The sequence below is a fragment of the Zooshikella harenae genome (assembly GCF_018837975.1).
GTDB lineage: Bacteria > Pseudomonadota > Gammaproteobacteria > Pseudomonadales > Zooshikellaceae > Zooshikella > Zooshikella harenae.
The window spans coordinates 57,672-104,973 of sequence record NZ_JAGSOY010000010.1; the positions used below are offsets into that span (position 1 = coordinate 57,672).

At 42.1% G+C, this 47,302-nt stretch carries 30 protein-coding genes and 1 pseudogene; 19 read left to right on the top strand and 12 right to left on the bottom strand.

From position 1 onward, the window contains the following. Nucleotides 1–68: 68 nt before the first annotated feature. From ribA to rlmJ, 3 genes and pseudogenes are all read right to left on the bottom strand, one after another. Complete coding sequence (gene ribA / locus KCG35_RS26285; RefSeq protein ID WP_230409065.1) at nucleotides 69–710, bottom strand: GTP cyclohydrolase II; 642 nt, start codon at nucleotides 708–710, stop codon at nucleotides 69–71. Further along, nucleotides 702–1,121, bottom strand: a pseudogene (gene ybiA / locus KCG35_RS26290) (riboflavin biosynthesis intermediates N-glycosidase); the annotation flags it as partial. The gene ribA and the pseudogene ybiA, both read right to left, overlap by 9 nt. A 384-nt stretch (nucleotides 1,122–1,505) precedes the next feature. Continuing rightward, the gene (rlmJ, locus tag KCG35_RS06690; RefSeq protein WP_215818906.1) at nucleotides 1,506–2,366 is read right to left on the bottom strand and encodes a 23S rRNA (adenine(2030)-N(6))-methyltransferase RlmJ; all 861 of its coding nucleotides are present in this window, start codon (nucleotides 2,364–2,366) and stop codon (nucleotides 1,506–1,508) included. An 858-nt stretch (nucleotides 2,367–3,224) separates the two neighbouring features. On the opposite strand from rlmJ, the gene pabB reads away from it, so the two are divergent. The 3 genes from pabB to KCG35_RS06705 all read left to right on the top strand — a co-directional run bounded on the left by pabB (nucleotide 3,225) and on the right by KCG35_RS06705 (nucleotide 5,908). Then, the gene (pabB, locus tag KCG35_RS06695; protein ID WP_215818907.1) at nucleotides 3,225–4,631 is read left to right on the top strand and encodes an aminodeoxychorismate synthase component I; all 1,407 of its coding nucleotides are present in this window, start codon (nucleotides 3,225–3,227) and stop codon (nucleotides 4,629–4,631) included. Between the two features lie 176 nt (nucleotides 4,632–4,807). Then, nucleotides 4,808–5,533 (top strand): phosphoadenylyl-sulfate reductase, encoded by a 726-nt coding sequence (locus tag KCG35_RS06700; RefSeq protein ID WP_215818908.1) that lies wholly within the window; start codon nucleotides 4,808–4,810, stop codon nucleotides 5,531–5,533. 36 nt (nucleotides 5,534–5,569) lie between these two features. Continuing rightward, on the top strand, nucleotides 5,570–5,908 hold the full coding sequence (locus KCG35_RS06705; RefSeq protein ID WP_215818909.1) for a hypothetical protein: 339 nt from the start codon (nucleotides 5,570–5,572) through the stop codon (nucleotides 5,906–5,908). 132 nt (nucleotides 5,909–6,040) lie between these two features. Here the strand turns inward: KCG35_RS06705 and cysB are convergent, their stop codons facing one another. Beyond that, complete coding sequence (gene cysB / locus KCG35_RS06710; RefSeq protein ID WP_215818910.1) at nucleotides 6,041–7,015, bottom strand: HTH-type transcriptional regulator CysB; 975 nt, start codon at nucleotides 7,013–7,015, stop codon at nucleotides 6,041–6,043. Between the two features lie 158 nt (nucleotides 7,016–7,173). Here cysB and KCG35_RS06715 point away from each other — a divergent pair, with 158 nt between their 5' ends. Next, nucleotides 7,174–7,956, top strand: a complete 783-nt coding sequence (locus tag KCG35_RS06715; protein WP_215818911.1) for a sulfite exporter TauE/SafE family protein — start codon at nucleotides 7,174–7,176, stop codon at nucleotides 7,954–7,956. On the opposite strand, the gene KCG35_RS06720 is transcribed toward KCG35_RS06715, so the two are convergent. Both KCG35_RS06720 and KCG35_RS06725 read right to left on the bottom strand, forming a co-directional pair. Then, entirely contained in the window at nucleotides 7,953–8,888 is a 936-nt protein-coding gene (locus tag KCG35_RS06720; RefSeq protein WP_215818912.1) for a 5'-nucleotidase, read from the bottom strand. The two genes, KCG35_RS06715 and KCG35_RS06720, sit on opposite strands and share 4 nt — an antisense overlap. Nucleotides 8,889–8,960: 72 nt before the next feature. After that, the gene (locus tag KCG35_RS06725) at nucleotides 8,961–9,887 is read right to left on the bottom strand and encodes a putative 2-dehydropantoate 2-reductase (protein WP_215818913.1); all 927 of its coding nucleotides are present in this window, start codon (nucleotides 9,885–9,887) and stop codon (nucleotides 8,961–8,963) included. A gap of 108 nt (nucleotides 9,888–9,995) precedes the next feature. Here KCG35_RS06725 and KCG35_RS06730 point away from each other — a divergent pair, with 108 nt between their 5' ends. From KCG35_RS06730 to KCG35_RS06740, 3 genes are all read left to right on the top strand, one after another. Further along, a complete protein-coding gene (locus KCG35_RS06730) occupies nucleotides 9,996–12,728 on the top strand; it encodes a PD-(D/E)XK nuclease family protein (RefSeq protein WP_215818914.1) in 2,733 nt (910 codons plus the stop codon). Next, nucleotides 12,725–16,111 (top strand): UvrD-helicase domain-containing protein, encoded by a 3,387-nt coding sequence (locus KCG35_RS06735; protein ID WP_215818915.1) that lies wholly within the window; start codon nucleotides 12,725–12,727, stop codon nucleotides 16,109–16,111. Before KCG35_RS06730 ends, KCG35_RS06735 begins: the two co-directional genes overlap by 4 nt. Nucleotides 16,112–16,274: 163 nt before the next feature. Further along, a complete protein-coding gene (locus KCG35_RS06740; RefSeq protein ID WP_215818933.1) occupies nucleotides 16,275–17,351 on the top strand; it encodes a 3-deoxy-7-phosphoheptulonate synthase in 1,077 nt (358 codons plus the stop codon). A gap of 70 nt (nucleotides 17,352–17,421) precedes the next feature. Here the strand turns inward: KCG35_RS06740 and KCG35_RS06745 are convergent, their stop codons facing one another. Next, nucleotides 17,422–17,790, bottom strand: coding sequence for a hypothetical protein (locus tag KCG35_RS06745; RefSeq protein WP_215818916.1), 369 nt, complete (start codon nucleotides 17,788–17,790; stop codon nucleotides 17,422–17,424). Nucleotides 17,791–17,874: 84 nt separating this feature from the next. Here KCG35_RS06745 and greB point away from each other — a divergent pair, with 84 nt between their 5' ends. The 3 genes from greB (at nucleotide 17,875) to KCG35_RS06760 (ending at nucleotide 20,389) form a co-directional block, all read left to right on the top strand. Then, on the top strand, nucleotides 17,875–18,390 hold the full coding sequence (gene greB / locus KCG35_RS06750) for a transcription elongation factor GreB (protein WP_215818917.1): 516 nt from the start codon (nucleotides 17,875–17,877) through the stop codon (nucleotides 18,388–18,390). A 555-nt stretch (nucleotides 18,391–18,945) separates the two neighbouring features. Beyond that, the gene (locus KCG35_RS06755; RefSeq protein ID WP_215818918.1) at nucleotides 18,946–19,890 is read left to right on the top strand and encodes a lipase family alpha/beta hydrolase; all 945 of its coding nucleotides are present in this window, start codon (nucleotides 18,946–18,948) and stop codon (nucleotides 19,888–19,890) included. A 109-nt stretch (nucleotides 19,891–19,999) separates the two neighbouring features. Next, on the top strand, nucleotides 20,000–20,389 hold the full coding sequence (locus KCG35_RS06760; protein WP_215818919.1) for an ArsR/SmtB family transcription factor: 390 nt from the start codon (nucleotides 20,000–20,002) through the stop codon (nucleotides 20,387–20,389). Between the two features lie 407 nt (nucleotides 20,390–20,796). Here KCG35_RS06760 and nfuA read toward each other — a convergent pair whose 3' ends face one another. After that, nucleotides 20,797–21,375 carry a Fe-S biogenesis protein NfuA gene (gene nfuA, locus KCG35_RS06765; RefSeq protein ID WP_215818920.1) on the bottom strand — a complete coding sequence of 193 codons (579 nt, stop codon included), beginning with the start codon at nucleotides 21,373–21,375 and terminating at the stop codon, nucleotides 20,797–20,799. 255 nt (nucleotides 21,376–21,630) lie between these two features. Between nfuA and metH the strand changes: the two genes are divergently transcribed. From metH to KCG35_RS06780, 3 genes are all read left to right on the top strand, one after another. Further along, complete coding sequence (metH, locus tag KCG35_RS06770; protein ID WP_215818921.1) at nucleotides 21,631–25,329, top strand: methionine synthase; 3,699 nt, start codon at nucleotides 21,631–21,633, stop codon at nucleotides 25,327–25,329. Between the two features lie 221 nt (nucleotides 25,330–25,550). Beyond that, nucleotides 25,551–26,873, top strand: a complete 1,323-nt coding sequence (locus tag KCG35_RS06775) for an MATE family efflux transporter (RefSeq protein ID WP_230409060.1) — start codon at nucleotides 25,551–25,553, stop codon at nucleotides 26,871–26,873. Next, nucleotides 26,827–27,915, top strand: coding sequence for an aminopeptidase (locus KCG35_RS06780; protein WP_215818922.1), 1,089 nt, complete (start codon nucleotides 26,827–26,829; stop codon nucleotides 27,913–27,915). Before KCG35_RS06775 ends, KCG35_RS06780 begins: the two co-directional genes overlap by 47 nt. Nucleotides 27,916–27,930: 15 nt before the next feature. On the opposite strand, the gene KCG35_RS06785 is transcribed toward KCG35_RS06780, so the two are convergent. Further along, the gene (locus KCG35_RS06785) at nucleotides 27,931–28,962 is read right to left on the bottom strand and encodes a coiled-coil domain-containing protein (protein ID WP_215818923.1); all 1,032 of its coding nucleotides are present in this window, start codon (nucleotides 28,960–28,962) and stop codon (nucleotides 27,931–27,933) included. 523 nt (nucleotides 28,963–29,485) lie between these two features. Further along, nucleotides 29,486–31,210 (bottom strand): sphingomyelin phosphodiesterase, encoded by a 1,725-nt coding sequence (locus KCG35_RS06790; protein ID WP_215818924.1) that lies wholly within the window; start codon nucleotides 31,208–31,210, stop codon nucleotides 29,486–29,488. 722 nt (nucleotides 31,211–31,932) lie between these two features. Here KCG35_RS06790 and KCG35_RS06795 point away from each other — a divergent pair. Continuing rightward, nucleotides 31,933–34,878, top strand: a complete 2,946-nt coding sequence (locus KCG35_RS06795) for an Ig-like domain-containing protein (RefSeq protein WP_215818925.1) — start codon at nucleotides 31,933–31,935, stop codon at nucleotides 34,876–34,878. A gap of 74 nt (nucleotides 34,879–34,952) precedes the next feature. Here the strand turns inward: KCG35_RS06795 and KCG35_RS06800 are convergent, their stop codons facing one another. Further along, nucleotides 34,953–36,185 (bottom strand): adenylate/guanylate cyclase domain-containing protein, encoded by a 1,233-nt coding sequence (locus KCG35_RS06800; RefSeq protein ID WP_215818926.1) that lies wholly within the window; start codon nucleotides 36,183–36,185, stop codon nucleotides 34,953–34,955. Between the two features lie 753 nt (nucleotides 36,186–36,938). On the opposite strand from KCG35_RS06800, the gene KCG35_RS06805 reads away from it, so the two are divergent. Further along, nucleotides 36,939–39,461, top strand: coding sequence for a glycoside hydrolase family 15 protein (locus KCG35_RS06805; RefSeq protein WP_215818927.1), 2,523 nt, complete (start codon nucleotides 36,939–36,941; stop codon nucleotides 39,459–39,461). A gap of 307 nt (nucleotides 39,462–39,768) precedes the next feature. Here the strand turns inward: KCG35_RS06805 and ulaR are convergent, their stop codons facing one another. Further along, a complete protein-coding gene (gene ulaR / locus KCG35_RS06810; protein ID WP_215818928.1) occupies nucleotides 39,769–40,536 on the bottom strand; it encodes an HTH-type transcriptional regulator UlaR in 768 nt (255 codons plus the stop codon). Nucleotides 40,537–40,768: 232 nt separating this feature from the next. On the opposite strand from ulaR, the gene KCG35_RS06815 reads away from it, so the two are divergent. From KCG35_RS06815 to KCG35_RS06830, 4 genes are all read left to right on the top strand, one after another. Beyond that, the gene (locus KCG35_RS06815; RefSeq protein ID WP_215818929.1) at nucleotides 40,769–41,257 is read left to right on the top strand and encodes a PTS sugar transporter subunit IIA; all 489 of its coding nucleotides are present in this window, start codon (nucleotides 40,769–40,771) and stop codon (nucleotides 41,255–41,257) included. Nucleotides 41,258–41,273: 16 nt separating this feature from the next. Continuing rightward, nucleotides 41,274–42,650, top strand: a complete 1,377-nt coding sequence (locus KCG35_RS06820) for a PTS mannitol transporter subunit IIBC (protein WP_255561874.1) — start codon at nucleotides 41,274–41,276, stop codon at nucleotides 42,648–42,650. Nucleotides 42,651–42,765: 115 nt separating this feature from the next. Beyond that, the gene (gene ptsP, locus KCG35_RS06825; RefSeq protein ID WP_215818931.1) at nucleotides 42,766–45,390 is read left to right on the top strand and encodes a phosphoenolpyruvate--protein phosphotransferase; all 2,625 of its coding nucleotides are present in this window, start codon (nucleotides 42,766–42,768) and stop codon (nucleotides 45,388–45,390) included. A gap of 47 nt (nucleotides 45,391–45,437) precedes the next feature. Next, on the top strand, nucleotides 45,438–47,198 hold the full coding sequence (locus KCG35_RS06830; RefSeq protein WP_215818932.1) for an alcohol dehydrogenase catalytic domain-containing protein: 1,761 nt from the start codon (nucleotides 45,438–45,440) through the stop codon (nucleotides 47,196–47,198). The last annotated feature ends 104 nt before the right edge of the window (nucleotides 47,199–47,302 follow it).

A 47,302-nucleotide genomic window follows, 5' to 3' on the forward strand; every position in this document is an offset into this window, starting at 1 on the left:
CAAAATGCAGGTTTTCAAGTGCTTGACTTAGTTTGTGAAACAGGTGCCGGAAGCACCGTAAGCATTATTTAAACTGGAGAAATGACATCCAACATATGACCGAGTTTAGTCGCCTTAACGGAAAGGTAACGTTCATTGAATACATTTTGACCTTCTTGTATAGCGACTCGCTCTACAACATTAATACCCACTTCTCTCAATGCTTTTACCTTTCTTGGGTTATTCGTCATGAGTTTCACCTTGTTAATATTAAGGTAATGAAGAATTCCCCTACAAAAGTCGTATTGTCTTAGATCAGCAGCAAAGCCTAATGCTTCATTAGCTTCAACGGTGTCAGCTCCTTGGTCCTGTAAATGATAAGCACGGATTTTATTCAGTAATCCTATACCACGCCCTTCTTGTCGTAGATAAAGGATTGCTCCTGTACCAGCTTGCGCTATATTTTGAAAAGCCCTACGTAACTGTGAACCACAATCGCAGCGTTTACTAAATAAGGCATCACCGGTAAGACACTCAGAATGGAGTCTTATTAAAACGGATTCTTCTTCTTTCCAGTGACCGAATGTGAGTGCGACATGCTCTACGCCTGTGTCGGGGTCTTCAAAACCATGCATATTGAATATGCCCCAATCTGTGGGTAAATTAGCACTTTCAATAAAGTGAATTAGATTATAGGGGGGCGTGATACTTAGTTCTTGACGTAAGTTCATGAGTAAATGACCAAGCCGGTTTTTACCATGACCATCCCCACCATCTCCCCAGTAATCGTCTTTGAAAGAGTGCTCTGTGAGCGTATGTGGACGGGTTGCGACTAACCAGTGCCCTATGGCATGGTTTTGTGTAAATTTCATTTGAAGAGCATCACGCATTACCGCTTCTTTTCGTTGATGCCAATCGGTTCTGACTTGTTCGTCGTATTGTTTGCCGAGAGCATATGCATCAGCAGGCGTGCGTGCATGGTGAATTTGCGCAACAATATTAGGGTTATTAAATTTTTGCGCCTGATAAAAGTGCTCTACTGTTTTCCAGGTCACTGCGCCATCGTTAATGGGAAAACGTGCAAAGTTGGATAAGTATCCATAAGGTGCTTCAGGTTCATAAAATAGTATTGGATTTTCCATAAATCGATTCCATGGCCAATTAATGGGTTTTTGATGATGAGGTCGTTATTAACTTCTTACTTCGTATGAATAAATATATTTTGCATCCTAGCTAAGTTAAAACCACGTATCTTCCATGAAACCCTGACAACGAAAATAGTTATAAAAAATGTGATGCTTTATTAATGAAAATTAATAAATGCATAAACACAATTATATTAAACTGCTGCCTCGTTGATATATTTTTTTGGGTTATACATGGGATTTATATATCTATAGTTTATTGGTTTGATTGTTAATGATCGGTGGGTTTTTGTGTTGATTTTTATCCGTTAAAAATATATTTAATTTAATTATGTTAGGCTTGAGTTATTAAAACGATTTTAACCGGAAATAATATCTTCATTATTTTAGTGGACCAAAAAAGCAATGGCCAGAATACTCCATAAATAGTGAAACCAAACCATCCAGAATGGGTTGCATTTCACTAAGTACCACTGGTGGTACATTAATAAAAAGTAATCCACACCCTACCAAGCGATCATTAGGAAAAGGTTTTCTGACAACTAAGTCCATTTGCCAACATTGCATTGGTATAACTTGTTTTATTGTATTAAAAAGCTTAAAACTGAGATCTTCCTTATAATGGGGGTACCATAAAATTAGACTTCCCTCAGGCCACAGGTGATGAACAGTATTAAGCGTTAATGCAACTTTCTCATAATCTGTTTCCTGCTCATAAGGGGGATCCATTAACAATATGCCTGGTTTTCCCTGCCATTGCTGAGCAGTATTGGGTAACCATGTATGACAATCACCTTGATAAAAATGGATTTTGGGTGCTGAATCCGATGTAAAAAAGCTATTTTCTAGTTCTTTTATACAATACTTCAACTGATTTAATTCTGTAGCTTGCAAGTCACCAAAGTATAATTGATCTTGTGAGCGTAATAATAAAAATGCTAATGCTGGTGAGCCTGGATAACAATGTAGTGGCGTGTGGTGCTGGTTACATCGCAAGACGGTATTTTTCCAAGGAGCTAATAAAGGATGCTCACAAAAAGCAGAGGACCATAATTTACCTATTCCAGAGGACCAGTCTTGTGCTGCAGCTATTGAGTAGACACCTGATGCCGCATGACTGTCAATAAAGTAAAGCTGTTGGTGCTCAGCTCGAAACCGGGTTAATAAATGTGCTAAAACCGTATGTTTAAGTGCATCACCATGATCACCTACATGTTGTATATGACGATATTGGTCAGTCATTAAGCTTCATTTCCCTTTGAGCAAGTACTGTTTCCATCTTGCATTAAAAAACAATGGTAGTTTGGTGAAATGGTTAGTCGCTCAGTTGAGGCTACAGAAACCATCTGTTTTGGGTATCTTTCAATAGAAATGAATGATTCAGCAATTGGTTATCATTGCAACAATAATGCTTTTGTCGTAAGTAACTTTATCCTTCATGTTAAGCCTAGTATTGGTTGAGTGAATGATCCACTTCCTGTTTTTTTATTAGTGAAGATGAATAGAGCTACAAATAAAATGTCATACAATTGAGGTTATATTGCTTATGACTATAAAAAAAATCTGGATAGAAACAATCGTGCTTGGAAAAGTGTGATTTTTGTCACTAATATTGATTTGCTTTATCTGTCACTGAAGGGAAACCAGTGGATGTATCAGAGGGGGATTCAAAATGGAAGCAGTACAGCCAATGAAAATCGTTACGTTTGTTGTATCTTTGGTCTTGGTTTGGGGACTGTTTAATTTGGCCCAAGCTAATTGCGATTTGGCGAATGACATTTGCACGTTGCCGTGGCCTTAAAAATAAGATACGTGTCACCGTAAGAAAACATTGTCAGTATGAGTTATTCCAGCCTTGCAGCTTATTTATGCTGAGAGGAGATGGTTTTGTTCGCTTATGTAGCTCAAAGGTCAATAATTGACGTTTGCGATGTCGAGTTGTGTCTGTACTCAACAACAGAAGTTTGTGGTTGGTTTGATTTGTTGGGAGGGATAACGCCAACGACTATCCGATGAGATTTTGCTTAACTGCTTTGCTTATGGATGCATTTGCTTTATCAAGACGTTAGAATGCGCCCGTGTTAAGCGGTAGTAAGCGTCATGAACGAGCCAACACTAACAGTCATCCCTATTCCCTACCAGCCTTCTTGGATTTACTTTTCTCGATTACGAGTTTGGTCTTATGCTGCATGGCTTGACAGCTCAGCAAAACCTGCAAGTTACTCTGATAGCCAAATTGATATTTTGACGGCAGCACCCGAAGTCGTTTTAGCATGCCGTGAAGGACAGGTTTATAAGAACGGTCAACTTTATACCGTAGATGGTGTTGTATCCCACGCAGAATCATTAACTCAATCCCCTTCCCCATTTAGCGTGATGCGTGAAATTGCAGCGAACTATGATGTTGCTGAAGAGGATATACCTGAAGGTATTCCATTCTCTGGTGGTTGGCTTGGTTGGTGGGGGTATGACTTAAAAGCGGCTATAGAGCCTCGCCGCTTTTCAAGTAAACCAACCCAAACTGATATGGTGGTTGGCTTATACTTATGGGCGATTGTGCTTGACCATCGACAACAACGAGGGTTTGTAGTTGTCCATAAAGCATGTCAGCTTAGTCAGGCAGAGATATTGGCCCGATTATTTAGTCAGACCAATCGCTCACTTGAGCCATTTCGATTACAAGTACAGTTTAGTTCTGCGACCTCACCTGATCAGTATCAACAGCAGTTTAATGCCATTCAAAACTACATCCGACAGGGCGATTGTTACCAGGTCAACTTAACCCAGCGTTTTTCAGCAACATATTCAGGGGATGTTGCTGATGCCTACCTTGCTTTACGTGAGGTCAGTCCTGCACCTTTCTCTGCCTGGTTAGACTTCCCAGATATCGCTATTTTGTCGATTTCTCCTGAACGTTTTATCCGGATTCAGGCCCGTGAGGTTGAAACAAAGCCAATTAAAGGCACGCGACCAAGACACGCTGATCCACTACTTGATCAACAGTTTGCTGATGAACTAAGACGTAGTCATAAAGATCAGGCTGAAAATGTCATGATAGTGGATTTACTTCGTAATGATTTAAGTAAGCATTGTAGACAAGTTCGAGTACCTGAACTCTTTGCCCTGGAACGATTTGCGAATGTACATCACTTGGTGTCTACAGTAACTGCAACATTAAAACATGATGCGGACTGCTATCATATATTAGAAGACAGTTTTCCTGGTGGTTCGATTACTGGTGCACCTAAAGTGCGTGCAATGGAAATTATTGATGAGTTAGAGTCTGTTTCTCGGCAGGCTTATTGTGGTTGTATTGGTTATATCAGCTTGGATGGATCAATGGATACCAATATTGCAATTCGCACGCTGGTGGCTGAGAAAAATCAACTGCACTGCTGGGGTGGCGGTGGTATCGTGGCTGATTCTGATGCAGACGCTGAGTATCAGGAATCAATTACGAAAGTTCATAACCTACTGACTTGTTTGCACACATTCCAAGCTAAATAGTTGGTCAAGTGATGCTGTTTTATGATTAGGAAGTATCGTATATAGCAGCTACTTATATTGTTAGCGAATGTTTTTATTTTAATGCAGTTCAGGCTTTTTGTTATAGTTAGCTTATTCTTTATAACTATATATTGAGCACTTATGTGTTCGCATTAGCCTGAGAGAGGAGTTCCTCTGTGTCAATTAATATTACGCAGCTCAATTTGGAATATGACAATCAAGACCCGGTAAAAATCATGGGGTTGGCGCTTGAGCTGTTTCCTGAGTTGGCGATTTCATTCAGTGGTGCTGAAGATGTTGTGCTTATTGATCTAGCATCCCGGGTCAGTAATGATTTTAAGGTTTTCTCGTTGGATACAGGACGATTACATCCGGAAACTTATCAGTTTATTGAAGCTGTTCGAAACCGCTACGGGATCACTATTGAGATGCTTTCTCCTGATGCACAAGCGGTTGAAGCATTAGTCAAAGAAAAGGGATTGTTTAGTTTTTATAAAGATGGTCATCAGGAATGTTGTGGGGTGCGTAAAATTGCTCCATTGCGTAAGAAGCTCAGTACCTTACCTGCATGGGTGACTGGGCAGCGCAAAGACCAAAGTCCAAGTACTCGGGCTCAAATTCCAGTGGTTGAGCAGGACCATACGTTTGGTAGTGAACAGCAACCATTAGTGAAGTTTAACCCATTGGCAAACTGGTCATCAGAACAGGTGTGGAATTATATTCGGATGTTTGAACTTCCTTATAACTCACTTCATGAGCGTGGTTTTGTCAGTATTGGCTGTGAGCCTTGTACCCGTCCGGTTTTGCCAAATCAGCATGAGCGAGAAGGTCGCTGGTGGTGGGAAGAATCTACTCAAAAAGAATGTGGTTTACATGCTGGGAATATTCCACAAGCAGACTAAGGTAGTTTGCAGAAGAAAAGCTTGATAGGTTGCACAATGGTAGGATCCAATAAACCTTATATCACGATGGTAAAAAAAATTCTGGCAGATGGTTCAGCTTGTCAGAAGTGTATTGATGTGCAGCAGCGATTAGAGACATCTGGATTTATTGATCTTATTAATGAGGTTGTTGAAGCGTATGAAACTGACCCTTTTTCACCAGGTATGATCAAAGCGGCTGAGTTGGGGGTCACTCAAGCACCCTTTTTTATAGTTGAAGATCCAAATGAGGGTACTCAAGTCTATACTGTTTATTTCAAACTGGTGCAAGAAGTGTTAAAACCACGTCGTAAACAGCTTGAAGAAGATCCTAGAGGTTATATCCCCAAGCTTTAGATGAAAGACTCACTTGCAAGCTAAAGAGAGAGAAAGTACGTCGAAAAAAGTTGAGTCTCACTTAAATTATTATGGAGGGGCATGTGAGACTCAACGGCGATTATTGTTTACCGTTTATGTGGATTTTTATAACTAATAAGTCGGTAAGCTGATTTCTTTGAAAAAGTCTTCAAGCTCTGCTTTATTGTGGTGATGATAAGCTTCATCAATGATTTCTCGGGTTAGATGAGGCGCAAACTGTTCAATAAAGTCATACATAAAACGTCGTAGAAATGTGCCTTTTCTAAAACCTATTTTGGTGATGCTTGGCTCAAATAAATGACTGGCATCCAGTGCAACCAAATCACTATCCTGCTCAGGATCAAATGCCATTTTAGCGACAATACCAATACCCAACCCTAGTCGTACATAAGTTTTGATTACATCAGAGTCAGTCGCAGTGAAAATGACTTTGGCTGAGAGACCTCTGTTAAAGAAGGCTTCGTCAAGTTTTGAGCGACCAGTAAAGCCAAAAACATAAGTAACAATGGGGTACTTAGCGACCTCCTCAAGTGTTAATGGGTTTACTTGTGCTAAAGGATGGCCTTGGGGCACCAGAATGCAGCGATTCCAGCAATAACAAGGCATCATAATTAAGTCACTAAAATGTTCCAGCGCTTCAGTGGCGATGGCAAAGTCAACGGTGCCATCATTAGCCAGCTCAGCAATCTGCATAGGTGTCCCCTGATGCATATGTAGGGATACATCGGGATACTGTTTGATGAATTTTTTGATTACAGGTGGCAATGCATAGCGAGCTTGAGTGTGGGTGGTTGCAATTGATAATGAGCCTTTTTGCTCATTACTAAATTCTTGCGCAACCTGTTTTATACTTTCTACTTTACGAAGTATTTCACCTGCTTTTTTGATGATCGCTTCACCTGCAGGCGTGATACGGGTTAAATGCTTTCCACTCCGAGCGAAAACCTCAACACCCAATTCGTCCTCTAATAACCGGATTTGTTTACTAATGCCGGGTTGGGAAGTATAGAGGCTTTGCGCTGTCGCGGAGACGTTTAGATCATGATGCGCCACTTCCCATATATAGCGCAGCTGTTGCAACTTCATTATACCCTCCATTTTGTATTATACGCATAGAGTATAAAAATATAAGTAAATATTCTTTTTAAGAATAGATCTAAACCGCTACATTTACCAGAGCTAACAGGGCATATGTTGCGAATGTTTACTTCCCGCTCACTATTTATAACCTTAGACCATATTTGATGGAAATTTTGCTTTATATCCTCACAGGTGCATTAGTCGGTTTTGCGGTCGGCTTAACAGGTGTTGGCGGTGGTTCACTAATGACTCCCCTCCTCTTACTGTTTGGCTTTCCTCCTAATATCGCTATTGGTACTGACTTGTTGTATGCATCACTCACTAAAGCTAGTGGTGTTTTTATTCACCATCGTCAACAAACGATAAATTGGCGAGTCGTAGCGGTTCTCGGTGCGGGTAGTTTACCTGCAGCAGGATTAACCATATTAGTGCTTCACTATTTTTTTTCCGGCAGTCAGACCTATAGTCATGTATTGACCTCTAGCCTGGGGACAATGCTGATGCTGACAGCGCTAGTTTTGCTTGCTAGGAAGTGGCTGGTGCCATCAAAAAGGCAGACTGAGCCTAGATTGCAATCATTTTATCAGCGACACACGAAACTACTGACATGCATGATGGGGATACTGCTGGGGACCTTTGTGACACTTTCTTCCGTTGGTGCGGGTGCGATTGGTACTGCAATATTATTAGTGCTTTACCCTACTTTGGCATCAAATCGCATTGTTGGAACTGATCTTGCCCATGCTGTTCCTCTTACGCTTGTGGCTGGTCTGGGCCATGTGTTTTTAGGTAATGTGGATTTTCACTTACTTTTTAGCTTGCTAATTGGCTCACTGCCTGCGATTTATGTTGGTACTCGTATAGGTAGTCGGTTACCTGACCAGGTAATGCACCCTGTACTTGCAAGTACGCTGCTTGCTTTGGGTGTTAAGTATGCATTTTTCTAATGATTTTTCTTTTTAGGATTATCAACTGGCTGCTCATTTGCAATGCCATGGGGAACATGACCCGTAGTCACATGCTCACTTGCTGATTCACAATGCACAGTTTGATCATCAAAAAAAACATCGGCATGAAATGCTTTTAAAAAAGCCGCTTTGGTAAGGCCACCTAAAAAGAGCGACTCATCAATTCGAATATTCCACTCCCGTAAGGTTTTAATGACGCGCTCATGCGCTGGGGCTGAACGAGCTGTAACCAAGGCTGTTCTAATGGGACATTCATTAGGAGGAAATTGTTGTTGTAAGTTGTGCAGTGCAGACAGAAATGCTTTGAAGGGACCTCCCGATAAGGGCTCATTAGCAGCTGCTTTTTCACTGGCACTGAATGCGGCTAAACCTGATGATTTATATATACGTTCTGCTTCATCTGAAAAGAGGACCGCATCACCATCAAAGGCAAAGCAAAGTTCCCCTCCATCAGCCTGCTGGGCTTTACGTGGAGTCGGTAAGATGGTGGCCGCAGCATAACCAGCTTGCAATGCACTACACACATCTTCTGCATGAGTGGATAGAAAAAGGTGGCAACCAAATGCTGAAACATAACGATAAGGGCTACGACCACCACAAAAAGCCGCTCGTTCGATGGGGAGCTGGTAATGGCTGATAGAATTAAATACGCGTAATCCGGTATCTGCGGAGTTGCGAGATAATAAAATGACTTCAACTCGCGGATCACCAGGTAGTTGTTGATTGATTGACAGTAATTTTTTGACTAAGGGAAAGGCTTGTCCTGGCGCGAGTATTTCATTTTCATGGGCAATTTGGTACTCAGAATAAGCATCTAGCCCCTCCTCCAGAAAAATATGATGGCCTTCATCCAGATCAAATAGTGCTCGGGATGAGACCGCGATAACGAGTTTTTCAGGTAGTTTCGTCATAGGTTTAAGGCCAAGCGTTAAGCTTCATTTTTACTTTAATAATATAACCTAACTTATTGATGTAAAATTGGTTTATTGTTTGTTTTGCTGATCAAGAAATGCCAGTTGCTGAGCAATGACTCGGGTCTTACTCATGTTAAAACCGCGCTCAGCTGCTGTGCGAATGGGCTCCCAATAAATACTTTCCAGCTCTAAAGGTCGCTTATTTTGATAGTCCAGTAGCATACTTGGTTGATAGTCAGCCATTTTGTCAGTGGCATGCAATAAAACATGTGCATAGTGAGCTTGAATCGTAAAGCCGCAATGGTTTGCCGCTTCAATCACTTCTTCCATTAACTCCACCAATAAATCACGGCAATGGCGGTCCGTTAGTAGTCCTTGTGTGGACTGCTGCAAAATAACGGATAAGCCATTGAAAGGAATATTCCAGACCAGTTTCTCCCAACGCGCTTGTAATAAATTTGGCGTGAAATGGATTGAAATGCCTGTATTAGCAAACAACTCAGCAATAGCTCTCATTTTAGGTGTTATGCCAGCTTCTTGTTGGGGACTGTATTCGCCTAAACGGATGGCCCCTTGATCAAGGTGCAGGATATGTCCTGGACCAATTTTACTGCAGCAAATAAAACAAAGGCCACTGAGTAAACTGGTATCTGGGTAGTGTTGTGCCAGGAACTCCTCTGCACCCAGTCCATTTTGAAGTAGCAATAAAGTTGTTTCAGGTTTAAGCAATACATCAAGTATTGGTGCTAACTGCATGTTTGCTGTAGTTTTTAAGGCAACAATAATGACATCACATTGGGGCATGTCAGCGGCATGCTGGTAAGCATTGACCTTGGGTAACTGAAAATCACCCAGCACGGAGTCAACCCTGAGACCATTGCGTTGTACGTGTTCAAAATCACTGTGTAATAAAAAGTGTACATCATGACCTATATGGGCCAGTAAACCACCATAGATACCACCAATTGCACCAACGCCAACCACAGCAATTTTCATAAGCATCCTTTTAGTATGTTTATAGTCAGTTACTTGGTAATTTAGTTCTTATCGTTATAATGCGCTCGTATTATGTATTTCGTAAAGGGTAAAAGGAAATATTAAGCATTGAGTAAAGCCTTGTTTGATTTAACAGCACTTCGTCCAGCATTGGCGGAGCAACATACGATTATTACGCCAAACCGTCGTATGGCTGCAAAAATTCATGCGGCTTATGCTCAAGAAAAAGTCGCAATGGGACTCCATGCCTGGCCAACGCCTCGGGTAATGGCACTTGAAGCCTGGTTACAAAGCCAATGGACACGACTAGCTGATCTTGGTTATCGACCCGCATTGACTCGAAACTTGTTAACCGAGTTTCAAACACAGCTGATGTGGGAGCAAATTTTACGCCAGGATGAAGATGCAAGTGCACTATTACGGGTGACCACAACAGCGCATACAGCACATAATGCCTTTAAACAATTGGTATTGTGGCAAGTTGAACTTGATGATACTGAACTAGCGACAACCTCAGAGGGAGTCATGCTCCAACGGTGGAGCGTCAAATTTTTAGGACAGTGCAAACAACGACACTTGTTACCTATCGTGCAGTTAGCGGAGGCTCTTAGTAAAGCCTGGCAACAGCAATGGTTAACAAAGCTAAATGAGGTGTGGTTGGTTGGCTTTGATACGTTGGCACCTTTATATCAGTCCCTTTTTAAGGTGGTAGCTGATGTCATTCATGATATTCGGCCAACCTGTGAGCCTGAGAGCAAAGCGCTAGCCTGCTTACCTCGCTTTCATGATGAGTTGCGAGTGGCTGCACAGTGGGCAAAATCAGTGTTGGCTGAAAATCAAGAGGCCATGATTGGTATTATTATCCCAACGTTAAGTCAGTGTCGGGATCAAGTTGAGCGGATCTTTCAGCAGGTGTTTGAGCCTCAATACATGTTGGCAGGTACAGCTCGCTATACCCTACCCTTTAACTTTTCAGCAGGAACGCCACTAAGTCAGCAGCCGATTGTCGTATCAGCATTAATGATGTTACAGCTCAACCGGCCTCATCTATCCAGCAGTACTTGGCAAGCGTTATTCAATACGCCTTTTTGGCATATTTCTTTATATGAAGAAGGGTTTCTGGCGTATTTTTTAAGAGAGCTAGCCGATTTACAGCAAGAACAACTTTCCACATCGTTAGTACGTTATCGGAGTCAAGCCAGCTATTCTCGGTGGTATCAGCTGCAGCAAGTGAACCCTCAAGGTGATTTACTTGATGAACCTTCCTGTTATTTAACACAACAGTTACAACGCTTTGAGCAATTGAAGATTGAACATCAGGGGGGCTATCAAGGAAACAAGCAATGGCCAAGTCATTGGGCAAAGTTGTTCGCTAAGCAGCTCGAGTTATTGGGGTGGCCAGGTGAACACCGATTAGACAGTGTTGAATTTCAACAAGTCACCCGTTTTCATGAAGCGCTTAAGCTTTTTGCAGGATTGGATGGCTTTACAGAAACACTCACACTGCAGGAAGCATTGGCACTGTTTCAACGGCAGTTGCAGCAGAATACCTTTCAAGCGCAAACCAAAGACTCTCCGATTCAAATTTTAGGGGCACTTGAAGGGGCTGGTTTGCGTTTTAGCCACTGCTGGTTGATTGGCTTTGATGATAGTCATTGGCCACCATCGCCAGCACCCAACCCGCTGATTCCAATTGCTATGCAAGTTAGACTACAAATGCCTCATGCTTCTGCTGAACGAGAGTTGACGTTTACGCAGTCACTGATTTCGGGTTATCAGCACAATGCCCAGCATGTTGTTTTTTCCTATGCAAAACATGAGGGGGAACGCGAGCAATCTCCCTGCCCTTTACTCAATGACTTACCAACTTTGGATATCAGCCGCTGGCTGAAGCCTGTCAATAACTATGCAGATTTACTTCTCGCCCATCGCCACTTGGAACGCTGGCGGGTAGATCACAGCTCAGGGGTTGCACAGCCTGCGCAAGTAAGAGGCGGTAGCCGTATTTTGCAGAATCAGGCGCTTTGCCCCTTTAAAGCCTTTGCAGAGCATCGGTTGCGAGTCAATCCATGGCCTCAGGTGGTGTTTGGTATTACCCCGCAGGATCGAGGGCAATATCTACACCAGGCACTGGCTTTTTGTTGGCAACAATTAGGAGAACGCCAAGAGCTGATGGCATTGACTGAAGTTCAGGAAGAACAACTGGTCAATACTGCAGTTGAAGAAGCTCTGGAACAATTTCGTAAACGTCAGCCGCAATTAATGACACCCCGTCTTTATAAGATGGAACACCAGCGCCTCAAGGAAACGTTGCTACAGTGGCTTTCCTTAGAAAAGGCTCGGCCAGATTTTGAAGTTGTGGTTATAGAGAAGCGACGCCGTTGTGAATTTGCTGGACTCCCCTTACAGCTTCAGGTTGATCGTATAGATCGATTGGCGGATGGTACTTTATTGTTGATTGATTACAAAAGTAGCGCGAGCCAACTACAAGGTTGGTTGGGTGAACGACCTGATAATCCGCAATTGCCTCTTTATGTACTACAAGCCAAACAGCCAATCACTGCATTGGCGTTTGCCGAAGTGCGTCGTGGACTATGTCAATGGCAAGGGCTTACAGCAACAGCTTTAGGCATTGAGGGTGTTGACCCGTTGACGACTAAAAAACGTCGCATAGTGCTTCCTGCTCAGTGGGATGAACTTATTGAGCAGTGGCAAACCAACTTAACACGCTTAGTTAAAGACTTTTTACAAGGTGATACCCGTGTAGCGCCAAAGCGTCCTCAAGTTTGCCAGCAATGCCAGCGTCAATCACTGTGTCGCGTGCAGGAGTTGTCACTATGAGCCAACCTGCTGATAGTCATGCCAGGTTAGCAGCGCTTGACCCTGCACAGTCATTTGCAGTAACGGCACCTGCGGGATCAGGTAAAACAGGTTTGCTGACACAACGCGTGTTAACACTCCTGGGGGTTGTCGAAAAGCCAGAAGAAATTCTCTGTATTACCTTTACCCGTAAAGCAGCTGCTGAGATGCGTGTTCGTATTCTTAATGCACTACGTCAAGCCGCTAGTTGTTCTTGTCCGGAAGACCCCTATTTAGCGCAGACTTACCAGTTGGCTCGTCAAGCCTTACAGCAAAATGAATCAATGGGTTGGCAGCTATTGGAGAATGCTAACCGGCTACGCATTCAAACCATTGATGGGTTTTGTGCACAGCTTGCCAGGCAGTTACCCATGCTGTCAGGGTTTGGCGGTATGCCAGAGATTGTTGATAGCGCACATCTGCTTTATGAAGAAGCGGTAAAACGCTTGCTCGCTGAGCTGAATATTCAGGATGTAATTGGTGATGATATCGCCTTATTGCTGGACCACTTAGATAATCGCATGGATCGACTCCAGCGGTTGTTGGTGAGCTTGTTGGAGCGTCGTGACCAGTGGTTACAGTTCATGGTGGCATGTCACCAGGATGAGCAGTTTCAAGCTAAGCTGGAGCAGGCAATCTATCAAGTCAATTGTCAGCTTTTACAGGAGGTTCGAGACAAACTTGCACCATATAGCAGTGACTTAGTGGTGTTGGCAGATCAAGCGGCACAGCAGCTGGTCAGTGAGGAGCCAGATCATATTCAGGTGTCATGCTTGGGAATGATTGAGCTACCCAAAGCTGAACCCTCTGTTCTCTCACAATGGCTTGGCCTGGCTGAAATGTTACTGACGCAAAAAGGCCAATGGCGTAAGTCAGTGACTAAAAAGCAAGGCTTTCCTCCAGGGAAAACGAAAGCTGAAAAAGAGCAGCTTGAGCCATTGAAGCAGGCGATGAATGCGTTGTTGGCGACGTTATCTGAGCAACCTGGATTGGCGGAAGCATTACAGCAAGTTCGTATCTTGCCACCTGTTACCTATGCGCCGCAGCAGTGGCAGGTCCTTAAAGCATTAAGCCATGTATTACCACGTTTAGCAGGACATTTACTGTTAGTTTTTCGAGATCAAGGAACAGTCGATCATAGCCAAATCACAGAAGCAGCACTGGTGGCATTAGGGCAGGATTTAACGCCCTCTGATTTAGCATTACGCCTGGACTATCAGATAAAACATATCCTAGTGGATGAGTTTCAGGATACTTCATCACCACAATTTGCGTTGTTGACGCGGTTGGTCCAAGGCTGGATGCCTGGTGATAATCGCTCGTTGTTTATTGTCGGCGATGGCATGCAATCCTGCTATGGTTTCCGAGATGCCAATGTAGGGTTGTTTTTGCGGGCCAGGCGTTATGGTGTGGGGGATGTGTCATTAACGCCGTTGCAACTCACCACAAATTTCCGTTCACAAGCAGGTATTATTGACTGGGTAAACCAGGTTTTTCGACAGGCTTTTCCTGCTCAAGAAAATATTCCCTTAGGTGCTGTGCAATACAGTGCGTCTACACCATTTTGCCCTGCCCTGGATGAAAGCCCGGTGGTTTGTATCGGTTGTGAAGATAGCTCACGACAACTTGAGGCCCAGCAAATTACTCAGTTGATACAAAAACAGCTAAACAAAGAACCACAACAGACGATCGCTATACTAGTCCGTAACCGAAGCCACCTTAAAACGATTATTCCTGCACTTCAGCAAGCAGGTATTCGCTGGCAAGCGACTGATATTGATCCTTTAGCCAGTCGACCTTTGATTCTTGACCTTTTAAGCTTAACTCGAGCACTGACAAATATGGCAGATAAGCTTGCCTGGTTAGCAGTGCTCCGAGCGCCTTGGTGTGGTTTAGGTCAGCAAGATCTGGAAGTAATCGCTCAAGCTGAAACTAAAACGGTTATTCAGAACATACAAACCCTTGAAGTCATCAATCATCTTAGCCAGGATGGAGTGCAACGCATACAGCGTGTAGCGCCAGTTTTGGCGGATGCGTATCAACAGCGCCAGCGTAAACATTTAGTGACGCTGGTACAGGGTTGTTGGTTGGCACTAGGGGGGCCAGCCGCCACGCTTGATTTAGCCACGTTAAATGATCTGGATGCTTTTTGGTTGGTATTGGACAACATGCCATCAACGATTATTAATCCATTTAATCATACAGAGCTTGAAGAAAAGGTCGCGAAGCTATATGCGCAGGCAGACCCAGAGGGTGACCCTCGCGTGCAGATAATGACTATTCACAAGGCCAAGGGGCTGGAGTTTGATACAGTTATTTTGCCTGGGTTAGAGAAACGAGGTCAGGCTGACAGTTCTTCTTTATTGTTGTGGCAGCAGCGTTTAAGTGAAGATCAACAGTCCCCCTCTTCGCTTTTAATGTCTCCACTACATCGTTATGAGGATGAACAAGGCGATAAACTCTATGAGTTTATTCGCCAGCAAGAGCAACAGAAGCAGCGACTAGAGTCGATTCGAGTGCTTTATGTAGCCTGCACCCGCGCCAAAAAACAACTTTATTTATTATTTTCAGGCGACCCGAATAAAGAACCCAGTAAAGATGCATTGCTCGCAGCCATCTGGCCTGCTATTCGCCACCAAATTCAGTGGCAAACGTTGACCTCTTCTATTGATGAGTCTGTACATGTAAATATGGTGAATGGGCAGTTTCTGCACCGACTTCCTGCTGACTGGTTGAGTCCAGGTTTACAAAGTGGTCAGTTGTTAAAAGACTACCGCGGGGAAGAATATGACGGTGAAGAAAATATGCCTGAGCTGGTTTGGGATGATGTTCCTCGTCATGTGGGTACTGTCGTGCATCGGGCGCTATATCATATTACCATCACAGGCGTAGAACAGGTGTCGGCGCAAGCTGAGGCTTACTGTGAACAGCGCCAGGCTATGTGGTTACAACACTTGCGTCAACTCGGGGTTGGTCGTGAGGATTATGAACGTGCACTGCAATCAGTCAGGGCAGCGGTATTGAAGACATTGCAAGATCCACAAGCCTCGTGGCTATTGAATCACTCACTGGAAGATAGTCAGTGCGAATACCCTATTACGATGCAGATACGTGGAAAAATGCTGCATTATGTTGTTGATCGGACATTTATTGATGCTGAAGGCACACGCTGGATTGTGGACTATAAAACAGTTGAACTGGATTCACGAATGGGTTCGCTGGATAAATTAATTCAGCATGAAGTCGCTGAATATAAATCGCAGCTCCAGAATTATGCACAAACGTTTCAATTAATGGAGTCTCGGCCGACTCAAGCAGCCCTTTATTTTACCAATATTTCTCGTTTAATTAAGGTGATGGTATAGCTATACCCTTCGTAGAGGGTATATTCATCGTCGAATAAAGTTTTTTTAGAAAAAATGTCATCATAGGCTCTGTTTATTGCGCAGGTTTTATTACAATAAATTCACTTGGTGCTGATGAGCCAAGTTAAACAAGATAGGGTGTAATAAATAAATAGGAATCATGATGTCTAAGTTACCCATTGATGACTTAAATGTTGTCGCACAAGACTTACTGATAACACCAACCCAGTTGAAGCGAGATATACCGTTATCAGATAAAGCTTATGAGGTTGTAGATCAAGGTCGAGAAACTATTCGAAACATTTTAGATCACAAAGATCACCGTTTAATGGTTGTGATTGGTCCCTGCTCTATTCACGATACCGAAGCTGCGATTGATTATGCTCATCATTTGAAGAAACTGGCCGATGCAGTGTCAGATACCCTCTATCTTGTTATGCGTGTGTATTTTGAGAAGCCAAGAACCACAGTGGGTTGGAAAGGCCTTATCAATGATCCTTATTTAAATGATTCCTTTAAAATTGAAGACGGGCTACACATCGGCCGTAAACTATTGTTGGATGTTGCGGAAATTGGGCTGCCTACGGCCACTGAAGCCCTGGATCCCATTTCACCTCAATATTTACAAGACTTGATCAGTTGGTCTGCTGTGGGTGCAAGAACAACTGAATCTCAGACACACCGGGAAATGGCCAGTGGTCTGTCTTCTGCTGTAGGTTTTAAAAATGGTACTGATGGCAGCCTTACTGTGGCGATCAATGCGTTACAGTCTGTTTCAAGCCCTCACCGTTTTTTGGGGATTAACCGAGATGGCCAGGTCGCGATCATTCATACCCGAGGTAATCCTTATGGGCATGTGGTGCTACGTGGTGGTAATGGTAAACCTAATTATGACTCTGTTAATGTGGCCTTGTGTGAGCAGGCACTAGGGAAGCACGGTATTACGCCCAATTTGATGATCGATTGCAGCCATGCTAACTCAAATAAAGACCCTAGCTTGCAACCATTAGTGATGGAAAATGTGACGAATCAAATCATTGATGGGAATGAGTCCATTATTGGGTTGATGGTAGAGAGCCATCTTGGCTGGGGTAGTCAATCTGTTCCTGATAACTTAGAAGACCTGAAATACGGTATTTCAATTACTGATGCGTGTATTGACTGGGATACCACGGAAAAAAGTTTGATTGACATGCGTAACAAGCTAAAAGATGTATTGCCAAAACGAAACGTTAAATAACGATTAAGCTAACTTAGGGCTTGAGGGCTTAGTTCTCAAGCCCTGATAGTAATATTTTAAACGTTAATATTTACTGTAACAGTGATAGCTGTTGAGGAGAAACTTCTGCTGAGAACTCCTCTTCGCTTTCTTTTAATGTCTTAGACTTTTTCGTGGAATGAGGCATATTTTCAATTCGACGTAATAGTATAGCTTTACAGATAAGGCATATCTCAGACAAGCGCTGATTAGTGAGCACATCTGCGAAGGAAGCATGTTGAATCACCTCTGTACATAACGTGCGATTTCGTTGCCCTTCTTCAATGTCATAGTTTGACTCCACAAGATGGTGCTCATGACTTTCAGGGTCAGTAATCACAAAGTAATCAGAAAGTATACTCTGCTTGTAGCGTTTCACCGTATCGTCTGTCATTCCTGGCAAAAGGCGGCTAAGATACACGATTTATTGGCCTTTGAATAGACTACAGTTAATTCAACCTGGTACTCTGGTTAGCAACTGATACGGTGACTGATATTTTCTGCTATGAGCAAAAATACATGTTCTCGTCCCCCCTATATTACGCCTGAAGGTGCAAAAGCACTTCAAGACGAGCTGGACTACTTATGGCGTATTAAGCGTCCTGAGGTTACACAGACTGTTGCTGAAGCGGCAGCACTGGGTGACCGCTCTGAAAATGCTGAATATATCTATGGTAAGAAACAGCTGCGAGAAATTGATCGTCGAGTGCGGTATTTACGAAAACGACTAGAGCATATCAAGGTTGTTGATAGCCTGCCTGAGCAAAGAGATAAAGTATACTTTGGTGCTTGGGTCACAGTGGAAGATGAAGAAGGTATACAGGCACATTATCGAATTGTGGGTACAGATGAATCTGATGCGAGTCAGGGATTAATCAGTATTGATACACCTGTAGCTCGAGCCATGATTGGTAAAACATTGTTTGATGAAGTTGACTTGGTACTCCCTTCAGGTCATAAGACAATTACTGTCATTGCTATTGACTATACTGAATCTTCATCGCAAATGTTTGAAAAGTAAAAAATTAAATGACTTATGGTGAAGGTGGAACAACCGTATTTATTAAAGAGGTGTGGACTGGCTGTTTTGAGCTGAGACAGTATTCGATTTGTTATGTATAACGTTAAAAGTTGGGCGAACTGATTAGTTAAATTTTAATAATTTTATACGATGGTTTTGGTTTGATGAGAAAAAAGCGTTTTTTTCGCTTCTTTATTTGATTTAATGGTCCTGCCGCACTATTTTATCAACGGGTTGATAAAAAGTTTTATCTACAAGTGATGTACGTATTAACAAAAATATGCTGTAGTCGACACAACAACGAGAATTGTTTAACAAAACGCTTGACTAATTCACGCTAAATATAATCAAATAACCAATGTCTTATTCACTTAGGCATTTATAAGCTTAGCCTAAAATGTAAGACACTTTTTTTACTAATAATAAGTGTGAATAAAAAATTAAAAAAATAAAAATGGGTATTTCTTTAAGGGAGGTGATTGTTTAGATAAGCTCCTAAGATACGTGAATAATAATAACAATTAAGGAAAATATAATAAGAACAAAGGATCAACTATGAAAATGTCAATTAAGCTAGGCGCGTGGTTATTTGGCGCTACTTTAGTTGTTTCATCGGTTTCTAGTTTTGCTGCAGAAAAACGCAGTGCTACACAGTATACGAAAACACGATATCCCATTGTTTTAGTCCATGGGATGTTTGGTTTTGACTCTGCATTAGGCGTAGATTATTGGTATGGTATTGTGTCTGACTTACGTCGTAGTGGTGCAGAAGTCTATGTAGCTCAAGTGACAGCGTTGGAAGATAGTGTTCGTCGTGGTGAAGAATTATTGCATTATCTTGAAGAGCTTAAAGCGATAACAGGACATTCAGCGTTTAATCTGATTGGACACTCGCAGGGTGGTCCTACCAGTCGTTATGTTGCTGCAGTACGTCCTGACTTGGTTAAATCTGTTTCTTCAGTTGCCTCACCTCATAAGGGCAGTAAAGTGGCTGATCTACTGATGACAAAACCTGGTGGTAATATGGGCGATAAACTGTTGAAAACAGTATTCAACGGCTTAGCAAAGCTTATTGGTATTGCTTCTGGCTCTCCGCAAGACAAACAAGATTTTCAACGAAGTCTCTCCTCTTTAAGTACTTACGAATCAGCATTATTTAATGCCCAATTTCCTGCAGGTATTCCGTCATCTTTTTGTGGTGAGGGGGAGTCGCTGGTTAGTGGAGTACGCTATTACTCTTGGGCAGGCAGCTCAACGCTGACAAATGTCCTTGATGCCAGTGATTATGCGTTATCTGCAACAGGGCTGGCTTTTTCAGAAGAGAATGATGGAATGGTTGCCCGTTGTAGTAGCCACTTGGGACGTGTTATTCGGGATAATTTTAAGATGAACCATTTAGATCAAATAAATCACTTTTTTGGTATTCACCACTTATTTGAGACTGATCCAGTGACGGTTTACCGTCAGCATGCTAGCCGCCTTCAACTTGCAGGATTGTAAAATCTTGTATCAAGGTTGTTAGTTTTGTGACATTGCTGAGTGTTTGGTTGTCATTTATGTTTAGTTTCATTACGATACACAAAAAGTGATCACTATGGTAAGGCAGTCCATGACATCACCAACTTGTACAACTGTAAACCCTGATCATATGAGAGAAAATGCACGTACTGCAGTTAATTTTCTCAAGGCAATAAGTAACGAAAATCGACTTATGATTTTATGCTACTTGGGGGAAAGGGAGTTTTCTGTTTCGCAGTTGAATGACTGTCTCGATTTGAGTCAGTCAGCCCTCTCACAGCATTTAGCTGTACTGCGCAAGGATGGTCTGGTGACTACGCGCAAAGAAGCGCAAACAGTTTACTACTCTTTAGCCAGTGAGGAAGCCAAAGAACTCATTAGCTTACTGCACAAATTATTTTGTCCAGCCCCTATTTCAGCCGTTACTTCAGAGCTTCCATCCACTTCTTCAGCCCCGGTAAATAGTTATGAAGTAGTTTAATAAGTTAGTTTTGGTGTTCTTTTTGATCGGAACTAACACATAATAAAAACGTTCACATACTTGCACTTTATGTTATTTCGCCGAGTAATATATTACTTGGTGAAATAACACTAAAATGTATTTTTGATAATAATTAGAATTCTTTTTTAGCTCCAAATTACCTTAATATTGATATTTCAAAATAAGGGCACCTCTAAAAATAGTGACTTTTTTGTGAGAGCAAGAAAGCACTGTACGGAGGGCTACAGTGTATAAGAAATACATGAGGATCCAAGCACAGCGCTTACACAGCTATCAGGGAAAAAGCTCATTTTTAGAGGTGCCCATAAAAAATGTTTGGGCATATTGGTGGAACATTCCATCCGCTTTTGCCAGGCAGCTAATTTTTGAGATAAATTATTTATAAATTAGTAGTAGGCTTGTGTTGTATCTGAGTGATCAGTGACATCTCTCACCCCTTTCAACTCAGGTATACGCTCTAGCAGCGTTTTTTCAATACCTTCTTTTAGCGTCAAATCGACCATACCACAGCCCTGACAACCACCACCAAATTGTAAGATGGCAACATCATCAACGATTTCAATCAACTCGACTCGTCCACCATGTGCTGCCAGTCCAGGATTGATTTCAGTAATAAGAATGTAGTTAATACGTTCATTCAGTGGGCTATCTTCGCTGATACGTGGTACTTTGGCATTAGGCGCCTTGATGGTGAGCTGGCCACCAAAGCGGTCAGTCGCGTAATCAACTTCTGCTTCTTCCAAGTATGGTTCACTATCGCCTTCGATCCAGGCACTAAATGCTTTTAGTGGCATTTCAATATCGCCTTCCTGTTTCTCATCAGGCTTACAATAGGCGATACAGGTTTCGGCGTAGGGCGTTCCAGGTTGCGTGATAAAAATGCGGATGCCAATCCCTTCAACTTCCTGTTTTGCCAGCAGTTCTGCCAAATAATCTTGGGCAGACTCAGTAACTTTGATATTCATTTATGACTCTCAGTAACACACTTCAGACTAATTCACATTCTAGTTAGACAGTTTATAACAAGTTCAATTCCGAGTAAATTGATCGGGTATTAATAGGCGACAGTTTATTACTAAAGCATCGCTTAAGTATAAAGGTTTTTGTTAGAATGCTTAGCTTTGCTTGCATATTGCTAATGAATAAACCGCTGTGAAGTGTTAGCAGATCTTTCCTAGGCCAAACCGACTGATTGTTAACCCGTCTTCAGGAATAAAATAATGACAGTAAATAACCAACGCACCACATTGTTAATGGACCAGTTACAGCAACGGATATTGATTCTGGACGGTGCAATGGGAACCATGATTCAAACCTATCGCCTGGAGGAATCTGACTATCGTGGCGAGCGCTTTGCTGATATTAACCAGGAACTGAAAGGCAATAATGACCTTTTGTCACTAACACAACCTGATAGTATTTTGGCTATTCATAAAGCCTATCTGGAAGCCGGTGCAGACATTATTGAAACCAACACATTTAACTCGACTCAGGTCTCCCAGTCTGATTATGGCCTTGAATCACTGGTGACTGAGCTGAACTATGAATCAGCCCGATTAGCACGGCGTGCTGCAGATGAAATAACTGCATTGACACCAAACCAGCCCCGTTTTGTAGCAGGTGTGCTAGGACCCACAAGCCGTACTGCAACAATATCACCTGATGTAAATAACCCAGGCTTTCGCAATATCACCTTTGATCAGTTAGTTGCAGATTACACTGAAGCTGCACAGGCGCTTATTAATGGTGGTGTTGATATTATTTTGATTGAAACTGTATTTGATACCTTGAATTGTAAAGCGGCTATTTATGCTGTGCAAACCCTGTTTGATCGGTTAGGAATGTCGTTACCTATTATGATATCAGGGACGATTACAGATGCTTCGGGTAGGACGCTTTCTGGACAAACCACTGAAGCTTTTTGGAACTCGGTAGCTCATGCCAAGCCTATTAGTATCGGCTTGAACTGTGCACTTGGCGCTAAAGAATTACGACCTTATCTTGAAGAGTTGGCTTTAAAAGCGGATACCTTGGTTAGTGCTCATCCTAATGCGGGATTACCTAATGAATTTGGTGAATATGATGAGTCGCCTGAGAGCATGGCTGCGGTTATAGACGAGTTTGCGTGTAGTGGGTTTGTTAATATTATTGGTGGTTGCTGTGGTACCACACCTGCTCATATTCAAGCTATCGCCAACACCGTAGCTAAGTACCCTCCTCGCCAGCGTCCAACCGTTACCGTGGCCTGCCGACTCAGTGGTTTAGAAGCCTTTAATATTGAAGCTGACAGTTTATTTGTGAATATCGGTGAACGTACCAATATCACCGGGTCTGCTCGTTTTGCTCGCCTCATCCGTGAAAATGATTATGAGACTGCATTAGAGGTTGCTCGTGACCAAGTTGAAAATGGCGCTCAAATAATTGATATCAATATGGATGAGGGCATGCTTGATTCTGAGCAAGCCATGGTCACCTTCCTTAATTTGATTGCTGCTGAGCCTGATATTGCCCGGGTACCACTAATGATTGACTCCTCTAAATGGGATGTCATTGAAGCAGGCTTGAAGTGTGTTCAGGGTAAGAGCATTGTTAACTCTATCAGTTTAAAAGAAGGTGACGCTGACTTTATCGATAAGGCAAAACGCTGTATGTATTATGGTGCAGCGGTTGTGGTGATGGCTTTTGATGAACAAGGCCAGGCTGATACTGCAGCACGAAAAATAGAAATCTGCCTGCGCTCTTACGATATTTTGGTCAATAAAGTTGGCTTTTGGTCTCAGGATATTATTTTTGATCCCAATATATTTGCAGTAGCAACGGGGATTGAAGAGCACAATGATTATGCCCAAGCCTTTTATACTGCATGCTGTTATATCAAGCAGCATTTACCTCATGCTTTAATTTCAGGAGGCGTGAGTAACGTTTCATTTTCGTTTCGAGGAAATAACTCCGTACGTGAAGCAATTCATGCTGTTTTCCTCTATCACGGAATTAAAGCGGGTTTAGATATGGGTATTGTCAATGCGGGGCAACTGGCAATATATGAAGAAATTCCACAAAAACTACGAGACTGTGTCGAAGATGTAGTATTGAACCGCAGTGAAGATGCCACTGAAGCATTACTGGCGGTTGCCGATCAGTTTCGGGGTGATGGTAAAGCGACATCTAAATCAACTGAAGATCTTAGCTGGCGAAGCCTGCCCGTTGAAAAACGGTTAGAGCATGCGCTGGTTAAAGGTATTTCTCAATTTATTGTTGAGGATACCGAGGCTGCCCGATTGGCTGCAGATCAACCCGTTGAGGTTATCGAAGGCTCGCTAATGTCAGGAATGAACGTAGTCGGCGATCTATTTGGTGCTGGTAAAATGTTCTTGCCTCAGGTCGTGAAAAGTGCGCGTGTGATGAAGCAAGCTGTAGCCCACTTAGTGCCTTTTATTGAGGCTGAAAAAAGTGAAGGTGCGAAAGCCAAAGGCAAGATTCTAATGGCTACGGTAAAAGGTGATGTGCATGATATTGGTAAAAATATTGTAGGTGTAGTCCTGCAATGTAATAACTATGAAGTGATTGACTTGGGCGTTATGGTGCCTTGTGACAAAATTCTGCAAACAGCCCGTGAGCATGATGTTGATATTATTGGTTTGAGTGGTTTGATTACCCCTTCCCTTGATGAGATGGTGCATGTGGCTAAGGAAATGCAGCGCCAAGCATTTAAGATACCGTTACTGATTGGCGGGGCTACAACGTCTAAAGCACATACTGCCGTTAAAATTGCACCACAGTATGAAGGGGCAACTGTTTATGTTCCTGACGCGTCTCGTAGTGTGGGGGTTGCTACTCAGTTATTAGGTGCGCAGTGTAAAAAGTTTCTAGCCTCGCTCAATGAGGAATATGACACTGTTCGTGCCCGAAATATGGGGCGAAAACCAAAGGCTGGCCCTGTACCCTATGCAGAGTTAGCTGCTTATAAGCATGCTATTGATTGGTCAACGTATACTCCACCCAAGCCTACTTTTATTGGGGTGAAAGAGTTTAAAGACTATGATTTGACAGCATTGATTCCCTATATTGACTGGACGCCTTTCTTTATTAGCTGGGATTTAGTGGGCAAATACCCTGCCATTCTCCAGGATAAAGTAGTGGGTACTGCGGCCAGTCAGCTATATGCGGATGCTCAACAAATGTTGAAAAAACTTATTGATGAGAAATTAATTAAAGCAGAGGCGGTTATAGGCATCTGGCCTGCTGCACAGCAAAATCATGACGATATTGTGGTGTATGAAGACGATAGTCGTTCTTCGATTAAAGCGCGCCTGCATCATTTGCGTCAGCAAATTGAAAAACCTCAAGGTAAACCACAACACTGTCTGGCCGATTATATTGCCCCAGAAAAGAGTGGTATTCATGATTATGTGGGTGGGTTTATTGTGACAGCGGGTATTGGCGCAGACGAACTTGCCCGTCAATATGAAGCAGCTCATGACGATTACAATAGCATTATGGTCAAAGCACTTGCTGATCGTTTGGCAGAAGCCTTTACGGAGCATATGCATGAGCGTGTTCGTAAAGAATTATGGGGGTATGCAACAGATGAGTCCCTTGATAATGAGGCGCTGATTAAAGAACGTTATCAAGGTATTCGCCCTGCTCCTGGTTACCCAGCTTGTCCAGATCATACTGAAAAAGCAACATTATTTAAGTTGCTCAAAGCCAAACAGAGCTCAACGGTTTCATTGACTGAGCACTTTGCCATGTTGCCTGCGGCTTCTGTCAGTGGTTGGTATTTTTCTGCACCAGAAGCACGTTACTTTTCTGTGGGAAAAATAGCGAAAGATCAAGTTGAATCTTATGCTGAGCGGAAAGGAATTACTGTTGAAGAAGCTGAACGTTGGTTGGCACCAAACTTAAGCTATGAACCTTAATGACAATCGAATTACTCCCTACCTTTTGCGATATTCTCCTTGGGTCGGGAGTAAAATGTTTGTCCTTTGCGTATTATCTTACCCTGGATAGTATCTTTTCTGTTTCTACTAATACCTAAATTATCTGCCCTGTTTAAAAAGTAGGATGAAGTGAAGTCCTATAAGGCATGATAAGTCACTGATGTTTAGTTGAACGCTCATGGCATGTATTGGGGGCACGGTTGCAATTTCAACGTATTCAAACCATTTTATTTCTCGGTCTACCTATTATTGGCGGCATGTTATCGCAAAGCCTGTTAAACCTGGTGGATGCGGCCATGGTGGGCAGTTTGGGAGAAATTTCTTTGGCCGGTGTAGGGATTGCCAGTTATGCCAACTTTATGTGTGTCTCATTAGTGACGGGTTTATCTTCTGGTGTTCAAGCGCTTGTTGCCCGTCGTAATGGACAGCAACGTACAAGTGAGTGTGCTCAACCACTACATGTTGGTTTGCTGATAGGAATCGGGGTCGCATTACCCATAAGTATATTAATTTATTGGTTCGCGCCTTGGTATTTAAAGCTGTTAAATAATGATTCTGGTGTGCTTTCTGAAGCCATTCCTTATTTTCAATGGCGCGTTTTAAGTATCGCGGCCGTTGCTTTTAATTTTTCCTTTCGAGGATTTTGGAATGGTATAAATCACTCGATGACGTATCTTCGTGCCTTGCTATTAATGCATATTATTAATGTCATTCTGTCGTATAGTCTTATTTTTGGTTGTTTTGGTCTGCCTGCTATGGGCTCAGCAGGAGCAGGTTTAGGTACGACAATTGCCATGTATTTAGGTAGCTTAATTTATGCTTGGATGACATGGCAGATGGGGCGTCGTTATGGTTTTATGCAAAGCTTACCTGACCGACGAACCTGGGCTGGAGTCCTTAAACTGACAATACCTACTTCGTTGCAACAAACCTTGTTTGCAACCGGTATAACGGCCATGTTTTGGATTATTGGTCAAGTAGGTAGTCATGCTTTAGCTGTTGGACATGTACTGGTTAACCTGGCGTTATTCCTTATTTTACCTGGTGTGGGGTTAGGTATGGCTGCAACCACATTAGTCAGCCATTCACTGGGTGAAAATAAGCCAGATCATGCCTATCAATGGGGGTGGGATACCGTTAAAGTAGCGGGTGGAATTCTCATTGTACTAGGTATCCCCTTCTGGCTTTGTCCGGATCTTATTCTTAGCTGTTTTATTCATGATGAGCAGGTTCGAGCTATGGGGGTACTTCCCTTACAGCTTACGGGATTAACGATGGTGTTGGATGCCACTTCGCTTGTTTTAACGCAGGCATTACTAGGTGCAGGGGCAAACCGGACGGTATTGAAAATTGCCGTGTCTATGCAATGGCTATTTTTCTTGCCACTGGCCTGGGTATTTGGTCCTTATCTTGGTTATGGCTTAGTGGCTATTTGGCTTTTACAAATTATACAGCGAACGCTAACTTCAGTTATTTATGGCATTATTTGGTCCCGTCGCCATTGGGCGAGTATTCGTTTGTAGAGCAGTCATTTTACTATTATTTGCTGCTTTGATAACAAGTTGCGAGACGATTCATTATTATCAACAAGCTGCTTTTGGTCAGTTAGATGTTGTCCAGCGCCGCAAGCCTGTCGTTGACGTCGTTGATACGACAGATGATGTACTACTTAAGCAGCAGTTAGACCTAAGCCAGCAACTGTTGCATTTTGCTGAGCAAAAGTTGCACTTACCTGTTGGGAATAGTTATCAGCACTATGCTGATCTTGAGCGTGCTTATATTGTTTGGAATGTATTTGCTGCTCCAGAATTATCGCTTGAACAGAAAACCTGGTGTTATCCCCTGGTGGGGTGTCTGGCCTATCGGGGTTACTATCATGAAGCCGATGCACTACAGTCTGCTACTCGGCTTCAGGACGGCGGGTTTGATACTTATGTGGCAGGTATCAAAGCTTATTCTACGTTGGGCTGGTTCAATGATCCTTTGCTAAATACCTTTATACATTTTCCTGAAGCTCACTTAGCTGAATTATTAATTCATGAGCTTGCCCATCAGTGGTTGTATGTTCCTGGTGACACAGACTTTAATGAAAGTCTGGCAACGGTTGTTGCTCTTGAAGGCGTAAAACGCTGGTATCTGCAAGCCCATCCTGAGGCTGATCCCTTAGGACCACTACAAGATCGATTGCAGTTTGAGGATGAATTTACCCGTTGGCTACTGGGGTATCGTCAGCAATTAGGTGCAGTATATCGAAGTCATTTGGCAGATGACCAAAAGTTGCAACAAAAGCACATAGTAACAGCTGCAATACAGCAAGATTACCAGAAGTTGCGTCAGGGCCCCTGGAAACAATGGTCTGTCTACGATGAATGGATTGCAACAGGGCTGAATAATGCAAAGCTGGCCTCAATTGCCAGCTATTATCGTTGGGTTCCTGCACTACAAACGCTATTAGCACAACAGCAAACACTGTCTGCGTTTTATAAAGCTTGTGAAGTACTCGCGGAGCTTGATCAGGCTGACCGAGAAGCAGCACTCATGAAGCTTTCACATCAAGAGTGGTGATGTCCCCTCTTCTATTTAATCTGTGGAGTCATCTTGCTGGTGACGGCGCAAAAGTTTGAGTTCAGCCTCAATATGGCGTAACTCTCGCAGTTGGTGTTCAAGCTGGTCATGGCGCTCTTGAATAACAGAGAACTGGCCTTTAAGTTGGCCTAGTTGAACATGCATTTCCTGACGTCGTTCTTTTTCTTGTTGTAATGCTTGTAAGGTTTGTTGATGCTGTTCATTCAGTGCATCCAGGGACTTTTCTTTTTCCTGAAGGCGCTCTTGAATAATGGCCAAATCAGCTTGAGTGCGAACAAGCTGGCTGTTTAGTTCATTTTTTTGTTTGCTTAGGTCAGCGGCTTCCTGTCTAAGCTTGTCATTTTCCTGGGCGCTACGTTTTTCTTGTTCTCGTAATGAACGACGGGTTTCGTCCAGTTGTTGATATAGCTTATTTTCATTTGCTTCATAAAGATCACTGATACGTTTCATTTCCTCGTGAAGCCGTTTATTGGCTGCATGTCGTTCATCTTCAACTTTGCGTTGCAGTTGCTCAATGGTATTTTTTAGATGCTGGTTTGTTTGGAGTTCAGTCTCATAGCGCTGTTTAAACTCCAAGCGTTCTGTTTTTAGCTGGCTTAGCTCTGTTCGTTTACGGTCTATATGACGTTCACGCTCTGATACGGTATCTCTTAACTCTGCCAGCTTGGCATGCATACTTGCTAACTCGTCACGCTGTTTATCTTTATCTTGCTGAAACTTTGCCTGTTTTTCTTTTTCCTCTGCGAGTTCTGCTCTCAAGTCTTCATTACGTTTTGCTGCTTCAGATTGAAACTTTTCTTTAAGCTGTAGACACCATTCATTTAAACCTGCCAAGAGCTCATGATCTAAGTATTCAAGACCATTAAGCCTGGCGTTGAGTACCTTCCACTCTTGTATCCAAGGTCCAAGCTTGGTGAATGATCCCCCCGTCATGGCCTGTACATCAGCTTGTTTTACATGGCCTGTTTCTTCAAACAACTTCTTACAAGCGGCAAATACCGCATCACGTGTAACTGAGCTTGCCATAGCGCTTCGTGTTCTCAATAAGTGTTTGTTTTTAGTTAAGTGTAGCCTTGTTTGATTAAATATTAATCAGCCTTGGTTGTTAATAATTATAATACTATATTTGATAAATAGTAATACGTATTATCAAATATAGTATTATATTATTATGAAGACAAAAAAATAGCCGATAACTGAAGTTATCGGCTATTTTTTGTAGTTGAAGTAGATTAATACTCTCCAATACCTATTTGAAAGCCCTATAGCTCACTGTGAGTTAAAAGCAGAAAATCTTACGTAGTATTAGATTGAGGTAATTTAATGCCAAGCAGCGTCCTTTATAATGTGACTGCAACTGTTGGATTTAAAGAAAGCAGCAAGAGGTGGTCAATGATTGGGAGCTAACTGTGATAGGGGCAAAATGGCAAAGGTGCGAATAAGACACCATCTATTGATGGTGTCTATAGATTGAGTTAACTCATTTTAAACGGAGCTTAGTAAAATATTAGGTGAATGGCGTCTTTTAAGTGATGAATTATTTTGAGCGCTAGTTTTTGTTGAAATAAACCGGGCCTGCAATTTTATTATGGTCATTATCAAGTAGATAGGCTTTATAACGGCCGTTTTCGGCAATGGTTAGGTTTAATTGCCCACGATAATTTGTGGTATACCCCCAAGTATAAGCAGAGTCTTGAGCAAGCGTTTCATTTTCACGATAGACTACAAGCTTTGTATAGGGCTCTCCACCGTTATAGCTGAAGGTATAGTTATAATCATCGAATGACTTGATCTCTAGGTAATTAGGGTTGCTGCTATTAGTGGCAAATTCAAAGTGGCCATGTTTAGCAAAATGATCAGACAAATACTGACTTAAAAGGTATCCACCCTTACCGTTGTTATCATTAATTTGAGGACTCATAAAGGGGATGACTTTTACATAGCTTGATACTGGTTGCTTATGAACCTTGGAATAAAGTACATAATCAAGGGTGCCTGTGCCACCATCTGCATCACTGTTTCTTGTTTCATCATGACTGTTTACTAATACAGCATCTGATAGGTAAGATGGACTTTCAGCATTGAGTGATGCCAACATTTGGGCGTAGATTGCTTTATGCTGAAAAACATTCATATCCCCTGCTATGAGTACAGCTTCATTACTAGGGATATTTTGTTTAGCTATAAATTTCCCTAGTTCTGCGATTTGCGCCATTGTCTTAATATCGGCTGTTTGTGCTTTATTCCATACAGGGTGAGTACCAAAAATATGATAAGGTGTGCCATGCTTCAAGACCTTGACGTACCAAGCGCCTTTGTGCTCTTTATTAAAATCGCATGGGCAATGTGTATATGTTTTTGAATCCTTGATTTCCTTATCATTGGTATCTGTTGCGATAGGCCATTTGCTTAAAATAACCACACCACCATCGTCTTGAAAAGTTTGGTTTTGAGGTAGATTAAGAGGCCCCGTCCAATAAGGGTGGGTTTTATGTAAAGCTGCTCGCATATCATTGCGGTATTCGTCATTGAATACTTCTTCTAAAACAATAATATCGAATGGTTTTAAGTGAAAAGGAATTTCATTTTTACGATAACTCGCTTTATTGGCCATCCCTCTTGGCATCCATGTATTGTAACTAATAACGTCAATAACATTCTCTCTGTTCGCATCTGCTGAAATGGTATAATTATTTGGATGATCTTGGTTTAGTATTAGATATATCTGATCATCCCCCGTACCTGAATTATATTGACGATACTGTGCTTGAATCGTTTGTCCATTGTTCAAAGTAAAAGTGAATGTTTTAGGTTTATAATCATCTGTGAATTTTTTAGTCCCACTATAACCTGGACCTTGTATTTTTGTTTTTATCGTACTTCCCTGGCCTGTGCATATATCCAGAAACTTATTACAAGGTGCACTGATAATTTGAGTTGTTAGTGTCACTTTTTGCGACATAATGGTTAATATTGAGACAAACTCAAATAAATTATTATATCCAAGTCCTTCATTACGGTTAAATTTAGCTATAGGTTGTTGTTCAATCTTTTTATCATCACCATTTCTGGCTGGGATTTGGCCTGGATTATTCGTCCAATAATCACGACTTAAGTTACCAATCGTGTTTTTGGTATCCACACTAACAGTGTAGTCAGTGTTATTAGTAAAATATAACCATGTTTCTGCGTAGCATGCATTAGCGATGCAAAACCCTGACATACCGATCATTATTCTTTTTATTGCCGTTAATGCAGGATAAACGTATCTCATATAGTGAGCCTATATTTAGAGAAATAAGGGGATTGGATAGATAACTGTGGGTAGTTGCTTGTTATTAGCGGAGGTTATGTCTATTTCGGGAGGTCATCAATGGGGGGATACATACTGGGCGAATTTATTACACTTATAATAATACTTTCTTATTTTTATATAATTTTTATTATTTTGTTAATTTTTTATTGTTAGTAAAAAATGTTAATAATAGTAATGACCTGTTTGGTTTATGGTGTTAAATGTTAGTTTTCACATTAATGAGTGTAGGACGTTAGTAAGATTATGGTAGATCTGTTGGGTGGGAGGTTAGGCTGTTTAAAATTCAGCCACCCTATTTCTTAAAGATATATTCACGACAATTTAAGTATGTCTACTGGATCACAAAAAGCTAAGCTCAGTTGAACTTTAAAGTGACCAACCTGATATTATTGCCCCGCGATTAAATAATGTGTTTTCTATTTTTATTTGAATTATTTTTCTGAGCACAAGGTATTTCAATCGCACCTATATCCTTCGTTGCGAAAATATGCTCTTTGCAAAGCAATAATTTTTTTGCGGCAGGAATATCCCTAACACTTCAATAAGCGTATATGTAGATATATAGAGTGACAGCCAATAAGTATCAATCAAGCAACAAATTTAAATTTTTTATTGGTAAATAAGTACTACATATGCTGTGCATTTTCCAATGACACACTATAAGGAAAGGTAATCAGGCTATGACTAAAAAAATACTGCCAATTACTTTGGTATTTGGTTTAAGTCAAGTCGCTACAGCCGTTTGGGCTGCCAACCAAGCCCCCATTACACAAGGTCACAGTGAAACAATCACTAAATCAGGTAGCCATAACAGTTGGGTTTGGGCACAAGATCAGGATAGAGATGCTTTAACGTATGAAGTTGTTGTTCAGCCTAAATTTGGCCAGATTAAAATGGATCAAAAATCTGGCACATTTGTTTACACACCTACTTCAACCGTTGATTATGATGAGTTTTACTATCGTGTTACTGATGGGAAAGCATACTCAAATAAGGCGGTTGTTCAGTTGAACTTTGATCTGGATGAGCAAGCATCGACTTCAACTGATTCAAATAGCCCAGTCAGTACAGCGAATAAATGCCAGGTTTCTGGTTCTGTTATGGGGATCGACTCAGATACGACAGTAAAAGTTACTCTATCATCTGAATCCGAACTTCAAACGCGGTCGATACAAGGTAACGGTCAATTTTGTTTTGAACAATACGTAGGTAACGCGACTATTGAAGCTTACGCATCTGGGTATGTTTTGCAAAACCACCAGCGAAAGGTCACTTCTGATGACGTGACCTTTAACTTCGAGAAAGCCACCACTGACCAATATTCATACCATTTCCAGTGGGAAGATACTGAAGAGTACGACAAATCAGAGTATCAAACACACATTAATAAAAAACGTACCGTTAAATTTTTAAATCAAACGATAGAGGTTGTCGATAACTCGGCATCAGATGCCTTATTGCATGACTACAACATTGTGTTAGTTGATTCTAACGATAAAGTTTGGTCACTGGAGCATGCTAACCGCTTGCTAAGTACCATGAGAATGATTCCGCAGCAAAAAAGAAACTCTTATGGTGAACAAAATTTAGGTCAGTCTGTTTGGGAAATTACATCTGAAGAACTTACAGATGATATTGAAATAACCTCTAAAGGCAAGGTTCAAAAAGTTCGTATTAACAAAAAAGCATTTACCAATGCAGCGCCTCGATTAGCTGAAATTGATGGCGTTAAAGGTCGGTTCTTTTCAAAGCGTTTACACCATGCGCTCGTTAACTTTGTTACGGACTATGGTAATAACAGTGACCGTGTCGAAAAAATAGTGAATGAGCGTTATGGCGTAAGCTTTAAAGCCGATATTAGTCAGTTAACTGCGGGTACAACCAACGAAACGGAAAATTATTTCCAGGCATTTTTACCCAAAGAAAAAGTTAAACTCATTAATATCTTTGAAGACATGCCAACGGGTATGCATAAAATAGAAGGCCTTGCCCATTTAGTAAGACGTAAAAATGGTTTGGAGCATCCACTCTACCCTACGGCACCGGCTGTGGCATGGCGCACTAGCAAAGATGCTGGTAATAATGGTTATATTGAGTTTATGGAAAGTGCTTTTCGGCAGCAATCTGATGACTATATTCATCGTTTAATCGTGCATGAAAAATCTCACTTTATTTATGGGAAAGTGTTAAATGAACAGACCCGTGATGATTGGGCTGCAGTGGGTGGCTGGTATTTAAACCCTAATGATAGTGATGGTTGGAGTACCACAAAACAAACAGAGTTTGTTTCAGCGTATGCCCATGCTAAAAACCCCAACGAAGATATGGCGGAGTCAATAGCATACTATATTATCAACCCTGATAAGCTACGTTCTAGATCGCCTAGTAAATTCGACTTTATCCAAAAGCGCATTATGAAAGGCAGCCAGTACGTATCTATTATTGATCAAGATAAAACATTTGAAGTACTCAATCTGTATCCAGACTATATCTACCCAGGTAAGATCAAGAATGTTGAAATTGGGGTAGTCAATGAAAACAATGGTGATAAAAAAGTGAATGTCACCATCAAATTACATGCTAAAGATAGTCAGTTAGAAGGTGCTACGCGTACTTCTGTACGTGTATTTAGCCCGATAGGCACTTATAAAGACTTTTGGTTAACCCCTGTTGATCAAACAGGTGCAAACGTTAGTGTAGGTACGGTATTAACGGGTAGTTTTACCATTGATAAGAATGCTCCCAGTGGTTACTGGCGTCCTGATCAAATTGCATTGAATGATGTGAATGGCAATGAGCGATTCAGCGGTATCGATGACTTTGGTTGGAAGCTGTTTATTGGTAATGATAACTCAGATACGACACCTCCTGCCTATGTTCCTAACAGTCTAAAACTTAATGTTTCTCAAGATACCCAGTCTTTTGCAGAGCCGGTTAATAAAGTAGTGGCTGAGTGGCAAGTGATTGAAAAAGTGGGTATGGCAGAAAATTACCCTTGTTATGGTTCGATGGTGCATGAGTCAGCGAAATTGTACTCTATTTATAAATACGGTGATTTCAATGTAAATACCAGTACCTGTAAACTGGTCTATCTCATGCCAAACTATATGGCTTCTGGTTCCTATAGCATTCATCAAGTTAGAATGAAGGATAAAGCGCTTAATGAAGGCAAGTTTGATTTCTTTGAGAAAGAAGCTTCACCTACTGTTACCCTTAACTCAACTAACCCAGATACTTTGGCACCCGTGTTAGACTTAAATCAAATTAATGTGAGTGCTGAACCTGTATCACCTAATAACCCTAATGGTGAAACGATCGTAACTATTCGTTATAAAGTGAGTGATAATATTTCTGGATTTAAACATGCCAGAATTAAACTGCGGGATCCACAAGGTGTGATTCACAATTTTATTCACCAACCTAATAATGATGGTCGTTTATTCTTTAAAGGCAATCCTAGCGAACAAAGAGTCTATACTAAGAAAATCCACCTGCCAGCGGGCTCTGTACCTGGTATTTGGGGGGTTGCTGAAATGGGTGTTTATGATATGGCAAGTAATTATCAAAACCATAATTTCACAGAAGTTGCTCTTTTTGAACCTACGTTCAATGTAATTGGTAACTAACAGTGTTTCTGCCTTCATAAAAAAAAGCGCCGTACGGCGCTTTTTTTATTTCGAGGATTCAACGAATAAGCGCATTACTTATTTTGAGTACATTGTTGAAGTGTATGTACTTGCAGTGGCTCTGGTACGCCACGCACAGTAAAACTCCCTAAGTAGTGAGTAGGCTCAGAAATATAGTGTGCAAACTCTTCCGTCAATAATAAGTCTACACTGAGCTTTTTCGTTAATTCTTCAAGTCGTGCAGTACGGTTAACGGCAGGTCCCATCACAGTAAAGTCTAATCGAGATAATGAGCCCACATTACCGTATATCACCTTCCCTTCATTGAGGCCAATACCAAATGAAAGTTGAGGCATATTTTTAGTGGCTAATTCTTTATTGAGTATTTGTAGTTGAGTATTAGCATCAATGGCTGCTTGTAGTGCTGCTTGGCAGGCTTGTTTTACAGAGCCTAGTTCATCTGCTGTAAAAATGATGAGCATCGCATCCCCAATAAAACGCAATACTTCTCCACCACGTTGTGTCACTGCATTGGTGACAACTTCAAAATAAGCATTTAAGAGCTGCAACATGGTTTCAGTTGAAAGAGATTCCGTTAAAACGGTAAAGTTACGTAAGTCACTATACCAAAGGGCACATTCAATTAACTCTGAATCTCCACGCTTTATAATACCTTTGAGGATTTTTTGTCCAGTATTGGGACCTACATAGGTATTTAATAAAGACCGAATCGTATTGCGAGCTGAAAATACCTCAAGTACAGGTAATAAATACAAAAGGAGGGCTTTCCATTTATTTAAATCACTTTTTGATAACCCTTTGGGGTCATCACTGGCAATAATAAAGGTGCTGATGGTATTATCCGTAAACTGGATAGGAAAGACCACATAATCAGTGATTCCTTGACTATAAAGCTCTTGTAAAACAATATGGGCGTCTTCAGGTAAGCCATCTGTGAGTCTATAGCGCACGATACGACAGTTGTTACGAACTTCTTCTATTGGGCTTCCTTTATAAGAAGGTGTATTTTCTATACCATGAGGGGGTGTAAATACATCAATTTCCTCTCGGTCCCACCACCAGGTATACACACTTGCTCTTATTTCCGGGTCAATGGTATCAAGTGTAATACGAATTCGAGCGACCTTAGCATGTGCTTTTATTAGCTTGTCACCCAGTTCCTTCAAAAAAACAGCAGGGTCTGTGAGGGTTCTTCCTGTCGTAAGTAACCAGTTTAAAGTTTCTGCTATACTCCAGCCTGTATGCCCTCCCCATAGTATGTCTTGCCAGTGTTGATTAGATGTCATTCGCTAATTCGCTTATTGCTGCATGATAATAGTTATTTTATCAGATAGTTTCCGTATATCACTTTCTGATTGCATAATTAGTTTCTATTGATAATATAAATTAGCGCTTAGGCATATAGAGTGCAAAGTCAGCCTACCTAGTGTATATAAAGCAATTATGCTAACAGTACTTGGTCAAATATTACCTATTTAAGGGGTAATCAAGTAATTTGATTGTTTTAGCTACAAATCGCTTTGTATCAGGGGTGGTTATAAATGATACAGAATGATCGATTTGCAACTGTGGCATAAGTGACTTGCATCAACAACCAAACAAGTAGAGGATATATAATCCGTTTTGATGGCTACTTTCTAAATAATAAAAGAAGTTAAAAGTATGAAGTTAACAAGCGATGTACCACCTTAATACGCTACAACTATTTCTTTTCTGAATTAATTATATTGACTTTTAAGTACTTTCTTTTTTTTGCTCAGTATTCAGTGAGCGAGTAGCTAGGCATTATTTATAATAATAGTAAATGAGATGGCATAAAAATAATCTCTAGCAAATTATTTCTTAAAAAATAAATTTTATAACAACAATATATACCCAGTGACTGGGGTGGCAGTTAAATGCTCCTGCATAAACTGCATTCACACCATCCTTGGTGTTCAAGAACGCTGACAACAAACCCTAAAAATGATTCGTAAAGGGTATATCTCAAAAACTATTTTATATAAAAATAAAGATGACAGTGTAAGAGGAGATTAACTATGGTGAGTCTTAAGCAAAAGGCGCTCACATTGTTTATTGCTGGTGTGACTTCCAGCTTGGCTTGGAGCAATACTGGAGAAGCACCCGGAGCACCTGGTGCTGATCATCAGTGGACTTCAGCCAGCAAAACGGGAATAGGTACAGCCAATAATAAAGTATCTAAAGTTTGGTTCAGCTTAGTTGATGGTGTTGTTTCAGAAGTGTATTGGCCACAAATCGATATGGCACAAATTACTGACTTACAGTTTATGGTAAGTGATGGTAAAAGCTTTTTTGATGAAGAAAAAAAACATACTGAGCATACCATACACACTTTAGATAAGATGTCCCTGGCTTTTGAGCAAGTTAATATCGATAAAGAAAAAAAATATGAAATTCATAAGAAAATAATTACTGACCCGCAAACTAATGCCCTACTATTAAACGTTACATTCAAAGCTTATGAAGATAATTTAGGTTTATTTTTATTGCTTAACCCTGCAGTAAGTAATACAGGCCTATATGATTATGGCGAGGCAACTAAAGACACATTATATGCCTGGGATGATCGAGCAAAATATGGTAGTGGAAGTAACCAAGTTGCTCAATATCAGGCGTTGACAGCAAGTGTACCATTTAAACAAACGTCAGCAGGCTTTGTGGGTCAAAGTGATGGTTGGCAGGATTTAAATGACAATTTTAAAATGGATTGGGCCTATCAATATGCCAAGAATGGTAATGTGGCCCTGACGGGACAACTGGATCTACCCGCCAAAGCTGGAGAATATACTTTTACTGTCGCCATTGGGTTTGCAGAAGATAAAAACAATGCTCAACAAATTGCAGCAAATAGCGCCAAAAAATCTTTCAATGCTGTGCTATCAACGTACAACGGAGAATGGAATAATTACTGTAATGGTTTGGAAGACTTAAGTCAGGAGTCGTTTGATAGTGGTGCACTCTATTATGCATCAGCCATGGTACTTAAAGCCCATGAGGATAAAGAGAATAAAGGTGCAATGATTGCTTCTTTGAGTATACCTTGGGGACAAAGCCAGTTTGATAAAGACAGTGATGATGAGCGGGGAATCCTGTTGGGATCAAGACCCGATGGCTACAAAGACGGCCCTATTGGCTATCATGTTGTCTGGCCTCGGGACTTATATCAAGTGGCAACTGCATTTCTTGCAGCAGGAGACCAAAATACAGCACAAGCGGCTTTAAGCTACTTAAAAGAGGTTCAACTCGCTGCGGATGACGGTAATTGGCAGTTGTGCGGTAACACTGTCAGTAAGGAAGGTTCTTTCCCTCAGAACTTTTGGCTTTCTGGACAAACCCACTGGCCAGGAATGCAACTTGATGAAACGGCCATGCCCATTGTGCTCGCGTGGCGCTTATGGAGGGCAGGTATTATCAATCCTGCAGACTATTATGCGTCATTTGTAAAACCTGCTGCTGACTTTGTTGCAAAAGTAGGCCCCTGGACACATCAGGAACGATGGGAAGAAAACCATGGTATTTCACCCTCAACACTTTCTGCCGCCATTGCTGGATTAATTACAGCGGCTGACTTTGCAGAAAATCAGGGTGACAAAGAAGCCGCTCGCTATTACCGGTTAAACGCAGACCTGTGGGCTGATGGAGTTGCAGACTGGACGTTTACACACCAAGGTGCATTAGGCGAAGGGCTTTACTACCAACGTATTGAAGGAGCAAGCTATTGTCATACTGATTATAATCCAGAAGATAATAGTGTCTTGTATATTGGTAATGGTGGTGGTCAGCATTTAGAGCGTAATGTGATGGATGGTGGCTTTTTAGAGCTTGTTCGCTTTGGTATTAAGAGTCCCACAGACCCATCTATCACTAATACTGTAAAGAGCTATGAGCAGTCTTTAAAAGTGGAGACCCCGAATGGACCTGGCTTTTACCGGTATAATCATGACCGTTACGGCGAGAAATATGACGGTAGCGACTTTGTTGCCGACGCGGGTGATGGCATTGGACGTTTATGGCCATTCTTAACAGGAGAAAGAGCACACTTAGATATTGCTCAACATAAAAATGTTGACCACTATATTAAGGCCATGGAAAAGTTTGCTAATGAAGGCAATATGTTACCTGAGCAAGTATGGGATAAAGCGGAAGGGCCTTATCAATTCGGCGAAGGTACGGGTGGTGCAACGCCGCTGGCCTGGTCACATGCTGAATATATAAAACTGTTAAAGTCTAAAAAAGAGCAACGTATTGTTGATACACCAGACATCGTGGCAAACCGCTATCAGGGGTGCATAACGACAGTTAATGTACATTATGATGCGGGTTGGGGTAACACTGTGGCAATTCGCGGGGATGCAGAATTGCTCAGTTGGGATGAAGGGGCTTCTGCTCGCTGGTCAGAGGGTAATGTATGGCGTCTAACACTTCCTCAACAAACGTCAGCTTTCAATATGAAAGTGCTTATTAATGATCAAACATGGCAAAACCAGGAAAACTTCTCAGTAAAACCGTGTGAAGAGAATCATTATTGGCCAACGTTTTAACCTGTAGTATAAACAGATAGATACAGGCTCAGTTTTTACTGGGCCTGTATACGTTATAGCCTTTCATTTTTTTGTTTTTATGGGACGAGCTAGTTTGGCTCAAACGCAAATGAGTGACCATAATAAAACCCTCTCTCTTTTAAAGTCAGATGAAGCTTTTCAAGATTATAAGCTGGCACTTATTACTTGAAACAAGGTTCTTCAATTAAATAAAAAAGACTAAAAAAAAGAGAATGAAAAAGTAAATTAAATTACCGTTCACTTCATTGTCTTGTCAAAAAGACTATATTTTGGGCATAGCATCATCTTAAACTAAGTGTACCTGTACGTTTTTATCTTCCAACATGGCTATAATATTTGGGTCAGCGCCTGTACCTGTAATGACAACATCAAGTTCATCCAGACTAAATAAAGAAATCCCGCCAAATACGCCAATTTTTTCTGAATCAACCAGAGCAATCACTTTGTCGGCATAGCGCAGCATTTTCTTTTCTTCCATAAATGCCAATAATGCAGATTTCGTTAACCCTGCTTCTGTCAAACCATCACCACTGACAAACATATAACGTCCCTGATAGGACACATGGGTATCAGGAGATACCAACATATTTTGGTTTTTGATGTATTGCCCACCCAATACGACAAGATGCGGATAGTCTTGGGAAATTAAATAGGTAATCAGTGGTAAGGAATTAGAATAAACATGGATGTGAGAGTTAAGTACATACTTGCCCATTAAAAAGGTAGTTTTGCCTTCACCAATGAAGATATTGTCTTTATCTTGGCAAATAGATACAGCTTTATGTGCAATTCGGTCACATTCTTGATAATTGTTATAGTCAGAGATGTTGGGGTAAAACCCCTTCATTCCTGGTGACTCAGCAACATTGGGCGATAGAATTTTTTCAGCCCCATTACGAATTTTTTTCAATTTACCTTCTGCATCCAATTCAGTGATATCACGACGTACTGTAGCTGGCGAGCACTGCAATATTTCCACAAGTTGCTTTACTGTCACAATGGTGTGCTCTTGCAAGTAGTCCAGAATTTTGTGGTGTCGTGCACGTGAAGTCATGATGCGTACCTAGGATAATTTTTTGATTAAATTTGATTGTAAATGACTACTTGATCGTTTCAATGGGTTTTTATAATAAGAATTGATTATTTATGATCTAGTTTGAGCTGATAATCACAAAAAAAAGCGGCTTATACTTATTTTTAATTATATGACACTTACGGCGAGTAGCTCTTTTGACGCATTTTGAGCAGTTTGTATACTCGATGGTGAGTGGTGAGAGGTAAAAACAATGAAAAAAAGTCTAATCACAAAAGAAACAATTTTGCTCGATATGGATGTTGAATCAAAAACGGACGCGGTACATAAAATGTGTGCACACCTGTTTTTGTTAAAGAAAACGGATAATCCGTCTTTGCTTTACTTGGACATAATGAACCGTGAACAAGTAGTGAGTACCTTTGCTGGTATGCACACAGCTATCCCACACACGGTCAGTCAGCATATCAATGAACCTGTTTTATGTTTTGTCCGTGTTAGAGGAGAGGACTTTACATGGGACGGCGACGATGAAGATGTGCGTTTCATTTTTTTGCTATCCGCGCCAGCTCAGGATGATTTAAAAAAGTTAAGACAAAGTCAGTCTTATGTTTTTTCATCCGTTGCTCAGTTAATTAGTCGCCCAGAAATCATTGATCTTTGGTTATCGACTCATGATGAGCAAGTCATTCTCGATAGTTTAAATCAAGCTTTTGAATCCAATCTAAATATAACAATGTAATTTGGAGGGAATGGTTATGTCTGGCAATAGCCTGAAAGTAGTCGTCCAAACGACTGGACGTTTTTTAAGTGGTATGGTGATGCCAAACATTGGGGCATTTATTGCCTGGGGACTCATCACCGCACTGTTTATTCCTACAGGTTGGTTACCCAATGAAAGTCTGGCTGCACTCGTTAGCCCGATGATTCGTTATTTGCTGCCACTATTGATTGGTTACACTGGTGGTAAAATGGTCGGCGGTGACCGTGGGGCCGTTGCAGGTGCAGTGTCTACTATGGGTGTTATCGTTGGCGCTGAAATCCCCATGTTCTTAGGTGCCATGATCGTCGGACCTCTGGGTGGTTTGGCTATCTCAAGGTTTGACAAATATATTCATCATAAAATCAAACCTGGCTTTGAGATGTTGGTGAATAATTTTTCACTGGGCATCATTGCTATGTTGATTGCACTGATCGCTTATGTGGTGATTGGTCCTGTGGTAGCCGTGGTTACTGAAGCGCTTGGTAATGGGGTTGGCTGGATTGTTGAGCAGTCTTTATTGCCTTTGGTTTCCATCATCGTAGAACCCGCAAAAATTCTCTTTTTAAATAATGCAATTAACCATGGTGTGTTTACACCGCTAGGTGCAGATCAAGCAGCACAAACGGGTGCTTCCATTTTCTATTTAATTGAAACTAACCCAGGGCCTGGTTTAGGTATTCTTTTAGCTTATATGGTTGTAGGTAAAGGCATGGCACAAAAGTCTGCCTATGGTGCTACTGTTATCCACTTTTTAGGTGGTATTCACGAGATTTACTTCCCTTACATTCTGATGAAGCCTCGGCTCATGATTGCTGTCATTGCCGGTGGCATGGCAGGTGTTGCCTTTAATATGGTGACTGGTAATGCTTTGGTTGGTCCACCCTCCCCTGGCTCTGTCTTCGCCTTAGTTCTAATGTCTACTAAAGGTACTGGCTTACTGCTGACTTTAGGTTCCATTGCCGTAGCGGCAACGACTTCTTTTCTAATTGCAGCAGTGTTGATTCGTCACGATGCGTCAGCGTGTGATGATTTAGACGCAGCCAAAGCCGAAGTAGAAGCGAATAAAACGCAGGCTAAAGGTTTGCAGAATGAGCCAGCTGCTCAAGTACGCACTATCGTCGTTGCATGTGATGCCGGCATGGGCTCATCTGCGATGGGAGCGACCGTGTTACGCGGCAAAATCCAGGAGGCAGGCTTGAATATCGAAGTGACAAACTCAGCGATCAATGACTTAGAAGATGCTGACATTGTCATTACCCAGCAAGCACTGTCAGACCGTGCGCGAGCAAAGCTCCCTCATGCTCAGCACCTCAGTATTGGCAACTTTATGGACGCCAGCTTTTATGACGAACTGGTAGCCAAACTGGTGTAGAGGTTAAGTGTGGATGCAGTGTTGACTCAGTCTGGGTACTGCATCCTTACACCAATATATAAGTATCGGACTGAATGGGATAAGTGAATTAATTGCTGAAAGAAAAGGGATCACCATGTCCTTCTTAAAAAATTTCTTTGTCGGTACCCGAACAAGGACACCAGAGGTCCAGCAACAAGCGTGCCCTCAACAGCATGAGGAAACAGTAACCTCAGAGCATACGCTTCGTGTAGGTCGCGAACAGATCTTACTAAATCAAACACTTACCAGCAAAGAAGAGGCATTACGGTTAATAGCCAATGTTATGCAACAACAAGGCTTGGTCAGTGATGATTATTATGATGCCTTGGTTGCTCGTGAGCAGAAAGTCAGCACCTATCTGCTAAATGGCGTTGCTATTCCACATGGTGTCAATGAAGCAAAAGCACTTGTGCAAAAGACAGGTGTTGTCATTGTGCAGGTGCCGAAAGGCATTATCTGGAATGATAAAAATGAAATTGTGCGTTTGATTGTGGGAATTGCAGCAAATGGCAGTGAGCACCTTAGCTTGCTGCAAAAACTGACGACTGTGGTCATGAACGCTGAACTGACTGATCTTCTCGCAACAACCCTCGATACAGATGATGTGATACGTGCTTTAGGCACAAATAGCCACTCGGAGAAATGCACAGAAAAACTCAAAGACTTTGCTCTTAACGCTGAAGCTCAAGTTATCGATGAAGCCGGTATGCATGCTCGCCCTGCCAGCTTACTGTCTGAGCAGGCATCTGTATTTGCTGATACTGATATTCATATACGCAATGGTGATAAGGTCGCCAATGCCAAGTCCATGGCTGCGTTGCTGGCAATGGGCGCACAGTGTGGAGACACGCTGGTCGTGTCAGCTCAAGGTATACAAGCCAAAGCAGCGGTGGAAAAACTGTGCCAGATGATTAACTCAGGGTTGGACTGCGAAGAAGATAACCAAACCGCCACTTATCGTGGCTTGTCTGGACTTCCTGCGCTTAAAGATGCTGTAAGCCAGCTGACCTTTCAAGGTGCGGCGGCATCACCCGGCATTGCCATGGCTGAATTGTTTACCCTTCCTCAACAAACAACAGTAGCTATAAAACAAGATGCTTTCGGAACTGTTGACGCTGAAAAAGAGTGCCTTCACCAGGCGTGTGAACAAGCAAAGCAAGAGCTCGATGCGTTGGTACACAAGCTGCAAAAACATTCACCGCAGGAAGCGGTTATTTTCAAAGCACAAAAGCAGCTGCTGACTGATGAGCTAATTCTGAAAGATGCCCATCAACTCATTGTTGAGCATAAAAGTGCAGCCTGGAGTTGGCAGCAAGCCATTAATAAACAGGTTAATACCTTGGCTGCTGTTGACGATGAACGGATCAAGGCGCGAATTGCGGATCTGCATGATGTCTGTGATCGTGTTGTGGCAAAGCTGATACCTACCTCCGTCAGTGTGCAGTACCCCACTACTGATTTCATATTACTTGCGCGTGACTTAACCCCGTCACAAATAGCGGCACTCGATGGACAGCCTATTTTAGGGATTGCTACGGAGCTGGGGGGGCCAAACAGCCATATGGCGATTCTTGCTCGAGCTTTAGGGATTCCCGCTATTGTTGGGCTGGGCGATGGTATTTGTCAGCAAGCGAATAATAAAGAATGGGCCATTATTGACCCTCAAGGCTCAGCATTAATCATTGCACCCAATAATGCTACGCAGCAACGTGCTGTTGAACTCATTCAGCAGTGGCAAAACCTTCGGGCTGTAGAGAATGAGAAGAAATTCGAACCAGCCCAAACCTTAGATGGGCATCGAGTAAAGGTCGTTGGCAATATTGCTCAACCCGATGAAGCGGCCTCTGTGACCACACAAGGGGGTGAAGGGGCTGGTCTTCTTCGTACGGAGTTTTTATTTGAGGCGTCTGAGTCAGAGCCTAGTGTGGATGAGCAAGTTACGGTGCAAAAAAACATTGTTACCGACTTAGCACATCGCCAACTGGTGGTTCGTACGGCAGACATTGGTGGTGACAAGCCGGTGTCTTGGTTGAGCATGGCGCCAGAAGATAACCCCTTTCTGGGGGTACGTGGCATTCGCCTGTCGTTTAAACATGAAGCGATGTTTTGCCGTCAATTGGAAGCGATCTATCGGGCGGCAATATGGCAGCAGCAGAGCGCACAACAGTGCAGTTTGCATATTCTGTTTCCGATGATTGCCAAGTTGTCTGAATGGCGAAAAGCAAGAGATTTAGCTGAACAGGTTCGCAGTCAATTGAATGCTCCCGTGTTGCCACTGGGGGTGATGATTGAAGTGCCTTCAGCAGCATTAATTGCTGAACAGTTAGCCCAGGAAGTGGACTTCTTTTCCATCGGTTCCAATGACTTAACACAGTACACCTTAGCGATGGACCGCTTGCACCCAGAGCTGTGCCATGAGGCGGATAGTTATCATCCAGCTTTATTGCGGTTGATTGAAATGACGACTTGTGCTGCCCATAAGCACGGTAAGTGGGTTGGTGTTTGCGGCAATATGGCATCTGATCCTGCGCTGGCCATGTTACTGGTGGGGCTTGGTGTCGATGAACTCTCTGTCAGCCCGGCCAGTGTGCCATCCATCAAAAACAGTATTCGCTCAGTTTCCTATACCAAGTTGCAACAGAAAGCCCAAAAGGCGCTGCAATTGGGTAGTTCTGATGCGGTGATGGCGCTCTATCAGAATCATGATGACTTGGTATGAAACCAGGTTGCAGACGAACTTAATGTTAAAAGAACAAGGGTTAAACCATGACTACGCAATATGACATGACAACAGAATATGAAAAGTACCTAAACCTTGCTCAGAACATTCCTGAAACGACAAAAGCCTGGAATTTATATGGTGCAGGTGTGGAGAACATTGGTAAGAATGATCAGCCTGAAGCCTTTAAGGTGCCAGAGCCAGATGATGGGCAGTTACTGGTACGTGTTGATGCTGTGGGTTTATGTTTTTCGGATGTAAAGTTGATTAATCAAGGAGGAAAACACCCCAAACTCTACAACCGGGACTTAAAAAAAGAACCAACGCGGCTGGGTCATGAAGCAACGTTGACCATTGTTAAAGTTGGAGCAGCCTTACAAGACCAGTTCAAGGTGGGTGAACGTTATGCTGTACAACCAGACATCTATCAAAAGGGTAAAAGTACTGCTTATGGTTATACCGTCCCAGGCGGGTTAACTCAGTACCATCTTATTGGGCCAGAAGTGTTAGAGACAGATGCCGGTTCCTGTCTACTTAAGGTAGATAAGCAGCTGGGTTTGGCAGAATCAGCACTGCTTGAACCCTGGGGCTGTGTGTGGGCTGCGTATACCCAACGGCGTCGGCTTGAGCCCAAAGATGGCGGTGTGATGTGGATTGTCGGGCAGCAAGGTGACGATAGTCATTATCGCTTTTCCAAAGGTCTGGCTGCACCTGCCACCATTATTCTAACCAATGTACCAGAATCTGTTCGTCTGCTGGCAGAACAACAAGGTAAACAGGTGATAATCCGTAATGATGTGAGCTTTGACAACCTAAATAGATTAGTGGATGAGTTTACCAGTGGGCTTGGTTTTGATGACACCGTGTTACTTGCACCCGAATCAGCCACTCAAGTGAGCGAAATCGCAAAATACATTGCTCGTCGTGGAACCATGAATCTGGTGGGTAAAAAACCATTGGATGGGCTAGTGCTGGCAGATGTAGGACGTTTGCATTACGATTATGTCGCTTTTGTGGGTAACCAGGGTGACGATATCGCTGACTCCTATGGTGAAGCTCGGAATCGCTGTGATTTACGCAAAGACGGTGTTGCTGTATTTGTCGGTGCTGGTGGGCCTATGGGGCAAATGCATGTGCAGCGTGCCATCGAGTCTCGTAAAGGGCCTGGGTTGGTTATCGTGACAGATATTAATGACCAGCGCCTTGCGGAAATAGAGTCACGCTTTATACCGCTAACAGAAGCAAATAACTGTCAGATGTTAACCTTTAACCCGCTTAAACGAGATGAATCCCTGCCTGAATTTGTACTAGCCAATACCGATAACCAAGGTGCTGATGATGTGGTGGTCTGTGTCCCTAATGCAGATATCATGGCTGAGTCAGCCAGTTTTATGAAATCTGATGGCATGTTGGTGCTTTTTGCGGGTGTCCCTAATGGAACATTGGCGCCTGTTGATTTTAGCTCTGTTTATCTGAGCAATGCGCAATACACAGGTACATCAGGTTTAACGATTAATGATCAAACGATTGTTATGGATAACACGGTGCAGGGGCATATTGCACCCGCCATTTGTGTGGCGGCTATTGGTGGAATGAACGTCGCCAAAGATGGTATTCAAGCGATGATTGATGCCCGTTACCCAGGTAAGATTTTAATCTTCCCCCAGTTAGAAAATTTACCATTATTAGGGTTGGATGAACTGGCTGAAAAACTGCCAGCAGTGGCAAAACAATTAGGTGCTGGAAGTACTTGGACATTAGCGGCAGAACGCGCCTTGTTTGAAAGTTGTCTGCATGATAAATCGTGAGTTAAACGGCGAGTGAATGATACTCTTCACTGTGGGTATTTGTTGACACTTGCGTTATTAAAAAACACCATTTTTTTCGGAAAAAATAATTGTTCTCCTTTTGA

Bases quoted from the DNA above. Each gene is read 5' to 3' on its own strand.
- ribA (WP_230409065.1), bottom strand. From the start codon at position 710: ATGAACTTACGTCAAGAACTAAGTATCACGCCCCCCTATAATCTAATT.
- rlmJ (WP_215818906.1), bottom strand. From the start codon at position 2,366: ATGACTGACCAATATCGTCATATACAACATGTAGGTGATCATGGTGAT.
- pabB (WP_215818907.1), top strand. From the start codon at position 3,225: ATGAACGAGCCAACACTAACAGTCATCCCTATTCCCTACCAGCCTTCT.
- KCG35_RS06705 (WP_215818909.1), top strand. From the start codon at position 5,570: ATGGTAGGATCCAATAAACCTTATATCACGATGGTAAAAAAAATTCTG.
- cysB (WP_215818910.1), bottom strand. From the start codon at position 7,015: ATGAAGTTGCAACAGCTGCGCTATATATGGGAAGTGGCGCATCATGAT.
- KCG35_RS06715 (WP_215818911.1), top strand. From the start codon at position 7,174: ATGGAAATTTTGCTTTATATCCTCACAGGTGCATTAGTCGGTTTTGCG.
- KCG35_RS06720 (WP_215818912.1), bottom strand. From the start codon at position 8,888: ATGACGAAACTACCTGAAAAACTCGTTATCGCGGTCTCATCCCGAGCA.
- KCG35_RS06725 (WP_215818913.1), bottom strand. From the start codon at position 9,887: ATGAAAATTGCTGTGGTTGGCGTTGGTGCAATTGGTGGTATCTATGGT.
- KCG35_RS06735 (WP_215818915.1), top strand. From the start codon at position 12,725: ATGAGCCAACCTGCTGATAGTCATGCCAGGTTAGCAGCGCTTGACCCT.
- KCG35_RS06740 (WP_215818933.1), top strand. From the start codon at position 16,275: ATGTCTAAGTTACCCATTGATGACTTAAATGTTGTCGCACAAGACTTA.
- greB (WP_215818917.1), top strand. From the start codon at position 17,875: ATGAGCAAAAATACATGTTCTCGTCCCCCCTATATTACGCCTGAAGGT.
- KCG35_RS06755 (WP_215818918.1), top strand. From the start codon at position 18,946: ATGAAAATGTCAATTAAGCTAGGCGCGTGGTTATTTGGCGCTACTTTA.
- KCG35_RS06760 (WP_215818919.1), top strand. From the start codon at position 20,000: ATGACATCACCAACTTGTACAACTGTAAACCCTGATCATATGAGAGAA.
- nfuA (WP_215818920.1), bottom strand. From the start codon at position 21,375: ATGAATATCAAAGTTACTGAGTCTGCCCAAGATTATTTGGCAGAACTG.
- metH (WP_215818921.1), top strand. From the start codon at position 21,631: ATGACAGTAAATAACCAACGCACCACATTGTTAATGGACCAGTTACAG.
- KCG35_RS06780 (WP_215818922.1), top strand. From the start codon at position 26,827: ATGGCATTATTTGGTCCCGTCGCCATTGGGCGAGTATTCGTTTGTAGA.
- KCG35_RS06785 (WP_215818923.1), bottom strand. From the start codon at position 28,962: ATGGCAAGCTCAGTTACACGTGATGCGGTATTTGCCGCTTGTAAGAAG.
- KCG35_RS06790 (WP_215818924.1), bottom strand. From the start codon at position 31,210: ATGAGATACGTTTATCCTGCATTAACGGCAATAAAAAGAATAATGATC.
- KCG35_RS06795 (WP_215818925.1), top strand. From the start codon at position 31,933: ATGACTAAAAAAATACTGCCAATTACTTTGGTATTTGGTTTAAGTCAA.
- KCG35_RS06800 (WP_215818926.1), bottom strand. From the start codon at position 36,185: ATGACATCTAATCAACACTGGCAAGACATACTATGGGGAGGGCATACA.
- KCG35_RS06805 (WP_215818927.1), top strand. From the start codon at position 36,939: ATGGTGAGTCTTAAGCAAAAGGCGCTCACATTGTTTATTGCTGGTGTG.
- ulaR (WP_215818928.1), bottom strand. From the start codon at position 40,536: ATGACTTCACGTGCACGACACCACAAAATTCTGGACTACTTGCAAGAG.
- KCG35_RS06815 (WP_215818929.1), top strand. From the start codon at position 40,769: ATGAAAAAAAGTCTAATCACAAAAGAAACAATTTTGCTCGATATGGAT.
- KCG35_RS06820 (WP_255561874.1), top strand. From the start codon at position 41,274: ATGTCTGGCAATAGCCTGAAAGTAGTCGTCCAAACGACTGGACGTTTT.
- ptsP (WP_215818931.1), top strand. From the start codon at position 42,766: ATGTCCTTCTTAAAAAATTTCTTTGTCGGTACCCGAACAAGGACACCA.
- KCG35_RS06830 (WP_215818932.1), top strand. From the start codon at position 45,438: ATGACTACGCAATATGACATGACAACAGAATATGAAAAGTACCTAAAC.